Origin of the sequence: Ensifer sp. YR511 (assembly GCF_900103045.1) — a bacterium.
Lineage (GTDB): Bacteria > Pseudomonadota > Alphaproteobacteria > Rhizobiales > Rhizobiaceae > Ensifer > Ensifer adhaerens.
In genome coordinates this window covers 225,852-282,220 of record NZ_FNGR01000005.1, presented here as the reverse complement: position 1 = coordinate 282,220, position 56,369 = coordinate 225,852, and the positions used below count along the sequence as shown (strand labels likewise).

52 protein-coding genes (2 of these 52 cut by a window edge) are annotated in these 56,369 nt (G+C 62.4%); 36 read left to right on the top strand and 16 right to left on the bottom strand.

The features are described 5' to 3' along the window. Positions 1-832, top strand: partial view of a CTP synthase gene (locus tag BLU15_RS12775; protein WP_082566349.1) — the 3' portion only. The gene continues 806 nt to the left of window position 1, outside the view; only the last 832 of its 1,638 coding nucleotides appear in the window; its start codon lies off the left edge, out of view; the stop codon is at positions 830-832. 94 nt (positions 833-926) lie between these two features. Here the strand turns inward: BLU15_RS12775 and BLU15_RS12770 are convergent, their stop codons facing one another. The 7 genes from BLU15_RS12770 to BLU15_RS12740 form a co-directional block, all read right to left on the bottom strand. After that, positions 927-1,574: an SdpI family protein gene (locus tag BLU15_RS12770; RefSeq protein ID WP_090295734.1), complete on the bottom strand. Its 648-nt coding sequence runs from the start codon at positions 1,572-1,574 to the stop codon at positions 927-929. Further along, entirely contained in the window at positions 1,571-1,840 is a 270-nt protein-coding gene (locus BLU15_RS12765) for an autorepressor SdpR family transcription factor (RefSeq protein WP_210187440.1), read from the bottom strand. Before BLU15_RS12765 ends, BLU15_RS12770 begins: the two co-directional genes overlap by 4 nt. A 152-nt stretch (positions 1,841-1,992) precedes the next feature. Then, positions 1,993-3,180, bottom strand: coding sequence for a DUF418 domain-containing protein (locus BLU15_RS12760; RefSeq protein WP_090295731.1), 1,188 nt, complete (start codon positions 3,178-3,180; stop codon positions 1,993-1,995). 243 nt (positions 3,181-3,423) lie between these two features. Further along, positions 3,424-4,080: a CDP-alcohol phosphatidyltransferase family protein gene (locus tag BLU15_RS12755; RefSeq protein ID WP_090295728.1), complete on the bottom strand. Its 657-nt coding sequence runs from the start codon at positions 4,078-4,080 to the stop codon at positions 3,424-3,426. After that, positions 4,064-4,462 carry a hypothetical protein gene (locus tag BLU15_RS12750; protein WP_090295726.1) on the bottom strand — a complete coding sequence of 133 codons (399 nt, stop codon included), beginning with the start codon at positions 4,460-4,462 and terminating at the stop codon, positions 4,064-4,066. The genes BLU15_RS12755 and BLU15_RS12750 overlap by 17 nt, the downstream gene beginning before the upstream one ends. Then, complete coding sequence (locus BLU15_RS12745) at positions 4,459-5,409, bottom strand: phosphatidate cytidylyltransferase (RefSeq protein ID WP_034795857.1); 951 nt, start codon at positions 5,407-5,409, stop codon at positions 4,459-4,461. The genes BLU15_RS12750 and BLU15_RS12745 overlap by 4 nt, the downstream gene beginning before the upstream one ends. Beyond that, positions 5,406-6,050, bottom strand: a complete 645-nt coding sequence (locus tag BLU15_RS12740; protein ID WP_060582507.1) for a lysophospholipid acyltransferase family protein — start codon at positions 6,048-6,050, stop codon at positions 5,406-5,408. The genes BLU15_RS12745 and BLU15_RS12740 overlap by 4 nt, the downstream gene beginning before the upstream one ends. Before the next feature lie 532 nt (positions 6,051-6,582). Between BLU15_RS12740 and BLU15_RS12735 the strand changes: the two genes are divergently transcribed. The 15 genes from BLU15_RS12735 to BLU15_RS12665 all read left to right on the top strand — a co-directional run bounded on the left by BLU15_RS12735 (position 6,583) and on the right by BLU15_RS12665 (position 20,803). Next, complete coding sequence (locus tag BLU15_RS12735; protein ID WP_090295724.1) at positions 6,583-7,395, top strand: class I SAM-dependent methyltransferase; 813 nt, start codon at positions 6,583-6,585, stop codon at positions 7,393-7,395. 546 nt (positions 7,396-7,941) lie between these two features. Then, positions 7,942-8,832 (top strand): VOC family protein, encoded by an 891-nt coding sequence (locus tag BLU15_RS12730; RefSeq protein WP_034795850.1) that lies wholly within the window; start codon positions 7,942-7,944, stop codon positions 8,830-8,832. Next, positions 8,832-9,674: a 3-deoxy-8-phosphooctulonate synthase gene (gene kdsA, locus BLU15_RS12725; protein ID WP_162731872.1), complete on the top strand. Its 843-nt coding sequence runs from the start codon at positions 8,832-8,834 to the stop codon at positions 9,672-9,674. Before BLU15_RS12730 ends, kdsA begins: the two co-directional genes overlap by 1 nt. A gap of 137 nt (positions 9,675-9,811) precedes the next feature. Continuing rightward, positions 9,812-11,086 (top strand): phosphopyruvate hydratase, encoded by a 1,275-nt coding sequence (gene eno, locus BLU15_RS12720; protein ID WP_060516907.1) that lies wholly within the window; start codon positions 9,812-9,814, stop codon positions 11,084-11,086. A gap of 146 nt (positions 11,087-11,232) precedes the next feature. Continuing rightward, positions 11,233-11,553, top strand: a complete 321-nt coding sequence (locus BLU15_RS12715; protein ID WP_034795840.1) for an FtsB family cell division protein — start codon at positions 11,233-11,235, stop codon at positions 11,551-11,553. 136 nt (positions 11,554-11,689) lie between these two features. Beyond that, positions 11,690-12,736, top strand: a complete 1,047-nt coding sequence (pdhA, locus tag BLU15_RS12710) for a pyruvate dehydrogenase (acetyl-transferring) E1 component subunit alpha (RefSeq protein ID WP_034795824.1) — start codon at positions 11,690-11,692, stop codon at positions 12,734-12,736. A 17-nt stretch (positions 12,737-12,753) separates the two neighbouring features. Next, positions 12,754-14,124 (top strand): pyruvate dehydrogenase complex E1 component subunit beta, encoded by a 1,371-nt coding sequence (locus BLU15_RS12705; protein ID WP_060516909.1) that lies wholly within the window; start codon positions 12,754-12,756, stop codon positions 14,122-14,124. 15 nt (positions 14,125-14,139) lie between these two features. After that, entirely contained in the window at positions 14,140-15,477 is a 1,338-nt protein-coding gene (locus tag BLU15_RS12700; RefSeq protein WP_089044597.1) for a pyruvate dehydrogenase complex dihydrolipoamide acetyltransferase, read from the top strand. A 66-nt stretch (positions 15,478-15,543) separates the two neighbouring features. Further along, on the top strand, positions 15,544-16,185 hold the full coding sequence (locus BLU15_RS12695; protein ID WP_090295719.1) for an SGNH/GDSL hydrolase family protein: 642 nt from the start codon (positions 15,544-15,546) through the stop codon (positions 16,183-16,185). A 2-nt stretch (positions 16,186-16,187) separates the two neighbouring features. Beyond that, positions 16,188-16,769, top strand: coding sequence for a GNAT family N-acetyltransferase (locus BLU15_RS12690; RefSeq protein WP_089044598.1), 582 nt, complete (start codon positions 16,188-16,190; stop codon positions 16,767-16,769). 18 nt (positions 16,770-16,787) lie between these two features. Further along, entirely contained in the window at positions 16,788-18,233 is a 1,446-nt protein-coding gene (lpdA, locus tag BLU15_RS12685) for a dihydrolipoyl dehydrogenase (RefSeq protein WP_090295716.1), read from the top strand. Positions 18,234-18,307: 74 nt separating this feature from the next. Continuing rightward, the gene (locus BLU15_RS12680) at positions 18,308-18,559 is read left to right on the top strand and encodes a GlsB/YeaQ/YmgE family stress response membrane protein (RefSeq protein ID WP_090295713.1); all 252 of its coding nucleotides are present in this window, start codon (positions 18,308-18,310) and stop codon (positions 18,557-18,559) included. A 131-nt stretch (positions 18,560-18,690) separates the two neighbouring features. Next, complete coding sequence (gene lipA, locus BLU15_RS12675; RefSeq protein WP_034795803.1) at positions 18,691-19,662, top strand: lipoyl synthase; 972 nt, start codon at positions 18,691-18,693, stop codon at positions 19,660-19,662. Positions 19,663-19,753: 91 nt separating this feature from the next. Further along, a complete protein-coding gene (locus BLU15_RS12670; RefSeq protein ID WP_089044599.1) occupies positions 19,754-20,344 on the top strand; it encodes a P-loop NTPase family protein in 591 nt (196 codons plus the stop codon). Between the two features lie 9 nt (positions 20,345-20,353). Further along, positions 20,354-20,803 (top strand): type II toxin-antitoxin system RatA family toxin, encoded by a 450-nt coding sequence (locus tag BLU15_RS12665; RefSeq protein ID WP_060516918.1) that lies wholly within the window; start codon positions 20,354-20,356, stop codon positions 20,801-20,803. Here BLU15_RS12665 and BLU15_RS12660 read toward each other — a convergent pair. After that, on the bottom strand, positions 20,791-21,288 hold the full coding sequence (locus BLU15_RS12660) for a CinA family protein (RefSeq protein ID WP_090295710.1): 498 nt from the start codon (positions 21,286-21,288) through the stop codon (positions 20,791-20,793). The genes BLU15_RS12665 and BLU15_RS12660 overlap by 13 nt on opposite strands. Beyond that, positions 21,288-22,493 (bottom strand): bifunctional 2-C-methyl-D-erythritol 4-phosphate cytidylyltransferase/2-C-methyl-D-erythritol 2,4-cyclodiphosphate synthase, encoded by a 1,206-nt coding sequence (locus tag BLU15_RS12655; protein WP_176960287.1) that lies wholly within the window; start codon positions 22,491-22,493, stop codon positions 21,288-21,290. Before BLU15_RS12655 ends, BLU15_RS12660 begins: the two co-directional genes overlap by 1 nt. A gap of 148 nt (positions 22,494-22,641) precedes the next feature. Between BLU15_RS12655 and dusB the strand changes: the two genes are divergently transcribed. The 9 genes from dusB (at position 22,642) to hflX (ending at position 34,185) form a co-directional block, all read left to right on the top strand. Then, complete coding sequence (gene dusB / locus BLU15_RS12650; protein ID WP_090295706.1) at positions 22,642-23,685, top strand: tRNA dihydrouridine synthase DusB; 1,044 nt, start codon at positions 22,642-22,644, stop codon at positions 23,683-23,685. Further along, positions 23,682-24,833 (top strand): two-component system sensor histidine kinase NtrB, encoded by a 1,152-nt coding sequence (locus BLU15_RS12645; protein ID WP_034795779.1) that lies wholly within the window; start codon positions 23,682-23,684, stop codon positions 24,831-24,833. Before dusB ends, BLU15_RS12645 begins: the two co-directional genes overlap by 4 nt. Beyond that, the gene (ntrC, locus tag BLU15_RS12640; protein ID WP_034795776.1) at positions 24,830-26,284 is read left to right on the top strand and encodes a nitrogen regulation protein NR(I); all 1,455 of its coding nucleotides are present in this window, start codon (positions 24,830-24,832) and stop codon (positions 26,282-26,284) included. Before BLU15_RS12645 ends, ntrC begins: the two co-directional genes overlap by 4 nt. A 221-nt stretch (positions 26,285-26,505) precedes the next feature. Then, positions 26,506-28,776, top strand: a complete 2,271-nt coding sequence (locus tag BLU15_RS12635) for a sensor histidine kinase NtrY-like (RefSeq protein ID WP_090295703.1) — start codon at positions 26,506-26,508, stop codon at positions 28,774-28,776. Further along, the gene (gene ntrX / locus BLU15_RS12630; RefSeq protein ID WP_060582471.1) at positions 28,766-30,130 is read left to right on the top strand and encodes a two-component system response regulator NtrX; all 1,365 of its coding nucleotides are present in this window, start codon (positions 28,766-28,768) and stop codon (positions 30,128-30,130) included. Before BLU15_RS12635 ends, ntrX begins: the two co-directional genes overlap by 11 nt. A 48-nt stretch (positions 30,131-30,178) precedes the next feature. Beyond that, positions 30,179-31,555, top strand: coding sequence for a Trk system potassium transporter TrkA (gene trkA, locus BLU15_RS12625; RefSeq protein ID WP_034795767.1), 1,377 nt, complete (start codon positions 30,179-30,181; stop codon positions 31,553-31,555). Positions 31,556-31,565: 10 nt separating this feature from the next. After that, the gene (locus BLU15_RS12620; RefSeq protein ID WP_090295701.1) at positions 31,566-32,429 is read left to right on the top strand and encodes a D-amino-acid transaminase; all 864 of its coding nucleotides are present in this window, start codon (positions 31,566-31,568) and stop codon (positions 32,427-32,429) included. Between the two features lie 109 nt (positions 32,430-32,538). Continuing rightward, on the top strand, positions 32,539-32,781 hold the full coding sequence (hfq, locus tag BLU15_RS12615; RefSeq protein ID WP_003535434.1) for an RNA chaperone Hfq: 243 nt from the start codon (positions 32,539-32,541) through the stop codon (positions 32,779-32,781). Between the two features lie 78 nt (positions 32,782-32,859). Next, positions 32,860-34,185, top strand: coding sequence for a GTPase HflX (hflX, locus tag BLU15_RS12610; RefSeq protein ID WP_060517394.1), 1,326 nt, complete (start codon positions 32,860-32,862; stop codon positions 34,183-34,185). Positions 34,186-34,273: 88 nt separating this feature from the next. On the opposite strand, the gene mazG is transcribed toward hflX, so the two are convergent. Both mazG and BLU15_RS12600 read right to left on the bottom strand, forming a co-directional pair. After that, on the bottom strand, positions 34,274-35,107 hold the full coding sequence (gene mazG / locus BLU15_RS12605; protein WP_090295698.1) for a nucleoside triphosphate pyrophosphohydrolase: 834 nt from the start codon (positions 35,105-35,107) through the stop codon (positions 34,274-34,276). A 5-nt stretch (positions 35,108-35,112) separates the two neighbouring features. After that, on the bottom strand, positions 35,113-35,700 hold the full coding sequence (locus BLU15_RS12600) for a nucleoside deaminase (RefSeq protein ID WP_090295696.1): 588 nt from the start codon (positions 35,698-35,700) through the stop codon (positions 35,113-35,115). A gap of 230 nt (positions 35,701-35,930) precedes the next feature. Here BLU15_RS12600 and cysG point away from each other — a divergent pair, with 230 nt between their 5' ends. From cysG to BLU15_RS12570, 6 genes are all read left to right on the top strand, one after another. Beyond that, positions 35,931-37,391, top strand: a complete 1,461-nt coding sequence (gene cysG, locus BLU15_RS12595; protein ID WP_090295693.1) for a siroheme synthase CysG — start codon at positions 35,931-35,933, stop codon at positions 37,389-37,391. Positions 37,392-37,401: 10 nt separating this feature from the next. Continuing rightward, positions 37,402-37,716: a DUF2849 domain-containing protein gene (locus tag BLU15_RS12590; protein WP_034795732.1), complete on the top strand. Its 315-nt coding sequence runs from the start codon at positions 37,402-37,404 to the stop codon at positions 37,714-37,716. Between the two features lie 14 nt (positions 37,717-37,730). After that, positions 37,731-39,401, top strand: coding sequence for a nitrite/sulfite reductase (locus BLU15_RS12585; RefSeq protein ID WP_034795728.1), 1,671 nt, complete (start codon positions 37,731-37,733; stop codon positions 39,399-39,401). A 17-nt stretch (positions 39,402-39,418) separates the two neighbouring features. Then, positions 39,419-39,919, top strand: a complete 501-nt coding sequence (locus BLU15_RS12580; RefSeq protein ID WP_034795725.1) for a DUF934 domain-containing protein — start codon at positions 39,419-39,421, stop codon at positions 39,917-39,919. A gap of 147 nt (positions 39,920-40,066) precedes the next feature. Then, positions 40,067-40,879: a ferredoxin--NADP reductase gene (locus BLU15_RS12575; RefSeq protein WP_034795721.1), complete on the top strand. Its 813-nt coding sequence runs from the start codon at positions 40,067-40,069 to the stop codon at positions 40,877-40,879. A 258-nt stretch (positions 40,880-41,137) separates the two neighbouring features. After that, positions 41,138-42,658 (top strand): acetyl-CoA hydrolase/transferase family protein, encoded by a 1,521-nt coding sequence (locus BLU15_RS12570; RefSeq protein WP_090295691.1) that lies wholly within the window; start codon positions 41,138-41,140, stop codon positions 42,656-42,658. Positions 42,659-42,727: 69 nt separating this feature from the next. Here BLU15_RS12570 and BLU15_RS12565 read toward each other — a convergent pair whose 3' ends face one another. After that, on the bottom strand, positions 42,728-43,345 hold the full coding sequence (locus BLU15_RS12565) for a GntR family transcriptional regulator (protein WP_090295688.1): 618 nt from the start codon (positions 43,343-43,345) through the stop codon (positions 42,728-42,730). A gap of 370 nt (positions 43,346-43,715) precedes the next feature. Between BLU15_RS12565 and BLU15_RS12560 the strand changes: the two genes are divergently transcribed. From BLU15_RS12560 to BLU15_RS12540, 5 genes are read left to right on the top strand one after another with little or no spacing between them, the layout of a single operon-like run. Then, on the top strand, positions 43,716-44,975 hold the full coding sequence (locus tag BLU15_RS12560) for a ferredoxin reductase family protein (RefSeq protein WP_090295686.1): 1,260 nt from the start codon (positions 43,716-43,718) through the stop codon (positions 44,973-44,975). Between the two features lie 47 nt (positions 44,976-45,022). Beyond that, positions 45,023-48,250: a c-type cytochrome gene (locus tag BLU15_RS12555; RefSeq protein ID WP_110818973.1), complete on the top strand. Its 3,228-nt coding sequence runs from the start codon at positions 45,023-45,025 to the stop codon at positions 48,248-48,250. A 10-nt stretch (positions 48,251-48,260) separates the two neighbouring features. Further along, positions 48,261-49,160, top strand: a complete 900-nt coding sequence (locus tag BLU15_RS12550) for an OmpA family protein (protein ID WP_090295681.1) — start codon at positions 48,261-48,263, stop codon at positions 49,158-49,160. Further along, entirely contained in the window at positions 49,157-50,710 is a 1,554-nt protein-coding gene (locus tag BLU15_RS12545) for a caspase family protein (RefSeq protein ID WP_090295679.1), read from the top strand. Before BLU15_RS12550 ends, BLU15_RS12545 begins: the two co-directional genes overlap by 4 nt. 2 nt (positions 50,711-50,712) lie before the next feature. Then, positions 50,713-52,230, top strand: a complete 1,518-nt coding sequence (locus tag BLU15_RS12540; RefSeq protein WP_162731874.1) for a caspase family protein — start codon at positions 50,713-50,715, stop codon at positions 52,228-52,230. Positions 52,231-52,304: 74 nt separating this feature from the next. On the opposite strand, the gene BLU15_RS12535 is transcribed toward BLU15_RS12540, so the two are convergent. The 4 genes from BLU15_RS12535 to BLU15_RS12520 all read right to left on the bottom strand — a co-directional run. After that, a complete protein-coding gene (locus BLU15_RS12535) occupies positions 52,305-53,081 on the bottom strand; it encodes an amino acid ABC transporter ATP-binding protein (protein ID WP_064816988.1) in 777 nt (258 codons plus the stop codon). A gap of 17 nt (positions 53,082-53,098) precedes the next feature. Next, a complete protein-coding gene (locus BLU15_RS12530) occupies positions 53,099-54,256 on the bottom strand; it encodes an amino acid ABC transporter permease (RefSeq protein WP_034796753.1) in 1,158 nt (385 codons plus the stop codon). Between the two features lie 4 nt (positions 54,257-54,260). Further along, positions 54,261-55,454, bottom strand: coding sequence for an amino acid ABC transporter permease (locus BLU15_RS12525; protein WP_060585310.1), 1,194 nt, complete (start codon positions 55,452-55,454; stop codon positions 54,261-54,263). Between the two features lie 91 nt (positions 55,455-55,545). Next, a protein-coding gene (locus BLU15_RS12520) for an amino acid ABC transporter substrate-binding protein (RefSeq protein WP_034796750.1) crosses the window boundary here: on the bottom strand, positions 55,546-56,369 show its 3' portion. It continues 202 nt past the right edge of the window; only the last 824 of its 1,026 coding nucleotides appear in the window; the start codon falls outside the window, past its right edge; it ends in the stop codon at positions 55,546-55,548.

Below are 56,369 nucleotides of genomic sequence, written 5' to 3'. Positions count from 1 at the left end.
ACCGGCGCCGAAGCCGCGCATGGACGCCTGGGAACGGGTTGCCGATCGCATCCGCACGCCGGAAGGCGAAGTCACGATCGCGATCGTCGGCAAGTACACCGGCCTCAAGGATGCCTACAAGTCGCTGATCGAAGCGCTTTACCATGGTGGCATCGCCAACCGGGTGAAGGTCAAGCTCGAGTGGATCGAATCGGAAGTCTTCGAGAAGGAAGACGCAGCGCCCTACCTTGAAAAGGTACACGGCATCCTCGTTCCCGGCGGTTTCGGCGAACGCGGTTCGGAGGGCAAGATCAACGCGGCGCGCTTTGCCCGCGAGCGCAAGGTGCCGTATTTTGGCATCTGCTTCGGCATGCAGATGGCTGTCGTTGAAGCTGCCCGCAACCTCGCCGGCATCGAGAAGGCGTCCTCCACCGAGTTCGGTCCGACCAAGGAACCGGTCGTTGGTCTGATGACCGAGTGGGTGAAGGGCAACGAACTCGAGAAGCGTTCCGCATCGGGTGATCTCGGTGGCACGATGCGGCTTGGCGCCTATCGCGCATCGTTGAAGGCCGACACCAAGATTGCCGAGATCTACGGTTCGACCGAGATCTTTGAGCGTCACCGCCACCGCTACGAAGTCAACGTTGACTACAAGGATCGGCTTGAGTCCTGCGGTCTGGTGTTTTCGGGCATGTCGCCGGACGGCATCCTGCCGGAGACGGTCGAGTATCCGGATCATCCGTGGTTCATCGGCGTTCAGTACCACCCGGAACTGAAGTCGCGTCCGCTCGATCCGCATCCGCTGTTTGCAAGCTTCATCGAAGCTGCACTGGAACAGTCGCGTCTCGTTTGAGGCGCACAGGAAAGACAAGCAAAAGGCCGGTCGCAAGACCGGCCTTTTTCATTTCTGCCGTTGCGCTGCGGCCGAGCTGCGACGCCCGGAGCCTCTAACTGCGACGGGCGATGTGGTAGCTATAGAGCGTTGCAATTGCGACCGGCAGCAGCAGCGCGGCGATCGTCGCTGCGGCAAGCGTTGGACCGGTGCTCATGACGACGGCCAGCAGTGCCAGGGTGATACCGGCGCAGACCATCAGCAGGCCCGCAAGCCGGTGCGTTGCCCGCCAGTTGGCGTTATCGGCGAGCGTCCACGGCAGCCGAATGCCGGCAAGGCCGTTCGGCTGCGATTTCGGCAGGACGTTGCCGACGACGATCGACAGAAGTCCGAGGCCGAAGGCGATCACGCGCGTCATCGAGAGGTCGACGCCAAGCCCGATCAGCACGATCACAGTTTGAATGGCGGCAAAGAGCGCGAGGATCGCGGGGAGGGTGACTTCGGCGATATGCCGGCCCGCCTGAAGCTCGGCCTGTGGTGCGAACCGACCGACGGCGAACGAGAATGCGGCAAGCACGGCGACCGCCACAGGCGCCAGCGCCAGCGCCCGGTCGCGCGGCCAGAAGGCATCGGCCGTGCCGTCAACACCCCAATGGATGGGAAGCAGCGCCTCGGCGGGGATTGCGAGATAGCCGACGAGCGTCGCGGAAAAAAGTATGCCGCCAGCGACCAGCGCGATCGGGGAACGCAAAAGCAAGGTCATGGTGCTTGATCCCTTGTGCTGAGGAGATCGCCGAGCGCCTCTTCGAGAATGGACATGTTGAGGTGGTAGATGAGGCTCGTGCCGCGCCGCTCGACCGCGACGAGTTCTGCCTCGCGCAGCTTGTTGAAATGCGCGGAAAGCGTCGGCTTGGTCAGGTCGAAATGCTCGGCGAGTTCGCCGGCGCTCATCGGCCCGGCCTTCAACAGTGCCAGGATCTGCCGCCGCACGGGATGAGAAAGCGCTTCGAAAACCCTGTTGATCCGCATCGTCTCCGCTCGCTTGTTGTCTCTATATTTAGACGAATATCTAATTAGAGTCAAAGCGAAATAGTGCCGAACTGCGTCTCAAGCCAGGAAGCGAAAATGCCCAGCGCCGAAGGCGCCGGGCAGCATTGGTTGCGGGAATTGGCTGGTGTCCGTCAGCGCGCCTCCGCCGGGCGGCGCCACTGCGGCACGCGGCCGATGGTGATGAAGCGCAGGATCCATTCGAGCGGGCCATAGGCGAAACGGGCCATCCACCAGTGGCTGACGAAGAGCTGGGCGGCAAAGATCGCAAGCGCGATCAGCACGCTTGCCAAAGGCGCGACCTGGCCGATGAGACCAAGGCCGTAACCATGGAAGATCAGGGCCGCGATCAGCGACTGCAGCAGATAGTTGGACAACGCCATGCGGCCGGCAGGCGCCAGCAGGTTGCGCAGGCTGTGGCCGGTTTCGGATCCGAAGAGCAGCATCATGGCGCCGACATAGGCGCCGGTGAGAAGCGGGCCGGTGGCGAGCCCGATCGAAAGCGCGATGACCGCGATTGGCGATTCGGGCATCTCGACGCTGACATAGGCATAGATGACGGCGCCAGGCAGGCCGATCCAGAGACCGGTACGAACGAGGCGCTGGAACAACGCCGTGTTCTCCTCCGGCCGCGCCAAGGTCTTGCGACGCCCGGCGATCAGGCCGAGCAGGAACATCGCCAGCGCGCACGGCGCTTGCAGCAGGACGAGGATGATCCAGACCGAGTTGAGCTCCGTAAGGTGCTGACCGATGACGGCTTGCCAGTCGCCTTGGAAGGCAATCTCGGCCGCCTCCGCGGCGGAAAGAATGGCAGACCGATCGAGCGGTACCGGATCCAGCGTGATGAGGATGCCGAGTGTGCCCCAGACCACTGCAAGGATAAGGACCAGCCATTTCGCCAGGCGGAAGAGGGCCCCATCGCTGCGGTTTCTGAGCATCAGGAGGACGATGCCAAGCACCGCGTAGGTGGTGAGAATATCGCCATGGAAAAGCAGGACCGCATGGGCAAGCCCGATCAGCCAGAGGCCCATCTGTCGGCGCAGGAGCCTGGGAACGAAGGCCTCGCCGGATTTTTCCGCCGAACGCATCTGCAGGGTGAAGCTGTAGCCGAACAGGAACGAGAAGAGCAGGTAGAATTTCATTTCGAAGAACAGGGCGATCACGAAATGCACGCTGCGATCGAGGATGCCGCCGAAGGCGGGGTCGGAAATTTCCAGCCCGTAGAAGGCGGAGGCGAAGGCCATGATGTTGACAAGGAGGATGCCGAGCAACGCAAAGCCACGCAATGCATCGACGTCGTCGATGCGGTCTGGGGTACTCATTCGTGTTCTCCGTTACGGGAGGCGCTATAAATTTGCGCCGTAACCGATTGAAAAAGTTTGCTTTCATGAGGCAGCGACCATGACCTGATCGCCGCCGATCTTGGTGCGCGCGAGCATTCGTTCATCGTCGACACGCGTGGCATTTAATAAATAGACTAATCAATCTAATAATTGGCATGGACATACGTCAAGAGGGCCGCGCGATGTTGCGGCGGCCTCGTTCATGGTGCGTGAAGCGGGTGTTTAGCCTTTGTAGGGAGCGTTTTGCCGAAGCCAGGCAATCTGGCGACGGGCGCGCAGAAGGGCCGTAAGCACAGCCCCAGTCGAGATCGCAAGGAGCGCGATCCACAGCAGTTCGCCATCGCCGAGCCAGAGGCCTTCGAAGGCGGACACCACGGCGGCCAGCGTCATCGTCGCCATGCGGTGTTGTTTGGCCATCGGGCCGGAGAAGTCGCCCGGCGCGCCATTGGCACGGCCGAGCTCGCGCACGTAGGCGGTCAGCACGCCGAAGGTGGCCGCGGCAAAACCGAGAGCCGGCACGCCGATGGCAAATCCGGCGCCGACGAAGATGAAGATGTCGGCGATGCGATCGGGAAACTCGTTCCAGAAGGGACCATCGGCCTCGCCCTTGCCACCCTCGACGGCGACCATGCCATCGAAAAGGTTGCAGAGCAGGCGCAACTGGCAGAAGAGCGCGGCGGCGATGAACAGGCTCGCCCTTACGCCGTCCTCGCTTTCGCCCGTGAGCCAGAAGGAAAGGCCGGCAAGGGCGGCCGCCAGCATGCTTGCCTGCGAGATCCGGTTTGGCGTGAGGTTCATCGATGCCAGGCGGCGCGCGGTGGCCTGCGCCCAGCGGGTGTTGCGGCTTGCGAGCGGCCTGCGGTCACCGGTCTCGGTCATGTTCGCCTCGGCTGATGGAATAGTTGTAGATGGCGGCGTAGGTGGTCGAAACCGTGAGCGGCAGCGCAATCGTTTTCAGGATCTCGGGCGTGCCGCTGGCGGCATGGATCGCGACCAGAATTGCAGATGAGCCAAGGCACGCGAAGAGCGGTGGCAGAACCAGGCGCCTTGCGCCGCGGAACCGCCTGGAAAGCGCATCGATCGCCGTTTTGAGGTAGAGGGTAAGCAGCGCCGAAAGCGTTCCCTGGACGAGGCCGGCAACAAGCGGCTTGGGCATGGGGTGATGGCCGTTGGCGAAAAGCGCCCAGCCGCCCATGGCGAAAAAGGCGAAGGCCACATGTACGAAGCCGCTTGATGCCAGCCCCTTCAGTTTCGCGCTCATGTCAGCGACCACCAGTAGCGCGTCAGGTGGAAGAAGATCGGCGCGGAGAAGACAACGGAATCGAGCCGGTCGATCAGCCCGCCATGGCCTTCGATCAGATGGCCCCAGTCCTTGACGCCGCGGTCCCGCTTGATCGCCGACATGACGAGCCCGCCGAAGAATCCCATCAGGGTTATGATGAGCGACATCAACGCGGCTTGTGCCGGGGTGAACGGGGTAATCCACCAGAGCGAGGCGCCGATCAGCGTTGCGCTCGCAACGCCGCCGACGAAACCCTCGACCGTTTTCGACGGCGAAAGCGTTGGCGCGATCTTGGTTTTGCCGAAGAGCTTGCCCCAGACATATTGCAGCACGTCGCTCGACTGAACGACGATGACGAGGAAGGCGATGAGAAGCACGTTGCGTCCCTCATAGCCCGGGATCTGCAGCGTTAGCAGCGCCGGCACATGCGAGGCGCAGAAGACGCAGATCATCAGCGCCCATTGCACCTCGGAGATCCGGACCAGGAAGTCGCGCGTGTCGCCGCGAAGAACCGCGACGATCGGCATCAGCAAGAAGGCGTAGACCGGCACGAAGATCGAATAGATGCCGTATTGCTCGGCCCACAGCAGGAAGTAGTTGATCGGCAGGACGACGAAGAAGGCGCCCGCGATCGCCCAGTGGTCGCCGCGCCGCGTGTTGATGAGCGTGATGAACTCGCGCAGCGCCGCAAACGAGCAGAAGGCAAAGAGCAGGAGCACGCCGACCCGTCCGGCAACGAAGGCGATGGCGATCAGCACTACCATTGCCCACCACGCCTTGATGCGGGCGTTGAGGTTCTCGATCGAGCCGTTCGACCCGTCAGGCGACAGCTTCTGCTTGAGCATGTAGCCGACGCTTGACGCCAGCACGAGAACGCCGCCGACGCCGAAGAGCAGCTTGAGCATGTCCAGGCTGGCCGCGCTCATGCGCCGTCATCCGTCGATGAAGGCGCGAGCGAAAGCAGGGCGGTCTCGGCGCGAGCGATGAACTCTTCCTTCGTCTCCTGCGCCTTGAGGCGCATCGGTTCGCCGAAATTGACGGTGCAGATGAGCGGGATCGGCACGAACTCCCCCTTGGGCATGACGCGGTTGAGATTGTTGATCCAGACGGGAACCAGCGCCACGTCCGGGCGCTTGCAGGCGAGGTGATAGAGCCCGCTCTTGAACGGCAGCAGTCGCGCTTCGGTCTGGTTGCGCGTTCCCTCGGGAAAGAGAATGAGCGACGATCCGTCGTTGAGCACGGCCGTCATCTGCTCGACCGGGTCCTGCGTGCGCGCATCCGGGTCGCGCTCGATCAGCACCGCGTCGAAGACGTCGCGGCCGATGAAGGTCGAAAGCTTCGATTTCAGCCAGTATTCGGCACCTGCGACCGGCCGCGCGCGTTCCCTGAGCCAGGGCGGCAAGACCGCCCAGATCAGCACGAAATCGCCGTGGCTGGAGTGGTTGGCGAAATAGATGCTCTGCTTCGGCGGCAGGCCGGTCTCATGCCAGATGGCGCGCGCCGCCGTCAGCGCCCGCGCAAACATCATGATGGCGATGGAAGCCAGCTTGGCCATCATCTCGCGCATCATGTGGTTTTGTGCCCGGTTGGGAGCCGAGTCAGTGTGCCGAAGCGCCCCTTGGCGTGACTCGGCCGTGCCCGGATGCGTTTCTTGCCTTGCGACTCAATAATCAAATGCTGCCCCTCAGCCTGCTGCCCGGCATAACTCCAGGCTGCAATGACGAATTTTACGCAATTGTGACGGCTTCTCAAGCGGTTGAAATCATGCGCAACATGATAACGCGCAGACCATGCCGGATATTCGTTCGCCGACACCATGACGGAGAAACCATTGCGGCGGCACGTCGCAGCCGTTGGCCTCCGTTCGCGTTGACCATCCGCAACTTAGCCGCTAGCTTGCGGCTTCCAGTAAGGGGAGCGTCGTCCAATGCGCCAGTAATGCCCGGTGAAAACCGAATCGCCTCAACTTCGCTTGCGAAGAAGATGGACGATGGCATTGCTGCGATCCGCATCGACGGACGAACGCTAGGGCATTTCTGCCTGCGATCTCCATTCGCCTTCGTGAGCGGTCACATCAGGACAAGTTCCAGGGACCGAACATGCAAGACATTTCCTCCTCCAATCTCGATATCATCGATCACAATCGCCAGGCGTGGGACAGGCAGGCAAGCCAGGACTGCGAATGGTCCCGCCCGGTCACACGCGAGATGATCGCCGACGCCCGCAAAGGGCAGTGGCAGGCGCGGCTGACGCCCGGCGATCTGCCTGAGGGCTGGTTGCCCGACGTCAAGGGCAAGAAGATCCTCTGCCTGGCGTCCGCCGGCGGGCAGCAGGCGCCGACCCTGGCCGCCGCCGGTGCGGACGTTACGGTCTTCGACCTCTCCGAGGGACAGCTCGAACAGGATCGGCGCGTCGCCGAACGCGAAGGGCTGTCGCTTTTGACCGTGCAGGGCGACATGCGGGACCTCGCGACCTTTGCGGACGAAACCTTCGACATCGTCTTTCATCCGATCTCGAACCTCTATGTTCCCGACCTCCAGCCGGTCTGGCGGGAGTGCCACCGGGTGCTGAAGACCGGCGGTCGGCTGCTTTCGAGCTTCTACAATCCGATCGTTTTCGTCGGCGACCGCGATCCGGCCCATGCGGAAAAGGGCCTTATCCGCCCGGCTTACCGGCTCCCCTTTGCCGAGGTGGAGCATCTCGCGCCCGATGTCGTGCAGGCCAAGGTCGATCGGGGCGAGGCCCTGGTCTTCGGACACAGCCTTTCTGCGCAGATCGAGGGGCAGCTGAAGGTCGGTTTCCTGTTGGCCGGCTTTCACGAGGATTGGCAGCCGTCGGCTCGTTTCCTGATCGACAGGTTCGTGCCGACCTTCATCGCCACCTTTGCCATCAAGAGCGATCTTCATCCCTGATGCGGCAGGCCCGGCGCTCTGTTCGGGCCCGCAAGCTCGCACGCAACGAGGGCAGTCGCAGCGGCCGGAAGGCGCTGCGGTTGCCGATCCCGGCTTCCGCACCGCCTTTTTACCTCGCGTTACTGTTACGTACTCGCCAACGCATCGGTTTCGTACTTTCCTGTCGTCAGCGAAACTGGAAAGGGGTCAATCCATATGCGCTTCATCGCTTTGTTATTCGTGCCTTTGGCGGTTGCCGTGCTGGGGCTTTCGGGTTGTGCCTCGACGTCCTCGACCAATACATCCTACACGCAGCCCCAGACGTTCGCCCCCGGTCTCGGTGCGGGGAACACGGCGAACGCCACGACGGCGCCGGGCTACTACTGACCTTCCGGCGGTTCGTCTCCCGCTGACAGGCATAATCCGCGGCGGGCGCAGCCGGCCGCGGACGGCTCACTTTGCGGCAACGGCCCGAACCCGGATGGCCGATCCGGCCCCTGGCGGTGACCCGGCTTGCATTCGCCGGCCAAAAGTTGCAAACAGCGGCGAACCATCAGGGAACACGCCATGAGCCTCTCCAAGCGCACCACCCGCCCGCTCGATCACCTCGTGCTGCCGGTGGATACGCTTACCCAGGCGCGGCGTCGGCTTTCCAATCTCGGCTTCACCGTCGCCGACGATGCCCGCCATCCCTTCGGCACCGAAAATGCCTGCGTCTTCTTTGCCGACGGCACCTATCTCGAACCGCTAGCCATAGCGTCCCGCGAGGAGTGCGAAGCGGCGGCACTCGACGGCAACGCCTTTGTGGCGCGTGATCAGGCGTTTCGTTTCCGCCAGGGACCGGAAGGCCTCTCGGCGCTGGTCTTCGGCACCGAGGATGCGGCGAGCGACCATATCCGCTTTCGGGCGCGGGGCATCTCCGGCGGTGACATGCTGGAGTTTTCCCGGCCGATGAAGCTGCCCGATGGCCGCGAAGGACTGGGCTCGTTCCGTCTTGCCTTTGCGGCCGACCTGCGCGCGCCGGATCTCTTTCTTTTCAGCTGTCAGCGCGTTCGCGCACTCCCCACCGATCGGGCGGCGCTGGAGCGACACGACAACGGCGTGATCGGCATAAGCGAAGTGGTGCTGTCGGAAGCCAATCCGACTGATTTCCAGTATCTGCTGCAGGAAGCGGTCGATGAGCGCGAGGTTTCGGCGCATTCCTTCGGCATGGATGTCGCGACCACCAACGCCAAGATCTCGGTGCTGAACGCCGCCGGCATGGAAGCCTTCTTCGGTCGCTCGGTGCGCGGTGCCGAACGGGGCCTTCGCGGACGGGCGGTCGTCTTCCGTGTTGCCGATCTCGAGGCAACGCGGGCGCTCTTTGCCGAGAACGATATCGAATTTGCAGAAATGGGCGGGCGCCTCATTGTCCCCGAAATGCCGGGGCAAGGGGTGATCTTCGCGTTTGGAGCTTGATGATGAAAACCAATGCCAGAGTCGTTGTCGGTGAGGGCGCCCGTCAGGTCGCCTTCGCACAGACCGAGAAGTTGTCGCTGATCGCAGGCCCCTGCCAGATGGAGAGCCGTGAACACGCCTTCATGATGGCGGGTGCGCTCTCCGAACTCTGCAACAAGCTCGGCCTCGGCCTCGTCTACAAGTCCTCCTTCGACAAGGCCAACCGCACCTCGCTTTCGGGCAAGCGTGGCATCGGTCTCGACAAGGCGATGGAAATCTTCGCCGACCTGAAAAAGGAATTCGGCTTTCCGGTTCTGACCGACGTGCACACCGAAGAGCAGTGCGCGCTTGTCGCCCCGACGGTCGATATCCTGCAGATCCCGGCCTTCCTGTCGCGCCAGACCGATCTTCTGGTCGCCGCCGCCAAGACCGGGCGGGCGATCAACGTCAAGAAGGGCCAGTTCCTGGCGCCCTGGGACATGAAGAACGTGTTGGCGAAGTTCACCGAAAGCGGCAACCCCAATGTCATGCTCTGCGAGCGTGGCGCTTCCTTCGGCTACAACACGCTGGTCTCCGACATGCGCTCGCTGCCGATCATGGCTTCGCTCGGCGCGCCGGTCGTCTTTGATGCGACCCATTCGGTTCAGCAGCCGGGCGGGCAGGGCGGCTCTTCGGGCGGTCAACGAGAATTCGTCGAGACCCTGGCGCGCGCTGCCGTTGCCGTCGGTGTTGCCGGTGTCTTTGTTGAAACCCATGAAGACCCGGACAATGCGCCCTCCGATGGCCCGAACATGGTGCATCTGAAGGACATGCCGAGGCTGCTCGAAAAGCTGCTGGCTTTCGACGCGATCGCCAAGGGCTGAGACCCGCGCGACGCTTCGTGAAATTTTCATGAACCGCAATGGCGCGGTTGTTTTTGCATATTGCGCGCCATTGTAATTTCGAGGCCTTGGCGTATGACAGGCCCCGACCACCCACCGTCCTCAACAGGGAAGAGATCATGACTGCAATCATCGACATCATCGGCCGAGAAATTCTGGACAGCCGCGGCAACCCGACCGTCGAGGTCGACGTGTACCTGGAAGACGGAAGCTTCGGCCGCGCGGCAGTCCCGTCGGGCGCCTCGACCGGTGCCCATGAGGCTGTTGAGCTGCGCGATGGTGGTACGCGTTACCTCGGCAAGGGCGTTGAACGTGCCGTCGAAGCCGTCAACGGCGAGATCTTCGAAGCGATCGGCGGTCTCGATGCCGAGAACCAGATCCAGATCGACAAGACCATGATCGAGCTCGACGGCACGGCGAACAAGTCGCGCCTCGGCGCCAACGCCATTCTCGGCGTTTCGCTTGCCGTTTCCAAGGCTGCCGCCGAAGCTGCCGGCCTGCCGCTCTACCGTTACGTCGGTGGTCCGAACGCCCACGTGCTCCCGGTTCCGATGATGAACATCATCAACGGTGGCGCGCACGCCGACAACCCGATCGACTTCCAGGAGTTCATGATCGTTCCGGTTGGCGCCGACACGATGCGTGATGCGGTTCGCATGGGCTCGGAAGTGTTCCACACGCTGAAGAAGCAGCTTGCAGCCGACGGCCACAACACCAATGTCGGCGACGAAGGCGGCTTCGCGCCGGGTCTCGCCTCTGCTCCGGCAGCGCTCGACTTCATCATGAAGTCGATCGAGAAGGCTGGCTACAAGCCGGGCGAAGACATGTTCATCGCGCTCGATTGCGCCGCAACCGAATTCTTCAAGGACGGCAAGTACGTGCTCGAAGGCGAAGGCCGCACGCTGGAGCCGGGTGCCATGGCTGAATACCTGGCGGAACTCGCCGCCAAGTACCCGATCTTCTCGATCGAAGACGGCATGGCCGAAGACGACTGGGACGGCTGGAAGGCTGTGACCGACCTCATCGGCAACAAGTGCCAGCTCGTCGGCGACGACCTGTTCGTCACCAACTCGGCCCGCCTGCGGGACGGCATCAAGATGGGCGTTGCCAACTCGATCCTCGTCAAGGTCAACCAGATCGGCTCGCTGTCGGAAACGCTCGACGCCGTCGAGACCGCCCACAAGGCGCGCTACACCGCCGTCATGTCGCACCGCTCGGGCGAAACCGAGGACGCGACGATCGCCGATCTCGCGGTTGCCACCAACTGCGGCCAGATCAAGACCGGCTCGCTTGCCCGTTCGGACCGGCTCGCCAAGTACAATCAGCTGATCCGCATCGAAGAGCAGCTCGGCGTGCAGGCCAAGTACGCCGGCCGCTCGATCCTGCGTGGCTGATCGCCGCCTGATTTTTGTCTGAAAACTGAGCCCGCCCACACGGCCCCGTGTGGGCGGGTTTCTATTTTCCTGCCGTTCATGGTCAACGGTCGGTTAATCAATCGACGCTAATCTGATTGCCGTACTGCGTATCAGGGCGGGAATGCATGTGGACACGGCATCATAAGAAACGGAAACTGGGTCGGCTGGTGATGCCGCTGATCGCGGTCGCCTTTCTCTCCTACTTCGGCTATCATTCCATTCACGGCGGCTATGGCCTGAAGGCGACCGAGCAATTCGATCGTCAGATCGTCGAGCGGCAGGCGCGGCTGGATAAGCTCACGAAGCAGCGAATGATCCTCGAAAAGGAGGTTCAGCTGATGAGTGATGGGTCGCTGGAACGGGACATGCTGGATGAAAAGGCTCGCCTCGCGCTGAACATGTCGCGAAGTGACGAGATCGTTATTTTCCACCGTGCCGCAAATTAACCTGAATTCAGTTAATTGGAATTTGTGAAGTAAAATCAATTATTTGTGCGGAATGCGAGCCATGCAAATATGGCATTGCTGTGTCTGCTTTCTTTCCCTATGGTAACCGCAAAAGGCTAACCATTGGGAGGAACGAATGGCTCCGCGAAAATCCGCGTCCGTTTCCAGCCGCAAGAGTGCCGCAAAGCCGGCGAAGAAAGACTTCAACGGCGGCACGTTCGCCGACTTCTCCAAACAGGAAGATCTGAGTGCCTACCGCGAGATGCTGCTGATCCGGCGTTTCGAGGAAAAGGCCGGCCAGCTCTATGGCATGGGCTTCATCGGCGGCTTCTGTCACCTCTACATCGGCCAGGAAGCCGTTGTCGTCGGCATGCAGATGGCGCTGAAGGAAGGCGACCAGGTCATCACCGCCTACCGTGATCATGGCCACATGCTGGCCTGCGGCATGAGCGCCCGCGGCGTCATGGCCGAACTCACCGGTCGTCGCAGCGGCCTTTCCAAGGGGAAGGGCGGCTCGATGCACATGTTCTCCAAGGAAAAGCACTTCTATGGCGGCCACGGCATCGTCGGCGCCCAGGTGTCGCTCGGCACCGGTCTTGCCTTTGCCAACCGCTATCGCGGAAACGACAATGTGTCCGTTGCCTATTTCGGTGACGGCGCTGCCAACCAGGGCCAGGTCTACGAAAGCTTCAACATGGCGCAGCTCTGGAAGCTGCCGGTGATCTACGTGATCGAGAACAACCGCTACGCCATGGGGACTTCCGTTTCGCGGGCTTCGGCACAGACCGACTTCTCGCAGCGCGGCGTCTCCTTCAACATTCCGGGCTTCCAGGTCGACGGCATGGACGTGCGCGCGGTCAAGGCCGCCGGCGACGAGGCTGTTGAGCATTGCCGCTCGGGCAAGGGTCCGATCATCCTTGAGATGCAGACCTATCGCTACCGCGGTCACTCGATGTCCGACCCGGCGAAGTACCGCTCGAAGGACGAAGTGCAGAAGATGCGCTCGGAGCATGACCCGATCGAGCAGGTGAAGGCGCGTCTGACCGAAAAGGGTTGGGCGAACGAGGATGAGCTGAAGCAGATCGACAAGGAAGTCCGTGACATCGTTGCTGACAGCGCCGATTTTGCCCAGGCCGATCCGGAGCCGGATGCATCCGAGCTCTACACCGACATCCTGCTTTGATCCGGGGAGGGACAAACATGCCAGTAGAAATTCTTATGCCCGCCCTTTCCCCGACCATGGAGGAAGGCACGCTCTCGAAATGGCTGAAGAACGAGGGGGACAAGGTGTCCTCCGGCGACGTCATTGCTGAAATCGAGACCGATAAGGCAACGATGGAAGTCGAAGCCGTCGATGAAGGCACGATCGGCAAGCTCTTGATTGCCGCCGGCACCGAAGGCGTCAAGGTCAACACCCCGATCGCCGTGCTGCTGCAAGACGGCGAAGGCGCTGGCGACATCGCCGCTCCGAAGGCCGAAGCGCCGAAGGCAGCCGCTGCCGAAGCGCCGGCCGCTTCCGCGCCGGCTCCGGTTGCAGCCCAGCCGAAGGTCGAAGTCGCTGCTGATCCGGCGATCCCTGCCGGCACCGAAATGGTGACGATGACCGTTCGCGAAGCACTTCGCGACGCCATGGCCGAAGAAATGCGCGCAAGCGACGACGTCTTCGTCATGGGTGAAGAAGTCGCCGAATATCAGGGCGCCTACAAGATTACCCAGGGCCTGCTGCAGGAATTCGGCGCCCGCCGTGTCATCGATACCCCGATCACTGAGCACGGCTTTGCCGGCGTCGGCGTCGGCGCTGCCATGACCGGCCTTCGTCCGATCGTCGAGTTCATGACCTTCAACTTCGCCATGCAGGCGATCGACCAGATCATCAACTCCGCTGCCAAGACACTCTATATGTCCGGCGGCCAGATGGGCGCGCCGATCGTCTTCCGTGGCCCGAGCGGTGCGGCTGCCCGCGTGGCCGCGCAGCACTCGCAGTGCTACGCCGCCTGGTACAGCCATATCCCGGGCCTCAAGGTCGTCATGCCCTACACGGCTGCCGACGCCAAGGGCCTGCTCAAGGCTGCGATCCGCGACCCGAACCCGGTCATCTTCCTCGAAAACGAAATCCTTTACGGTCACTCCTTCGAAGTGCCGAAGCTTGACGATTTCGTGCTGCCGATCGGCAAGGCCCGTATCCACAAGGTCGGCAAGGACGCAACGATCGTTTCCTTCGGTATCGGCATGACCTACGCCGTCAAGGCGGTTGCCGAACTCGAAGCCCAGGGCATCGATGTCGAACTGATCGACCTGCGCACCATCCGTCCGATGGACCTGCCGACGGTCATCGAATCCGTCAAGAAGACCGGCCGCCTCGTCACCGTCGAAGAAGGTTACCCGCAGTCTTCCGTCGGCACCGAGATCGCAACCCGCGTCATGCAGCAGGCCTTCGACTACCTTGACGCCCCGATCCTGACGATCGCCGGCAAGGATGTGCCGATGCCTTACGCCGCGAACCTCGAGAAGCTCGCGCTTCCGAACGTCGCAGAGGTTGTCGATGCGGTGAAAGCCGTTTGCTACAAATAAGGGGAGGGCCCTTCGATGCCTATCAACATCACAATGCCTGCCCTCTCCCCGACGATGGAAGAAGGCAATCTGGCCAAGTGGCTCGTCAAGGAAGGCGACAAGGTCAAGTCCGGTGACGTGATTGCCGAGATCGAGACCGACAAGGCGACGATGGAAGTCGAAGCCGTCGACGAAGGCACCGTTGCCAAGATCGTCGTTCCCGCCGGCACCGATGGCGTCAAGGTCAATGCGCTGATCGCCGTTCTCGCCGCCGATGGCGAGGATGTCGCCGCCGCCGCCAAGGGCGGCAACGGCGCGGCAGCACCGGCACCCGCCGCCAAGGCCGAAGCGCCTGCACCGGCAGCGCCGAGCGCTCCGGCTGCGGCTCCTGCCGCTGCACCGGCTGCAGCCCAGCCGGCCAAGGCCGAGGGCGGCGCACGCGTCTTCTCCTCGCCGCTCGCACGCCGTCTGGCAAAGGACGCGGGCATTGACCTGTCGGCAGTTGCCGGCACCGGTCCTCATGGCCGCGTCGTCAAGAAGGACGTCGAAGCCGCCGTCTCCGGTGGTGCTGCCAAGCCCGCCGCCGCACCGGCCGCCGGTGCTGCTGCTCCTGCAGCCGCACCGCTTGCCAAGGGCATGTCGGAAGACGCCGTTCTCAAGCTGTTCGAGCCGGGCTCCTACGAACTCGTGCCGCATGACGGCATGCGCAAGACGATCGCCAAGCGTCTCGTCGAATCCAAGCAGACGATCCCGCACTTCTACGTGTCGGTGGACTGCGAACTCGACGCGCTGCTGGCACTGCGTGCGCAGCTCAACGCAGCGGCTCCCGAGCAGGGTGGCAAGCCGGTCTACAAGCTCTCCGTCAACGACATGGTCATCAAGGCCCTGGCGCTGGCACTGCGCGATGTTCCGAACGCGAACGTCTCGTGGACCGAGAGTAATATGGTCAAGCACAAGCACGCCGATGTCGGCGTTGCCGTGTCGATCCCGGGCGGCCTGATCACCCCGATCATCCGCCAGGCGGAACTGAAGAGCCTGTCGGCCATCTCCAACGAGATGAAGGACCTCGGCCAGCGTGCCAAGGACCGCAAGCTGAAGCCCGAAGAATACCAGGGCGGCACGACTGCCGTCTCCAACATGGGCATGATGGGCGTCAAGAACTTCGCCGCCGTCGTCAACCCGCCGCATGCCACGATCCTCGCGGTCGGTGCCGGCGAGGAGCGCGTCGTCGTCAAGAACAAGCAGATGGTCATCGCCAACGTCATGACCGTCACGCTTTCGACCGACCATCGCTGCGTCGATGGCGCGCTCGGTGCCGAACTGCTCGGTGCCTTCAAACGCTACATCGAAAACCCGATGGGCATGCTGGTCTGAGTTGGATGGGGACCGGCCTTCGGGCCGGTCCGTTCCTTTTCGCGCAGTCGAAGGCGGGCCCGGACGATGAAAACAGTTCTCTGCTATGGCGACAGTCTGACCTGGGGCTACGATGCCACCGATGGCGGTCGACATGCGCTTGCCGATCGCTGGCCGAGTGTCTTGCAGAAGGCGCTGGGGCCGGACGTCCAGGTCATCGCCGAGGGGCTGAACGGCCGCACGACCGCCTACGACGATCACCTCGCCGATTGCGACCGCAATGGTGCGAAGGTGCTGCCGACGCTGCTGCACAGCCACGCGCCGCTCGATCTCATCATTCTTCTTCTCGGCGCAAATGACATGAAGCCGGTGATCCACGGAACCGCCTTCGGCGCCGTGAAGGGCGTCGAACGGCTGGTCAATCTGGTGCGCCGTCACGATTGGCCGGTTGAGAGTGAGGACGGCCCGGAGATCCTGATCGTGTCGCCGCCGGTGATTTGCGAAACGGCCGACGCCGGCTTTGCCGCAATGTTCGCAGGCGGCATCGAGCAGTCTTCGATGCTGGCGCCCCTTTATCGCGATCTCGCCGACGAACTCGATTGCGGCTTCTTCGATGCCGGATCAGTGGCGGTGACGACGCCGCTCGATGGCGTGCATCTCGATGCGGAAAACACGCGTGCGATTGGCCGGGGTCTGGAACCGGTCGTGCGGATGATGCTCGGGGTCTGAGAATGGTCGGGGGCGTCACCATACGTCCGGCCGAAAGACGTGAGGCGGCGGAACTCGCCATCCTCGTCGATATCGCCGCGCATGGCTTTGCCTCCTGGCTCTGGTACGGCGCCGTCCAGCATGGGGTGACGGATACGGCTTTTGAGCGCGGGCGCAACAAGCTGCGCGAAGAGCCGGGTCCGGGGAACTGGCGTGATGCGCTGGTTGCCGAGGTCGATGACGAGGTTGCCGGAGTGTCGCTCGGCTACGGGGTCGGGCCGGAAGCGGCTGAGATTGTTGCCGGGCACCCGGTTCTCGAGCCCCTGCTGGCGCTGCAGCGGCAGATCGTCGGCCACTGGTTCATAGAGAGCCTGGGCGTCTATCGCCATCAGCGCGGCCGGGGGATCGGCAAGGCGCTTCTGGCCAAGGAATTCGAACGCGCCGGATCGGCGCCGGTGAGCCTGATCACCGAGAGCCACAACGGCAGGGCTCAGGCACTATACAGGGCAAACGGTTTCGGCGAGGCAGCGCGCGCCGAGGCGGTTCCGCTCTTTGAGGAAAGCAAGAAACACGACTGGGTGCTCTTCACCCGCAAGGTCGCTTGAGACAAAGGCAGGAAACACATGGCTGAGAATTACGACGTCATCGTCATCGGTTCGGGTCCGGGGGGCTATATCGCCGCCATTCGTGCGGCACAGTTGGGTCTCAAGACCGCGGTCGTCGAGCGCGAGCACCTGGCCGGCATCTGCTCCAACTGGGGCTGCATCCCGACCAAGGCGCTGCTGCGCTCCGCCGAAGTTCTGCACTACGCCCAGCACCCGGCCAGCTATGGCATCAAGATCGAAGGCACCGTGACGCCGGACCTGAAGGCGATCGTTGCACGCTCGCGCGGCATTGCCGAGCGCATGAATGGCGGCGTCGGCTTCCTGATGAAGAAGAACAAGGTCGATGTGATCTGGGGTGAAGCCAAGCTCACGAAGCCCGGCGAGATCGTCGTCGGCAAGTCGACGAAGCCGGTTGTCCAGCCGCAGGCGCCGCTGCCGAAGAACACTAAGGGCGAGGGCACCTACACCGCCAAGCATATCATCATCGCGACCGGCGCCCGCCCACGCGCGCTGCCGGGCATCGAGCCCGATGGCAAGCTGATCTGGACCTACTTCGAGGCGATGAAGCCTGAGGAAATGCCGAAGTCGCTGCTGGTCATGGGCTCGGGCGCGATCGGCATCGAATTCGCCTCCTTCTACCGCACCATGGGTGTGGACGTGACGGTCGTCGAAGTGATGCCGAACGTGATGCCGGTCGAAGATGCCGAGATTTCGAACATCGCCAAGAAGCAGTTCGAAAAGCAAGGCATGAAGATCCATCTCCAGGCCAAGGTGACGAAGGTCGAGAAGGCTGCCAACTCGATCACCGCCCATGTCGAGATGAAGGACGGCAAGGTCGAGAAGATCACCGCTGACCGCATGATCTCGGCCGTCGGCGTTCAGGGCAACATCGAGAACCTCGGCCTCGAAACGCTCGGGGTCAAAACCGACCGCGGCTGCATCGTCATCGACGGCTACGGCAAGACCAACGTTCCCGGCGTCTACGCGATCGGCGACGTCGCCGGACCGCCGATGCTCGCCCACAAGGCCGAGCATGAGGCCGTCATCTGCGTCGAAAGGATCGCTGGCCTGCCGAACGTTCATCCGATGGACAAGCTGAAGATCCCGGGCTGCACCTATTGCCACCCGCAGGTCGCCTCCGTCGGCCTTACGGAAGCCAAGGCCAAGGAACTCGGACGCGACATCCGCGTCGGCCGTTTCCCCTTCGTTGCCAACGGCAAGGCGATTGCGCTGGGCGAAGACCAGGGTCTGGTCAAGACGATCTTCGACAAGAAGACCGGCGAACTCTTGGGCGCCCACATGGTCGGTGCGGAAGTCACCGAACTGATCCAGGGCTTCGTCGTCGCGATGAACCTCGAGACGACCGAAGAAGATCTGATGCACACGATCTTCCCGCATCCGACGATCTCCGAGACGATGAAGGAAAGCGTGCTCGACGCCTACGGCCGCGCGCTCAACGCCTGATGGTTTCGGCGCCGGCGTTTTTGGTGTAGCTTTGGCATTGATAATGGGCGCATTTTCAATGCACGGAGACCAAAATGAGCGTGAACGGCGTCGGTATTTTGGCTGCGATCATCGTTGGCGGTTTGGCTGGGTGGCTCGCGGAGAAGTTCATGGGCAGCAGCATGGGGCTGATCATGAACATAGTGCTCGGCATCATCGGCGCGGTGGTGCTGAATTTCATCCTGGCGGCATTCAACATGGCGTATGCCGGATGGGTCGCTTACCTGATCATCGGCTTCATCGGCGCATGCCTGTTGATCGCCGCTGGTCGGGTCGTGAAACGATAGTCTGCCGGGCCTTCTGTGCTTCCGTCGGGCTTCGAAAATAGACGGCCTGACATTTCCGGTCGGGCCGTCTATATAGAGCGAAAATGGGTCATCCGGCCTGATGCCGGACCCGCCGCGACGAGGAAGACAGTATGGTAACGGTGTTCGATGCCGTCTCTGACCGGGCGCAACGCGTCCGCCACCCGGAAAAGGCCCACAAGCCCGACACGGAAGTGATGCGCAAGCCGGAGTGGATCCGCGTCAAGGCGCCGATGTCCAAGGGCTACCAGGAGACGCGCGAGTTGGTGCGTTCGCACAAGCTCGTGACCGTGTGCGAGGAAGCCGGTTGCCCGAACATCGGCGAATGCTGGGACAAGAAGCACGCCACCTTCATGATCATGGGCGAGATCTGTACCCGCGCCTGCGCCTTCTGCAATGTCGCGACCGGGAAGCCGAATGCGCTCGACATGGAAGAGCCGGCCAACATCGCCAAGGCCGTCAAGCAGATGGGCCTCAGCCACGTCGTCATCACTTCGGTCGACCGTGACGATCTGGAAGATGGCGGCGCCGAACATTTCGAGAAGGTCATCTGGGCGATCCGCGAGGCCTCGCCGACGACCACGATCGAAATCCTGACGCCGGACTTCCTGAAGAAGCCGGGTGCGCTGGAACGCGTCGTTGCCGCCAAGCCTGACGTCTTCAACCACAATATGGAAACGGTTCCCGGCAACTATCTGACGGTCCGCCCGGGTGCGCGCTACTTCCACTCGGTCCGCCTGCTGCAGCGCGTGAAGGAACTGGACCCGACCATGTTCACCAAGTCCGGCATCATGGTCGGCCTCGGCGAAGAGCGCAACGAAGTGCTGCAGTTGATGGACGACCTGAGGACCGCCGATGTCGACTTCCTGACGATCGGCCAATACCTGCAGCCGACGCGCAAGCACCACAAGGTCGAAGCGTTCGTCACGCCCGAGGAGTTCAAGTCCTACGAGACTGTCGCCTACACCAAGGGCTTCCTGATGGTGTCGTCGAGCCCGCTGACGCGCTCGTCGCACCACGCCGGCGACGACTTTGCGCGGCTGCGTGCAGCCCGCGAAAAGAAGCTGGCGGCCGTGGCAGGCTGACGGCTCGGCCGCTCAAAAAATACCGAAACTCCGGCCCCGCGCCGGAGTTTCGCATTGGGTTTCCTTGTTCCCGAGTTCCGCGGGAGTTTCCATGGACCTGCCGTCAAAACCGGCAATCGTCAGCTATGTCGACGATGCCGTTGCCGCCGACCATATTCGCAGTGCCAGGCGTATCCTCGTTGTCGGGTGCTCCGGCGGCGGCAAGTCGACGCTTTCGCAGAAGCTCGCCCGTCAGTTCCAGTTGACCTACATCTCGATCGATCGCGATATCCGGTGGTTGCCGGGTTGGGCAGAGCGTGACCGGGCGGAGCAGCGCCAGCGCATTGTCGAGAGGATCGCCGCCGATCGCTGGGTCATGGATGGCACCGGTCCGTCCACATTCGATATCCGGGTGCCGAGAAGCGACATCGTGATCTGGGTGCGCATGCCGCGGCTTGTCTGCATATGGGGCGTCGTCACCCGCTGGCTGAAACATTTCGGCCGCACCCGCCCGGAGATGGCGCCGGGCTGCATCGAAAAGGTCGATTGGGATTTCCTTCAGTTCATCTGGACGTTTGAGCAGAAGTTTACGCCGCACATCGTCGCAGGTCTGGCGAAGCACGGCCCTGACGTGCCAGTTCTGCAGTTGAAATCGCGGCGCCAGATGCGCAGGCTCCTTGATCTTCTCGGTTCTCCCGCTTAACTCCCCTTTATGCCGCATTTCGAAACCAACCACGTCGTCAAGCACACCGCAGACCAGATGTTCGACCTCGTTGCCGACGTCGAACAGTATCCGCAGTTCCTGCCGCTCTGTGAGGCACTGACGGTACGCTCGCGCAAGGAGCGCGATGGAAAAGTGCTTCTGCTTGCCGATATGACCGTCGGTTACAAGGCGATCCGCGAGACCTTCACGACGCAGGTGCTGCTGAACAAGGCAGAGCGGACGATCGACGTCAAATACATCGACGGGCCGTTCAAATATCTCGACAACCGCTGGCGCTTCGAGCCTTCGGGCGAGGGGCAGTCGATCGTGCACTTCGACATCGACTACGAGTTCAAGAGCCGCATCCTCGGGGCCTTGATGGGCTCGATGTTCGACCGTGCCTTCCGCATGTTCTCCGACGCCTTCGAAAAGCGCGCCGACAGCATCTATTCGGCCTGAGCGATCTGCGTGAGCAGATCGAGTGCGGTGCGGATGGTCGCAAGCCTTATGTTGCTGCGGCCGATATCGCCGTAGCGCATCTCGCGATGCAGCAGCGCGCCGTTTCGCCCTGCCGCAGCGAGATGCACAAGGCCGACAGGCTTTTCAGCCGAACCACCGCTCGGCCCAGCAATGCCGGTGACGGCAACGGCGAAGTCAGCCGCCGAATGCGCGATTGCGCCCTGTGCCATCTCGATCGCCGTCTGCCGCGAGACGGCACCATGGGCGACGAGCGTCGCCGTCTCGACGCCGAGCATTGCGACCTTTGCCTCATTGGAATAGGTGACGAAGCCGCGGTCGAGGACTGCGGACGAGCCGGAGATCTCGGTCAGCGCCCCGGAGATCAGGCCACCAGTGCAGGATTCGGCGGTTGCCACCTTGAGGCCATGTGCCGTGAACTGCGCGATGATCTCACTGGCTTTGACTTCGATGTCGGCGGACCACATCACGAAAGGTTCCCATAGACGACCGTCGCCGTGGCGATCGCGGCGATGCCTTCGTCGCGGCCGACGAAACCAAGGCGTTCGTTGGTCGTTGCCTTGACCGAGCACCGGTCGAGTGAAATCCCCAGCATGTCCGAGAGATTTTCGCGCATCGTCAGGCGGTGCGGCCCGACCTTCGGCGCTTCGGCGATCAGCGAAACGTCTGCATTGGTGATGATGCCGCCGCGCTCGCGCACGATTTTGGCCGCGTGCTCCAGGAAGATGCGCGACGGCGCGCCCTTCCATTGCGGGTCGGACGGCGGGAAATGGTCGCCGATGTCACCGGCGCCGCAGGTGGCAAGCAATGCGTCGGTCAGCGCATGCAGCGCTACGTCGGCATCGGAATGGCCGGAAAGTTTCTTGGTGTGCGCAATGAAGACGCCACAGAGCGTGACGCCGTCGCCCTCGACGAGCTGGTGCACGTCGTAGCCGTTGCCAGTGCGCACATCGGGCAGGGGGGTGCGCTTGAGTTTTTCGTCGGCCATGGCGATATCCCTTTTCAGCGTAAGCTTGACGTTGTCGACGGCGCCTTCGACGAGCACGACCTTGAGGCCGGCCCATTCGGCGATCGACGCGTCGTCGGTAAAATCCGTGCGGCCGCTTCTCGCCGCCTCCCGGTGAGCGGCAAGAATTGCCTGGAGATCGAATGTCTGAGGCGTCTGCGCGCCGTAGAGGCCGTCGCGCGGCACGGTTTCCGTGACCGTGCCATCTTTGCCGGCACGCTTCAGCGTGTCTGCGACGGCGACCGCCGGCAGTACGGCCCTGACGTCCTCACTCAATGCCGCAACGCACCGCGACAGCAGCGCGTGATCGGCAAAGGGGCGCACCGCATCGTGGATCATCACGCGGCGCGCGCCGATGTCGGCCAGGGCTTCGAGGCCGGCGAGCACCGATATCTGCCGGGTCGCGCCGCCGTGGACGATGATCACATCCTCGGCCACCGAGCGTTTGCGTGCGGCGTTAAACAGCGCCTCGTCGTCCGGATGGATGACGACGACGATCGGACCGGCGCCCGGCCATGTCGCGAAAGTGTCAAGCGTATGGGCGATAACGGGGCGGTCGCCGATGGTTCGGTACTGCTTCGGGCCCTCGGCGGATTGCCCGGCGCGTTCGCCGCGTCCTGCCGCAACGATAACCACGCCGCACTTGAACTGTTCTTGAGGCTGCATTTTCTGTATGAGGTCCCGCATTCGCCGATCTTCGCCGTGATGTACCGCGAAGGGTCGTGCTTTGCCAGCTGAGCTTAGAATTTTGCGCGCCGCGCCGAAATCGCTTGGCAAGTCCGAGAACAATGTCTAAAAATAGTGCAGGAACAACATGTGCCTGAAAGATATGCATTTGCCAATTCCGGCTCTTTCGTCTCCGCTTCGCATCGGATCCATCGAAATCCGCAACCGAGTTGCGCTCGCGCCGATGTCCGGCGTCACCGATCTCCCATTCCGGCGGCTTGCCTGGCGCTTCGGTGCGGGTTTCGTCGTGACTGAAATGGTGGCGAGCCGTGAACTGGTCGGCAATGCCCAGGAATCCTGGGCGCGGCTGAAGAACTCCGGGATCGAGCCGCACATCGTCCAGCTTGCGGGCCGTGAGGCCCATTGGATGGCGGAGGCCGCGAAGATCGCTGCCGACAATGGCGCCGACATCATCGACATCAATATGGGCTGCCCGGCAAAGAAGGTGACGGGCGGTTACTCCGGTTCGGCCCTGATGCGCGACCCCGATCACGCTTTGTCGCTGGTTGAGGCGACCGTCAACGCCGTCGATGTGCCCGTGACGCTGAAGATGCGGCTCGGCTGGGATGAAAACTCGATCAATGCGCCGCTGATTGCCAAGCGCGCCGAAGAGGCGGGCGTGAAGGCAATTACCGTGCACGGCCGCACGCGCATGCAGTTCTACAACGGCAAGGCGGATTGGGATGCGATCCGATTGGTCCGCGACGTCGTTACCGTGCCGCTGGTCGCCAATGGTGACGTGGAGACGGTCGCCGATGCGGAAAAGATTCTCCGCCGATCGGGCGCGGACGCCGTCATGGCCGGCCGGTCCTCGCAGGGGCGCCCGTGGCACGTCGGGCTTCTCGCCGGGGCGGTCACGCATCCGTCAGCGGCGGAGGTCGCCGATATCTTTGCGGAGCACTACGAGATGATGCTCGAATTCTATGGCGTTGAGGTCGGCCTCCGGCATGCCCGCAAGCATGTCGCCTGGTATCTCGATCGCGCCGCCCCTGACCTTGCGGGTCCGGAAAAGGCCGCAATCCTGACATCGACCGATGCCCGTTTCGTCCGCGACAGAGCCCGTGCGGCGATGCTCGACGCCGCCTCGAGTAAGCCGGAAGGCGAGGCGGTCGCAGAAGGAATTGCCGCATGACCGAGAAACCGAGCATGCCGGATGCCGTCGCCAACGGTCTGTCGATGGCGGTTCTGAACGCCATCCAGAACCCGGTGATCATGGTGGACGCCAAGGGTCTCGTCGCCTTTGCCAACTGGGAGGCCGAATCGTTTTTCGGCGCCAGCGCCAACCACCTGGCGCGCCATGACATCAGCGCCTTCATTCCCTTTGGTAGTCCGCTGCTGACGCTGATCGAGCAGGTGCGCGAGCGCAAGGCGCCGGTCAACGAGTATCGCGTCGACCTGAGTTCGCCGCGCCTTGGGGCCGACAAGCTCGTCGATCTCTATGTCGCCCCTGTACTGTCCGAGCCGGGTGCGGTCGTCGTGGTCTTCCAGGAGCGTTCGATGGCCGACAAGATCGACCGGCAGCTGACGCATCGCGGCGCTGCCCGTTCGGTGACCGGTCTCGCCTCGATGCTGGCGCATGAAATCAAGAACCCACTCTCAGGCATCCGCGGTGCTGCGCAACTGCTGGAGACCTCCGCCAACGACGAGGACCGCGCGCTGACGCGGCTGATCTGCGACGAGACCGACCGCATCGTTTCGCTGGTCGATCGCATGGAGGTGTTTTCCGACGAGCGCCCCGTCGATCGCGTGCCGCTGAACATCCATTCGGTGCTCGACCACGTGAAGGCGATCGCCAAGGCCGGCTTCGCCCGCCACATCAAGTTCGCGGAGCACTACGATCCGTCGCTGCCGCCCGTCTATGCCAACCGCGATCAGCTGGTTCAGGTGTTCCTGAACCTGATCAAGAATGCGGCCGAAGCGATCGGCGAACGCCACGACGGCGAAATCCTGCTGACGACCGCCTACCGGCCGGGCATTCGCCTGTCGGTTGCCGGGACGCGCGAGAAGATCTCGCTGCCGCTGGAATTCTGCGTGCACGACAATGGCCCAGGCGTCCCTCAGGACCTGCTGCCGCTCTTGTTTGACCCCTTCATCACCACCAAGACCAATGGTTCAGGCCTGGGTCTCGCTCTGGTTGCCAAGATCATCGGCGGCCATGGCGGGATCGTCGAATGCGACAGCCAGCAGAACCGCACCACCTTCCGCGTGCTGATGCCTGCCTCCAAGGGCCAGGCCGCGGATGACGACGACATGCCGATGACAAAAGGAAACCTTGCATGACCGGTGCCACGATCCTCGTCGCGGATGACGATGCCGCCATTCGCACCGTGCTGAACCAGGCGCTCAGCCGCGCCGGCTACGATGTCCGCATCACCTCCAACGCGGCGACGCTGTGGCGCTGGATTGCGGCGGGCGATGGCGATCTGGTCGTGACCGACGTGGTGATGCCGGACGAAAACGCCTTCGATCTTCTCCCGCGCATCAAGAAGGCGCGCCCCGACCTGCCAGTGCTGGTCATGAGCGCCCAGAACACATTCATGACGGCGATCAAGGCCTCGGAGAAGGGCGCCTACGACTATCTGCCGAAGCCTTTCGACCTGACCGAGTTGATCGGCATCATCGGCCGGGCGCTGTCGGAGCCGAAGCGCCGGCCGGCAAAGCTCGACGACGACACCCAGGACGGCATGCCGCTGGTCGGCCGCTCGGCTGCGATGCAGGAAATCTACCGGGTGCTGGCGCGCCTGATGCAGACCGACCTGACCCTGATGATTACCGGAGAGTCCGGCACCGGCAAGGAGCTTGTTGCACGCGCGCTGCACGACTATGGCAAGCGCCGCAACGGCCCTTTCGTGGCGATCAACATGGCGGCGATCCCGCGCGACCTGATCGAATCGGAACTGTTCGGCCACGAGAAGGGCGCCTTTACCGGTGCGCAGATGCGCTCGACCGGGCGTTTCGAGCAGGCCGAAGGCGGAACGCTCTTCCTCGACGAAATCGGCGACATGCCGATGGACGCGCAGACGCGTCTTCTACGGGTCTTGCAGCAGGGGGAATATACGACCGTCGGCGGCCGCACGCCGATCCGCTCCGACGTGCGTATTGTCGCGGCAACCAACAAGGACCTGAAGCAGTCGATCAATCAGGGCCTGTTCCGCGAAGACCTCTACTATCGTCTGAACGTCGTGCCGCTGCGGTTGCCGCCGCTGCGCGACCGTGCCGAGGACATTCCGGACCTCGTGCGCCACTTCGTCCAGCAAGCGGAAAAGGAAGGCTTGGACGTCAAGCGCTTCGACCATGAGGCGCTGGAGCTGATGAAGGCGCACCCCTGGCCGGGCAACGTTCGCGAGCTGGAGAACCTGGTGCGGCGCCTGACGGCACTTTATCCACAGGATGTCATCAGCCGCGAGATCATCGAAAACGAGCTTCGCTCCGAGATCCCGGATAGCCCGATCGAGAAGGCGGCGGCGCGTCCGGGCTCGCTGACGATTTCGCAGGCGGTCGAAGAAAATATGCGCCAGTATTTCGCAAGCTTTGGCGAGGCCTTGCCTCCGGCCGGCCTTTACGACCGGGTACTTGCGGAAATGGAGTATCCGCTGATCCTCGCAGCGCTCACCGCCACCCGCGGCAACCAGATCAAGGCGGCCGATCTGCTCGGCCTCAACCGCAACACGCTGCGCAAGAAGATCCGCGAGCTCGGTGTTTCGGTCTATCGCAGCTCACGCAGCGCTTGACTTGGTCGCACCCACCGTTGCATTTTCGCCACAATGCGTTGCTTGAACGGATAACGGCCGCCGAATCGCGCGTCGTTGCCGTCCTGTTCAATCGATTTGACCCAATCGATTGACGGGGGTGCAGCGGGGCAGCCCATCTGGGTGGTGAGGTCAACCTTTGACCCGAGAATGCAAGCAAGAGATGCCGTCGCCGGCCGGCGACGGTTGGGGGAACGCTTTTCATGGTGGACGCAATGGCCTTGCCGCTGGGCACAGATGAGGGACTGGCGGCGCAGGATCGCCGTGGCTCCTTTGCCCTGCCGGGCCTGATGTTGGCAACCGGCGCGCTGATCTGTGCGACCGTTTCCCTGCTCGTGCTTCTCGGCCTGACGCCAATCAAGCTCGAACGAAATATCGTCATCGCCTGTGCGGCGATCAACAGCCTCTTCGTCGTCGGCCTCATCTATCTGATCGCCCGTGAAATCCTGCGTCTCCTGCGCGCCCGCCACAAAGGCCGTGCCGCAGCGCGACTGCACGTGCGCATCGTCGCGCTGTTTTCAATCGTGGCGATCACGCCGGCGGTTCTCGTCGCGATCTTTGCCAGCATCACGCTCGATGTCGGCCTTGACCGCTGGTTTTCGCTCCGAACCCAGGCGATCGTCCGCTCCTCGATCAACGTGGCGCAGGCCTATGTGCTCGAGAATGCCAGCTATCTCCAGGGCCAGACCGTGTCGATGGCGAACGACCTCGAGCGCAACCGTCAGCTCTACAGCCTCGACCGCACGGGCTTTGCCGAGCTGATGACCCGCCAGGCGCGCGGACGCGGTATGCTGGGCGCCTTTCTTGTGCGTGCCGACGGCAGCCCCATCGTGCAGGCCAACATCTCGACCGATCGGCCGCTGCCGGCGATCCCGCCGGATGCGTTGAAGAGTTCCGTCTCTGGCCAGCCGACTCTGATCCCGCCGGGGATTACCAACCTTGTCGGCGCGGTCATCCCGCTCGACGACATCCCGGGCACCTTCCTCTACACGGTTCGAAACGTCGATCCGGAGGTGATGCGCTCGCTCCGGCTGATGGAGGAGAACACCGCCGAGTACAAGATGCTCGAGGCCGGGCGAACCTTCACCCAGATCGCCTTCGGCGTCCTCTATCTCGGCTTTGCCCTCATCGTACTGCTTGCCGCGATCTGGACCGCGATCGCAGTCGCTGACCGGATTGTCCGGCCCATCCGCCAGCTGATCGGTGCCGCCGACAGCGTCGCTTCCGGCAATCTCGATGTCGTCGTGCCGGTGCGCGCCGTCGATGGCGACGTCGGTAATCTGTCACGAACCTTCAACAAGATGGTTTCTGAGATCCGCAGCCAGCAGGAGCAGATCCTGGAGGCCAAGGACGAAGTAGACCACCGCCGCCGCTTCATCGAGGCGGTTCTGTCGGGCGTGACCGCGGCTGTCATCGGTGTCGGTCGTGACCGCCAGATCACCATTGCCAATCCGTCGTCCGAAGATTTCCTGAAGAAGGCCGCGCCGGATCTTCTCGGTGCCGATCTCAGGCAGATCGCGCCCGAGATCGAGGAGGTCCTGGTCGAGGCCGAAGGGCGCCATCGCAACGATTACCGCAAGCAGATCAACGTCATGCGCGGCGGAACCGAGCGCACGCTGAACGTTCAGGTGACGCGCGAAGAGGGCGGCGAGGCGAACGAATCCTACGTCATCACCATCGACGACATCACCGATCTCGTCATCGCCCAGCGCTCGACCGCCTGGGCGGACGTGGCGCGCCGCATCGCCCACGAGATCAAGAACCCGCTGACGCCGATCCAGCTTTCCGCCGAGCGCCTGAAGCGGCGCTACGGCAAACAGATCAATCAGGACGACAAAGCCGTTTTCGACCAGTGCACGGACACCATCGTGCGCCAGGTGGAAGACATCGGACGCATGGTGGACGAGTTCTCGGCCTTCGCGCGCATGCCGAAGCCGACAAAGGAACGGGCGGATCTTCGCGCGATCCTGAAGGATGCAGTGTTCCTGCGCGAAATGGGCAACAACCACATCAACTTCGTGCGCGACTTCGGCGAGGAGCCGCTTGAGGGCTTGTTCGACGGGCGCATGCTTGGCCAGGCCTTCGGCAACATCGTCAAGAATGCCGTGGAATCGATCGAGGCGGTGCCGGCGGATGCGGTCCGCGGCCAGCCTGTCGTCGTGGCGCGTGCGCGAACCGATGCGGCGACCGGCCAGTTCGTCGTCGACATCATCGACAACGGCAAGGGTCTGCCCACGGAAAATCGGCACCGTATTCTGGAGCCATACATGACGATGCGCGAGAAGGGCACGGGCCTGGGTCTCGCCATCGTCAAGAAGATCATTGAGGACCATGGCGGACAATTGGAATTGCACGACGCGCCTGCCGAATACGACGGTGGTGTCGGGGCGATGATCCGCGTGATCCTGCCGCCTGCCGGAGAAACCGGGGGCGAAGAGAGTTTGAAGGATAAGGGTGCGAGCGATGGCCGCTGATATTCTGGTTGTGGACGATGAGGAAGATATCCGCGAGATCGTGTCGGGTATCCTGTCCGACGAGGGGCACGAAACGCGCACCGCCTTCGACAGCGACAGCGCGCTGGCGGCGATCAGCGATCGCGTGCCGCGGCTGGTCTTCCTCGACATCTGGATGCAGGGAAGCCGCCTCGACGGCCTGGCGCTGCTCGACGAGATCAAGGGGCGGCACCCGGATCTTCCGGTTGTCATGATTTCCGGTCACGGCAACATCGAGACCGCGGTCAACGCCATCAAGCGCGGCGCCTATGATTTCATCGAGAAGCCCTTCAAGGCCGACCGTCTGATCCTGATCGCCGAACGGGCGCTGGAAAATTCCAAGCTCAAGCGCGAAGTCTCGGAGCTGAAGAAGAAGTCCGGCGATCCGGTCGAGCTGATCGGCACGTCCGTTGCCGTCTCGCAGCTTCGCCAGACGGTCGAAAAGGTCGCGCCGACCAACAGCCGCATCATGATCCAGGGGCCCTCGGGTTCCGGTAAGGAACTGGTCGCGCGCATGATCCACCGCAAGTCGACGCGATCGACGGGCCCCTTCGTGGCGCTGAACGCAGCGGCGATCACGCCGGACCGAATGGAAATCGCCCTCTTCGGGACCGAGGGCACGCCGGGCCAGCCGCGCCGCACGGGCGCGCTCGAGGAAGCCCATGGCGGCATCCTTTATCTCGACGAGATCGGCGAAATGCCGCGCGAGACGCAGAACAAGATCCTGCGCGTGCTCGTCGACCAGCAGTTCGAGCGTGTCGGCGGCACCAAACGCGTGAAGGTCGACGTCCGGATCATCTCGTCGACGGCCTACAATCTCGAAAACATGATCTCCGAGGGCCTGTTCCGCGAAGACCTGTTCCACCGGCTGGCGGTCATTCCGGTTCGTGTTCCGGCACTCGCCGAGCGGCGCGAAGACATTCCGTTCCTCGTCGACATGTTCATGCGCCAGGTCAGCGAGCAGGCGGGCATCCGTCCGCGCAAGATCGGCGACGACGCGCTGGCGGTGCTGCAGGCGCATGACTGGCCGGGCAACATCCGCCAGCTTCGCAACAACATCGAGCGGCTGATGATCCTTGCCCGCAGCGACGGTCCGGATACGCCGATCTCGGCCGACATGCTGCCGACCGAAGTGGGTGACACCCTGCCGAAGATTTCGGCCCAGGGCGACCAGCACATCATGACCTTGCCGTTGCGCGAGGCTCGCGAAATGTTCGAACGTGATTATCTGATCGCGCAGATCAACCGATTCGGCGGCAATATTTCGCGCACGGCGGAGTTTGTCGGTATGGAGCGGTCGGCGCTGCATCGGAAGCTGAAGTCGCTGGGCGTCTGAACCGGAATTTCCGGCCAACCCGCCCGCGCTCGCATGTGAAAGAACGACATGAAGGTAGTCATTTGTGGCGCGGGGCAGGTCGGTTACGGCATTGCCGAGCGACTGGCGCAGGAAGACAACGACGTTTCGGTGATCGATACGTCGGCGGCGCTGATCGCCAACATCACCGAGAGCCTCGACGTGCGCGGTTACGTCGGCCATGGCGCGCATCCGGATGTGCTCGCCAAGGCGGGTGCTGACCAGGCCGACATGCTGATTGCGGTCACGCTGTCCGACGAAGTCAACATCGTCGCCTGTGAAGTGGCGCACGCGATCTTCAACGTGCCGACGAAGGTTGCGCGCATTCGGGCGCAGAGCTATCTCGCGCCTGAGTATGCGAACCTGTTTTCGCGCGAGAACGTGCCGATCGACGTCACCATCTCGCCCGAAGTTGAGGTCGGGCGGCTCGTGCTGCGGCGCATTTCCTTTCCCGGCGCGATCGACGTTGTGCGTTTCGCCGATGACCGCATCGCCATGGTCGCCTTCGAGTGCCTGGAAGACTGTCCCGTCGTCGGCACGCCGCTGCAACAGTTGAGCGAACTGTTTCCTGACCTGCTTGCGACCGTCACCGGCATTTTCCGCAACGGCAAGGTGATCGTGCCCCATTCCGACGACCAGTTGCAGGCGGGCGATATCGCCTATGTCGTTTGCGATCGGGATCATGCGCGGCGCACGCTTACGCTCTTCGGCCACGAAGAGCAGGAGGCGCGGCGCATCATCATTTTCGGCGGCGGCAATGTCGGCTATTTCGTCGCCAAGACGATCGAGGAACACCAGCCGCGCACGCGGGTGAAGCTGATCGAGAGCGATCGCGACCGCGCGGTGATGATGGCCGACAAGTTGAGCAGCACGGTCGTCCTCAACGGGTCGGCCATGGACCAGCGGATCCTCGCGCAGGCCGATGTCCAGGACGCCGATCTCGTCGTGGCGCTCACGAACAACGACCAGATCAACATCCTCGGCAGTATGATGGCGAAACACCTGGGTGCAAAGTCCACACTCGTCCTCATCAACGAACCGTCCTACCAGGATTTTGCCGCGACTGCCGGCGTCGACGCCTATGTGAACCCGCGCGCGGTGACCATTTCGCGCGTGCTGCAGCATGTCCGCAAGGGCCGCATCCGCTCGGTCTATGCGGTGCAGAAGGGCATGGCCGAGGTGATCGAGGCCGAGGCTCTGGAAACGTCGCCGCTCGTCGGCAAGGCCCTGCGCGACCTCGAACTTCCCGACGGAATCCGCATCGGCGCGCTCTATCGCGACAAGACGTTCATCCGCCCTGATGGCGCCACCCGGATCAAGGCGAAGGACCGCGTCGTGCTCTTTGCCACGGCCGATGCGGTGCGCCATGTCGAGCAATTGTTCCGCGTCAGCATCCAGTATTTCTAAGGTCGAGACGATGTCCCGAATTGCCTATGTCAACGGCGCCTACGTGCCGCACGCGGACGCCGGCGTCCATATCGAGGACCGCGGCTATCAGTTTGCGGACGGCGTCTACGAGGTCTGCGAGGTGCGTCACGGCTATATCGTCGATCTCACCCGTCATCTCGATCGCCTCGGCCGCTCGCTCAGCGAACTGCGCATCGACTGGCCGATGACAAGGGCCGCGCTCGTCCACGTGATCCGCGAAGTTATCCGGCGCAACCGGGTGAGAAACGGCCTGTTCTACATGCAGGTCACGCGCGGCGTGGCGCGCCGCGATCACGTCTTTCCCGTAGCGGAAACACGCCCGTCGATCGTGGTGACGGCGAAGCGCACCGACGCTGCAGCCATTGCCAGGAAGGCGACCCATGGCATTGCGGCGATCACGGTGCCGGAAAACCGTTGGGATCGTGTCGACATCAAGTCGGTCGGGCTTCTGCCCAACGTGCTGGCGCGCCAGAAGGCCAAGGAGGAAGGCGCACAGGAGGCGATCTTCGTCGATGCCGACGGCACGGTGAAGGAAGGCGCAGCGACCAATGTCTGGATTGTCGATCGCGACGGAAACCTGCGCACACGACCGGCAGAACACGGCATCCTCAAGGGAATCACCCGCACCACCTTGATGGATGTAGCGGTGCCGCTTGGGCTTAAAATCGAGGAGAGGGCGTTCTCGGGCGATGAGATGCTCGCGGCGCGCGAAGTGTTTATTACGGCCGCCACCAGCATCTGTTTTCCGGTCGTTTCGATCGACGGCAAGCCGATCGGCAACGGCCATCCAGGAAGCATAGCACAGAATATTCGCGAAGCCTTTTTCGGCGTTGCGGAAAAGACATTGATTTGATACCAACTCTGAAGAGGTGTCGGGGAAGGTACTTGTGGCGCCTCTGATTGCTGAATTTGACAAAAATGCACCGGCGCAAAACGCCGGCAAATAAGAAAGAAGCGGCGCGATGGCGGAACGTTCTCAAAACTTGCAGGATCTCTTTCTCAATACGGTCCGCAAGCAAAAGATTTCCTTGACAATTTTTCTCATCAACGGCGTCAAGCTTACCGGCGTTGTAACCTCGTTCGACAACTTCTGCGTCCTGCTGCGTCGCGACGGCCACTCGCAACTGGTCTACAAGCACGCGATCTCGACCATCATGCCCGGCCAGCCGCTGCAGATGTTCGAGAACGAAGAAGCCGCATCCTGACGGGACGTTAGGCACATTACCAAACGTGATTCAAAATTGTCGTCGATCATTCCGGAGCTCGAGAAGCTCCGCGACGACATGCGCGCGGTCGTCATCGTTCCAGTCTTGAAAAAGACCGGACGGCAGTCCGCAGATATGCTCTCGACCACCACGACGCGCTCGGACGAAAGTCGCCTCGAAGAGGCGACCGGTCTCGCCATGGCGATCGATCTTGAGGTCGTGCATGGCGCCATCGTTCCGGTGGCGCAGCCGAAGCCGGGCACCTTGCTTGGTACCGGCAAGATCGAAGAGATTGGCCACATCCTCGTCGAGCTCGATGCCGGTCTTGTCATCGTCGACCATCCGCTGACGCCGGTGCAACAGCGCAATCTCGAGAAGGAATGGAACGCCAAGGTCATCGACCGTACGGGCCTCATTCTCGAAATCTTCGGCCGCCGCGCCTCCACCAAGGAAGGCACGCTGCAGGTCGATCTCGCGCATCTCAACTATCAGAAGGGCCGCCTGGTCCGAAGCTGGACCCACCTTGAGCGCCAGCGCGGCGGTGGCGGCTTCATGGGCGGTCCGGGTGAAACCCAGATCGAAGCGGACCGGCGCTTGCTGCAGGATCGCATCGTCAAGCTCGAGCGCGAGTTGGAGCAGGTGCGCCGCACGCGGCAGTTGCATCGCTCTAAGCGCAAGAAGGTACCGCACCCGATCGTCGCCCTCGTCGGCTACACCAATGCCGGCAAGTCGACGCTGTTCAACCGCATGACCGGGGCAGGCGTTCTGGCCGAGGATATGCTGTTTGCGACGCTCGACCCGACGCTTCGGCGGCTGAAGCTGCCGCATGGCCGGATGGTCATCCTCTCCGACACTGTCGGCTTCATTTCCGACCTGCCGACCCATCTGGTCGCCGCGTTTCGCGCGACGCTGGAAGAGGTGCTGGAGGCGGATCTGATCCTGCATGTCCGCGACCTCTCGGACCCGGACAACCAGGCACAAGCAAGCGACGTTCTCAGAATCCTGTCCGATCTCGGCATCGACGAGAAGGAGGCCTCCGAGCGCCTGATCGAGGTCTGGAACAAGATCGACCGGTTGGATGACGAATCACGCGAGGCATTGCGCGGCAAAGCGGCGACGTCCAACAACACGGTTGCCGTTTCCGCGATCACCGGTGACGGCGTCGACGAACTGCTCGCCGAAATCGGCCGTCGTCTTTCCGGCGTCCTGACGGAATGCACTGTCGTTCTCGGCATCGATCAGCTGCAGCTTCTGCCCTGGGTCTACCAGCACGCGATCGTCGACGGTCGCGAGGACCTGGAAGATGGGCGGGTGAGCCTTGATCTCAGGTTGACCGAGAACGAGGCCTCCGAGCTGGAGCGTCGCCTCGGAAACGGGCCGAAGCCCGTCGAGGAAGACTGGTAAGCTGTAGCTTTCCCGGGGTTGGCGGCTAGCCGCTGTCGGCCTCAGCTTTGGGAAAGGGGACGCATGGCGGGCACGCGGCCCGCTCGTTCTAGCCCAGCTGTCGCTCGATCGCCTTGGCTGCCTGCCAGAGCTCTTCCATCCGCTCCAGCGTTGCCTCATCCAGCGTCTCGCCGGCCGCGCCGAGTTCCCGCTCGATATGGGCGAAGCGGCGGCGGAATTTGGTGTTGGTGCCGCGAAGCGCCATCTCCGGATCGGTGCCGACATGGCGCCCGATGTTCACCACGGCAAAGATCAGGTCGCCCAGTTCGTCGCTGACTTTGGCGCGGTCCTTTTCTCGCAGAGCCTGGCGCAACTCGCCGATTTCCTCCTCGATCTTGTCGAGGATCGGTTCCGGCTCCGACCAGTCGAAGCCGACTTTTGCGGCGCGCTCCTGCAGCTTCAGGGCTTCTACGAGCGCCGGAAATGAGCGCTGCACCGAGCCCAAATGGTTTGCGGCTGCATCAGGCGCGAGGCCGCGCTTGGCGCGCTTTTCTTGCCGCTCGGCCTTTTCGGCCTGCTTGATCTCATCCCATTGCAGCTTCACCGCCTCGGGCGTATCGGCGTCGGATCGGGCAAAGACATGCGGGTGCCGGCGGATCATCTTGCGGGTCACCGCCTCAACGACGTCGCCGAAAGCAAAGTCGCCGGCCTCTTCGGCCATACGGGCGTGGAAGACCACCTGCAGCAGCAGGTCGCCGAGCTCGTCGCAGAGGTCGTGCATGTCGCCGCGCTCAATGGCGTCGGCAACCTCATAGGCCTCTTCGATCGTATAGGGCTTGATGGTCTCGAAGGTCTGGACGATGTCCCAGGGGCAGCCGGTCTCGGGCTGGCGGAGCGCCGCCATGATGTCGAGCAGGCGCGTTACGTCGCGTGAAGGTTCCATGGATCTCAGTTCAGCGGAATGGCGTTGTCGTCCTTGCCCGACTGGTAGCTGTCGGAAAGGCTCTGGTAGCGGGCGCGGATGCGGGCATCCTGGGCGGAAAGCCGATCGCGGGTTTCGGCATCGGCGTCTTTCGAGAGTGCAGCAATCGAGGCCGAGTGCCAGAAGGCGTTGTCTTGCGCGTAGCCACCCGGTTCCAGCCGGAAGACCTCTTTCAGGATCTTCAGGTCGTGCGGGATCGCAAAGGCGTCGCGCGAATCCTCGTGGCTGAAGAAGTAATAGAAATTGTCGAAGCCGGCCCAGGTGATGGCCGAAAGGCACATGGAGCAGGGCTCGTGCGTCGAGAGAAAGATGAGGTCGCGGGTATCAGGCTTGTCCACCATCTCGTAGAAACGCTTCAGCGTGTGCACTTCGCCGTGCCAGAGCGGATTTTCCGTCTCGTTGTTGGTTTCGGCAAGCACCAGCGACAGATCGGACTTGCGCAGGATCGCGGCGCCGAAGACCTTGTTGCCGGCGGCAACACCCTTTTCGGTAAGCGGCAGGATATTCTGCTCGATGACGGTCAAAAGCCGTTCGGCGAGTTCGGGTTTTGTCATGTCTTGGGCCTCCGGCAGGTCGTTGACGGCATTTAACGGAGGTTACCCATGCGGCGCAATGGCCGCGCCAAGGTCGGCGATTGAACAGGCTCGGAGATATTTGCTCAAAATGGTGCACCGCCGAGCAAAACAATACGTGCCTGGAAAGGCATTGAAATTTCTGTTCCTTCAATTGTCGTGCGCCATAAGGGATATTCGCCGCAGCCTGTAGAAGGAATGACCGCAAGACCATGTCGCAGCAGCTCGCCGTTTTCCCCGCATTCTTTCGCGTCGCGCAAAAGCGCGTGGCGGTTTTCGGCAATGGCGACGAAGCCTTTGCCAAGGTGCGGCTGCTGCTGAACACCGAAGCGTCGATCGTCGTCTTCGCCGACGCGCCGGAAGCGGAGTTCGCACAATACCTTCGTGACCGTGGGATCGAACATGTCGCGGCCGCCTTCGCACCCGAGCAGCTCGACGGCGCTATTCTCGTTTTTGCCGCCACCGGCAATGCCGTCGAGGATCAGCGCATCGTCCGTGCAGCGCGTGAACGCAAGATCCCGGCAAATGCCGTCGACCAGCCCGACTTCTGCGACTTCTTCACGCCGGCGCTCGTGAACCGTGCCCCCGTTGCAGTCGCCATCGGGACCGAAGGGGCAGGACCCGTTCTGGCGCAGATGATCCGTGCGCAGATAGATCAGCTGCTGTCCCCCTCGCTCGGCGTCGTTGCTTCGCTTGCCGCGAGCTATCGCGAGGCCGTCGATCGCCTGGTGCCGCGCGGCGTTGCCCGCCGCATGTTCTGGCGCCGGTTTTTCCAGGGGCCGGTGGCAGACAAGGTCGCCGGCGGCGATCTGGCTGCTGCCCGCCGTGAGGCTTCGCGTCTGCTCGATGCGCCCGAGAAGGCGAGGGGCCATGTCTGGCTCGTCGGTGCCGGTCCAGGCGCTGAAGACCTGCTGACGCTCCGCGCCCAGCGCGTGATGATGGAAGCCGATGCGATCGTTTATGATGCGCTGGTGCCGCAGACGATCGTTGATATGGGTCGTCGTGACGCCGAGCGCCTGTCGGTCGGCAAGCGCAAGGGCTGCCACACCAAGTCCCAAGACGAGATCAACCAGCTGCTGGTGACGCTGGCTGCCGAAGGCAAGCGCGTCGTCCGTCTGAAGTCCGGAGATCCTTTGGTTTATGGCCGCGCCGGCGAAGAGATGGCGGCGATGCGCGAAGCCGGTATCAGCTACGAGATCGTCCCGGGTATCACTTCGGCCTTCGCCGCGGCGGCCGATTTTGAACTGCCGCTGACGCTTCGCGGTGTTGCCTCCTCGCTGGTCTTTACGACCGGCCACGATCTGACCGGCGAAGTCCTGCCCGATTGGGCGCGGCTTGCCGTCTCGGGTGCAACGATCGCCGTCTACATGGGGCGGACAGTTGCGGCGTCGGTCGCCGGTCGTCTGATGCAGGCAGGCTTTCCGCCGGAAACGACGGTTGCCGTCATCGAGAATGCCAGCCGCGCCGATCGTCGTCTGCTGCACGGCACGCTGAAGGACCTTCCGGATCTTGAAAACCGCAGCGAGCTTGCAGGTCCGGTGATGGTCATCATCGGCGAAGCCGTCGCCGGCGCCAATTTCGAGCGGTCCGAACCGCTCGTCGCAGGCAAGGCGCGTGGCGAGAAGAAAAACATTGAAGCCGCTTTCGGGCGCGACGAACAGATTTTGAACTGAGGAAGAGGTCATGGTGAGTAAGGTTTTGACGGCAAATCGACTTTCGGACGGCATTTCCGTCTGGCTGGATGCCGCGGGCAACTGGGTCGAGCAGCTTCAGGATGCCTTCATCGCTCGCCATGCCGAGGCCGTGACGGCGCTCGAAGCCACCGGTAAGCAGGCGTTCGATGACAACAAGGTCGTCGATGCCAACGTCGTCGACGTCGAAGAGATCAACGGCACACTTCGCCCGCTGCGCATGCGCGAGCGCATCCGCGCTGAAGGCCCCTCGATCCCCTACGCTGCCGGCTACAATGGCCTTTCCGGCCCGAAACACGCTGCCTGAGGAACCGATACCCGATGTACCGTTACGATGAATTCGACCACGCCTTCGTTTCCTCCCGCGTCGAACAGTTCCGCGATCAGGTCGAGCGGCGACTGAGTGGCGAGCTTGCCGAAGACGCCTTCAAGCCGCTGCGCCTGATGAACGGCGTCTACCTGCAGCTTCACGCCTATATGCTGCGCGTCGCCATTCCCTATGGCACGCTGTCGAGCCGCCAGATGCGCATGCTCGCCCATATCGCGCGCAAATATGACCGCGGCTACGGCCACTTCACCACGCGCCAGAACATCCAGTACAACTGGCCGCGTCTGTCCGACACGCCGGATATCTTGCAAGAGCTCGCAAGCGTCGAGATGCATGCGCTCCAGACCTCGGGCAACTGCATTCGCAATGTGACCGCCGATCACTTTGCCGGCGCGGCCGCCGATGAGGTCGCAGACCCAAGGCCTTACGCCGAGATCTTGAGACAGTGGTCGAGCGTACATCCGGAATTCTCGTTCCTGCCGCGCAAGTTCAAGATCGCCGTCACTGGCGCTGAGCGCGACCGTGCCGCAATCCAGGTCCATGATATCGGTCTGCACCTGAAGAAGGACGAAAACGGCCGCATCGGCTTTGCAGTCTATGTCGGCGGTGGTCAGGGCCGCACGCCGATGATCGCCAAGAAGATCCGCGACTTCCTGCCGGAGGAGGACCTGCTGTCCTACACGACGGCGATCATGCGCGTGTACAACCTGCACGGCCGCCGCGACAACAAGTACAAGGCCCGCATCAAGATCCTCGTACACGAGACCGGCGCCGAAGAATTGTCGCGTCAGGTCGAAGTCGAGTTCGCGGCCCTCAAGGACACCGAGCTGAAGCTGCCGGAGACCGACATCCAGGCGATCTCCACCTATTTTGCGCCACCGGCCCTCGAAAACCGTGCTGAAGGCTGGGAGAGCCTCGCGCGCTGGAAGAAGACCGATCCCGAGTTTGCCCGTTGGGTGCAGCAGAATGTGCAGCCGCACAAGCACCCGGACTACGGCATGGTGACGATCTCGCTGAAGCCGATCGGCGGCATTCCGGGCGACGCCAGCGACGCGCAGATGGATGCCGTTGCCGATATTGCCGAGGAATACGCCTTCGACGAAATCCGAGTCAGCCACGAACAGAACCTGATCCTGCCGCATGTGGCGCTGGCCGATCTCGAGCCGGTCTACCGCGCGCTGGTCGCCTCAGGTCTTGCCACTGCCAATGCCGGCCTGATCACGGATATCATCGCCTGTCCTGGGCTGGACTACTGCGCACTTGCCAATGCGCGCTCCATCCCCGTGGCGCAGGAAATTTCGACCCGCTTCGGTTCGCCCGAGCGTCAGGCCGAGATCGGTGAGTTGAAGATCAAGATCTCCGGCTGCATCAATGCCTGCGGTCATCACCATGTCGGCCATATCGGGCTGCTTGGCGTTGAAAAGAAGGGTGCGGAACTCTATCAGATTACGCTTGGTGGCTCCGGCGACGAGAACACCTCGATCGGCGAGATCATCGGCCGCGGCTTCGAACCCGAGAAGGTGACCGACGCCGTCGAGACCATCGTCGACACCTACTTGGGACTGCGCCGCGACGGTCAAGAGACCTTCCTCGAGGCCTATCGCCGCGTCGGCCCCCAACCCTTCAAGGATGCGCTCTACGGCAGCGCGCAGGAAGCTGCCTGAGGCGCTGAGGAACGGAAATGACGAAAATCTGGAAGGAAACCGGTTTCGTGGGCGATGATCCCTGGGTCATCGAGACGGAGGAAACCAAGGCAGGCTCGAACGAGAAGGCGATCGTCGGTCTCGACGCGTTCCTGGCCAAGGTTGCAGACAGCGACGAAACCGGTCTTGGCGTGGTCATCGCGCCGGCAGACGACGTGACGAAGCTCGCACCACACCTTGATCGCCTTGCGCTGGTAGCCGTCGCGTTCCCGGCGTTCAATGACGGCCGCGCCTTCAGCCATGCGTCGCTGCTGCGCGCGCGGCTTGGTTTTACCGGCGAGGTGAGGGCGGTCGGCGACGTGCTGATCGACCAGATCCCGCTGATGCTGCGCTGTGGCGTCGAAAGCTTCGCTGTCAGCAATGCGACAGCGCTGAAGCGTTTGTCCGAAGGACGCCTGCCGGGCATTGCTGTGCACTACCAGCCGACCGCCAAGCCCTCGACCGATGCTAAATCCTATAGCTGGCGCCGGGTGTCATAGGGTAGGGTTGGCCGCGACAGTGTGAAGCACGCCGAAATCCCCAAAAGCGACTATATTTGGAAGAGATTTCCTTTCAACAAGGCGCAGCTTGGAATATCGGCTTATTGTTGATAGACAGGGTCATCATTTACAGGACTTGTAGCTAAGATGAATGCTCCGGCAAAAACGGAAGATTTCGCGATCCAGGCACCGGCAGGCGTCTACGTCGAGACGGTGACCAGCGTTGAACACTATACGGATCGGCTCTTCCGCTTCCGCATGACCCGCCCTGCCGAATTCCGCTTCCGCTCGGGCGAATTCGCGATGATCGGCCTGATGGTCGGCGACAAGCCGGTCTATCGCGCCTATTCGATCGCTAGCCCCGCCTGGGACGAAGAACTCGAGTTCTTCTCGATTAAGGTGCCGGATGGCCCGCTGACCTCGCACCTGCAGGGGATCAAGCCGGGCGACAAGGTGCTGATGCGCAAGAAGCCGACCGGTACGCTGGTGCTCGACGCGCTCGTTCCCGGGCGCCGTCTCTACATGTTCTCGACCGGCACCGGCATTGCGCCCTTCGCAAGCCTGATCCGCGATCCCGAGACCTATGAAAAGTTCGAGGAAGTGATCCTCACCCATACCTGCCGCGATGTTGCCGAACTGAAATACGGCTTCGATCTGGTCGAGGAAATCCGGAACCATGAGTTCCTGAACGAGATTGTCGGCGACAAGCTGCGCCACTACGCGACGGTGACCCGCGAAGACTTCCCGTTCAAGGGCCGCATTACCGACCTGATGGTAAACGGCAAGTTCTTCTCCGATCTCGGCCTGCCGCCGCTCGATCCAGCTGTCGATCGCGGCATGATCTGCGGCTCGACCGCGATGCTGAAGGACACCAAGGAAATCCTCGAGGCCGCTGGTCTCACCGAAGGTGCGAACAACAAGCCGGCCGAATTCGTGATCGAACGCGCCTTCGTCGGCTGACCCATTTTTGTGCAGTTTATCGTTAGAGGGGCGCCCCAAGGGTGCGCCCCTCGTCGTTTAAGGCGAAATGCCATCGAGCTATGCGTCGGCGGTAGTTCCGCCCTGCCCATTCTGCGTACCGCCCTGCGGTCCGAGCGGCTATCGTGCTCCTGCAAATCTTCATAGCGTGCGCACGCAGACATGCGAAAATAAGCGCACGACGAACCAAGCCCGCGCCGTCCTGTTATGAGCCTCGTGGGCCATTTCTGGGAGTGCCCGATGAGTCATGTTCCGCCAACCGACCTGGAAGCCAGGATCCGCTGCAAATCGCTCCGTGATCGCATCGCTACGCCGGAAGAGGCGGCCGCGCTGATCAAGGACGGCATGACCATTGGCATGAGCGGCTTCACCAAGGCCGGTGACGCGAAGGCCGTGCCGCTTGCCATGGCCGAACGGGCCGCACGGGAGAAGTTTCGCATCACGCTGATGACGGGCGCCTCGCTCGGTCATGACATCGACAAGACGCTGACAGAGGCGGGTGTTCTTGCCCGGCGCCTGCCGTTCCAGTCGGACCCGGTTCTGCGAGCGGCGATCAACCGCGGCGAGGTGATGTTCATCGATCAGCATCTCTCGGAAACCGTCGAGCAGTTGCGGTCCGGCCAGATCAGCCCCATCGACTATGCGGTGGTCGAGGCGGTGGCGATCACCGAAGACGGCGGCATCGTTCCGTCGACATCGGTCGGCAATTCGGCAAGCTTCGCGATCCTGGCGAAGAAGGTGATCGTCGAGCTCAATCTCAGCCACAGTCCCGAACTCGAAGGCCTGCACGATATCTTCATTCCGGCGAAGCGACCGAGCCGCACGCCGATCCCGGTCGTTGCTTGCGATAGCCGTGCGGGCTCGCCCTACATTCCTGTCGATCCGGAAAAGATCGTCGCAATCGTCGTCACCGAGAAAGAGGACAGCGCCGCACGGATCTCTCCGCCGGATGCGGAGACGACGGCGATCGCCGGCCATCTGATCGCCTTCTTGCAGGAGGAGGTGCGCAAGGGCCGCCTCGACATGACGCTCAACCCGCTGCAGGCGGGCATCGGCGTCATCGCCAATTCGGTGCTGGGCGGCCTGGTCGACAGTCCGTTCCATGATCTGCGTATGTATAGCGAGGTGCTGCAAGACAGCACGTTCGAGCTTTTCGAGGCCGGCAAGCTGAGCTTCGCCTCGGCCTCGTCGATGACGCTTTCCAGCGCCTGGGCTGATCGCGTGTTCCGCAACATCCGCGCCTACAAGGACAAGCTGGTGCTGCGGCCGCAGGAGGTGAGCAATCATCCGGAGATCATTCGGCGCCTCGGTGTCATCGGCATCAACACGGCGCTCGAATTCGATATCTACGGCAACGTCAACTCGACCCATGTTGGCGGTACCGACATGATGAACGGTATCGGCGGCTCCGGCGATTTCGCCCGCAACGCCTTCCTGTCGATCTTCGTCGCCAAGTCGGTTGCCAAGGGCGGGGCGATATCGTCTGTCGTGCCGATGGTGTCCCATGTCGACCACACGGAGCACGACGTCGATATTCTGGTGACCGAGCATGGTCTTGCAGATCTGCGCGGCCTGGCGCCGCGGGAGCGCGCACCCGTCATCATCGAAAACTGCTGCCACCCGGCCTATCGGGAGCTTTTGTCGGATTACTTCAATCGTGCGGTCGCCACCCGTGGCGGACAGACCCCGCATATTCTGGAAGAGGCTTTCGACTGGCATGTGCGCCGGCTGAAGACCGGCAGCATGATGCCGACGGCCTGAAGTGTGTTGAAGAAACAACCGTGAAAGCAATCGCTTGCCGTTGTTTCTTCTCGTGCAGGCAAGGTTTCTTCAGGCGTCTGATAGATAGCTCATCAGGTCCGCCATCGCGGCCGACGCGCCTTCAGCGTCAGCCCGCTCGATCGCATCGATCACCGTTACATGGCGGCGGACCGATCCGGCCATCTTTTCATGCGAGGACGAAGCAAACCAGATGCGGCGCGCATGTGTCTGCAGCGGGGCAAGTGCTGCGGTCAGGAACCGGTTGGGGCAGGCTTCTTCCATCAGTTCGTCGAACATCTTGTCGGCGACGAGAAAGCCCTCCATTTCGCCCGCATCAAGACAGGTGGCCATCTCCGCACCGCAAGCTTTCATCGCGCTTCGCTCCTCGGCGCTTGCGTGCGTTGCGACGAGGGCGGCGGCAAGCGGCTCCAGTTTCTGGCGCGTCTGCATGACATGCACCTGGTCGTCCGGCCGGATCGTGGTGATTTGCAAGCCGACACGGGGACGGATATCCATGAGACCCTGCCAGGCCAGCTTCTGGATCGCCTCGCGAACCGGTGTTCGCCCAAGCCCGGCAAGTTCGATCAACTGCCTCTCGGTGACCAGGGCGCCGGGCTCGAGCTTCAATGTGACGATCAGGCGTTCGAGCGCGAGATAGGCGAGGTGAGCCTGGGATTGCGGTGACATGCCGTTCCTTTGGTTCTGATATATCAGTAGCTTGCACGATTTCCTGCAACCAGGCAAGCGCGCCGGTTGCCTGGATTTGTGCAGGTCAAAGGGGGTGGTTTGCCTATGTGGTCAATAAAATAAGCGAATGCTTAAAAAATACGAATTTCAAAGGCATGAATAAACCAACCTCATAGGACGTTTCCAATAGGAATCGTGTTGACGAACCGGGAGGTGCTTGCCACTCTCCCAATAAAGGCCCCGCGTGAAAGAGGCGCGTGGGCCGTTGCGGCAAGAACCTGGTTGCATGTTTCCTTGGTCGCTAGGGGGCGAAGGCAACAGGCACAAGGCAAGGCAACAACCGTCAGCCATCGGCGTTGAGGGGCGCAAGATGCAAGTGGGCGCGTTTCTGGTCTGGTCCTTGATGGCATTTGCGGCGCTGCTGGCCGTAGCCGCAGTCAGTCACACCAATGCATTGACGACATTTTCGCTGATGGCGTCGTCGGCGGCCTTTGTCGGCATGGCGGTCGCACAGTTCATGGCCGCGCGCCCGCCGTTCGTCGAGGCTCTCTTCGGGGGGCTCGACCGTGTCTATCATTTTCATCGCAGGATAGGCATCTCGGTGCTGTGCCTCATCCTCGTGCACTATTTCCTGAAACCAGACTTCAAGGGCCTGGCGCTGACGAGCGGTCTGAACCAGCTTGCTGCTTCCGCCGGCAAATATGCCTTCTACGGTTTCGTCGTGCTGCTCGTTCTCAGTATCGTCAAGATCATACCGCGGACGAAGATCGAGATCCCCTACCATCTGTGGCGCTACACGCACCGCTTCATCGGCCTGCTGTTCGTGATGGTCGCCTTCCACCAGATGTTCATCAAGCGCCCCTATGACGGTACCGCGCTTCTGGCGGTCTACCTCAACGCCTTCGCAGCACTTGGCATCCTGAGCTACGCCTATACCCAGCTGCTGCCCTGGGTCAGAACCCGCGGCTACGAAGTCTTCGATGTCGCCCGGGAGGACGGGGCGACGGTGATTGCGGCGCGGCCGCTGCGCCGTGCCTTGCGCGCCAAGCCCGGGCAATTCGGTTTTCTGCGGGTGCTGAAGCCTGGGCTGCGCGAGCCGCATCCGTTTACGATCGCTGGTATCGAGCCCGACGGGGTCGTGCGCTTCGCGATCAAGCCGCTTGGCGACTACACCCAGGCCCTGCGCGACGGAATCGCTGTCGGCGACCGGTTGAAGCTCGAGGGTGGCTATGGCCGCTTCAACCACCGCCGTGGCGGCAAGAAGCAGATCTGGCTCGCCGGCGGCATCGGCGTTACACCGTTCCTGGCGATGGCGCGGCATCTCAATGGCGACGAGGGGCAGGACATCCACATGGTCTATTGCGTGCGCGACCGGCGCGAGGCGATCGGGCTGGAGACCTTCGAGGGGCAGGCCGGAAAGCTCGGCAACTTCACTTTTGTCCTGCACGATTCCTCCGTGGACGGGCGCCTGGATGCGGCCAAACTCGCGAACGGCAGCGCGATCGATCCGGCGGAAGCCGATCTCTGGTTTTGCGGCCCGCCACCTCTCAGGGAGGCGATCGTCAAGGGCCTGAAAGATCTCGGCAAGCGGCCGAAGCGGGTTGAATTCGAGCGATTTCAGTTTCGATAGTGCAGCGGATTTCAGTAGCGATTCTATTGTTTTAGGGAGTGGGTTTCATGCGCGGTCTGCAGAGAAAGCGAGAAGGCGCCTCGTCATTGTCCAGTCTTGGCCACGGATATTGGGCCGTTTCATTTGCGGCGCTGGTCGCAGTCTCGCTCTGTCCCGCTGGTGCCTCGGCGCGCGATGCCTTCTCTGAGGATGCCTTCTCCACCTACAAGGCCAATGTCGACAACGGCAAATACATGTTCTACGCCGCAGGCTGCGGCGCCTGCCACGGCTCCGGCGACAACACCGAACTGCTCTCCGGCGGCATGGAGATGAAGACGGCGATCGGCACCTTCTATGCGCCGAACATTTCGCCGCACGCCAATGGCATCGGCGGCTGGACCAATGCGCAGTTTCTGAATGCGGTTCTGGTCGGTCTCGATCGCGAGGGCAACAACCTCTATCCGGTTATGCCCTACACCTCCTATGGCGGCATGAAGCCGGAGGATGCGCTCGACATCAAAGCCTATATCGAGACGTTACCCCAGGCGGATGCGGTGTCGAAAGAGGATGAGATTGCTTTTCCGTTCAGTCGCCAGACGACGATCACGCTCTGGAAGCGCAGCCACTTCACGGTGCCGGCCTATCAGCCGCGCGAGGAGACGCAAGCCGAGCGCGGCCGCTATCTGGTCGAGAATGTCGGCGGCTGTGGCGATTGCCACACACCGCGCACCACGACCTATGGGCTCGACCTGGAGCGCGCCTATGAGGGCGAAAAGGATTTGAGCGGCGCGGTCGCGCCCGACATCAGCAAGACGAAGATGGCCGGTCTTGCCTCGCCCGACGTTTTCACCAGGGGCCTGATTGAGGAAGGCAAGAAGCTCTCGGGCGCGCCGATCAGCGATCCGGTGATGCGGCGTATAGCCAAGGGACTGAGCGTTCTTTCTGACGACGATCGCCGCGCGATCTATGCCTTCCTTGCCGATCGTGAAGTGAAGGCCCCCGCGCCGGTGGCGCAGTCGGTCACGGCCGTCTGCAAGGAGAATACGGCGACTGAAGCGCTGGGCGGCGGCAATGCGGCGCTGGCGCAGCAGGCAGATGCCTTCATCGGCAGATACTGCCGCAACTGTCACGGGCCGGGCGAGAGTTCGCAGGGGAGCTACCCGGCGGGCGAACTCGCCTCGATTGCCGCCGACGCAAACTTCGTGACCCCCGGAGATGCCTCGAAGTCACGGCTCTACGCGACTGTCGTCAGCGGCCGCATGCCGCTTGGCAAGCGCCCCTCTGCCGAAGAGATCAAGGTGCTGGAGGACTGGATCAACGCACTGAACGAAAAGAGCCTGCCGCAGACGGTGGCCGCAAAACCGGCGCGCGCCCGCCCGATGTTGGGTTATGGCCAGTTCGTCGATGCGGCGCTGAAGGACATCGAGACGGTCAGTGCCCTCGACCGCCCCTACATGCGCTACTTTTCCTATCGCGACCAGTACAACGGCATGATGGGCTGCGAGGACGACCAGACCTTCATGAAGCGCATGGACCTGCTTGCCGGCGGCTTCAAGAAGCTGCTGAATTCGCTGTCCTACGGGCCAAAGCTGGTACTTCCGACAGAGGTCGACGGCACCAATGGCTTGCTGGTGCGCGTCGATCTGCGCGAACTGCAATGGGACGCGGCGGACTATGACTTCCTGATCAAGCGCTATTTCTATGGGATTGATCCCGAGAGCGACGCGTCGCTTTCGGCCCTTTCGAATGAAACGGCGACGCAACTGCCGATCATGCGGGTCGACTGGTTCATGAGCAACGGCGCGCGGCCGGAGATCTACAACCGGCTGATGAAGTTGCCGACCGAGATCGCCGAACTCGAAAAGCGCTTCAAGATCGACGTGGCCGGCAACATTCGCAGGCGCGATGTGTTGCGGGCCGGATTCGCCGACGGCTCGTCCGGGGTTTCCGACCACAACCGCATGCTCGAACGGCACGATATGCCGTTCGGCGGCTACTACTGGAAGTCCTATGATTTCGGCGGCGACGTCGGCAAGCAGGTGCTGAAGCGCTTCCCGCACGGGCCTCGGGAATTGGCACCGCTCGACGCGGGCCTCGTGCCCTTCGAGCACGACGGCGGCGAAATGATCTTCTCGTTGCCGAACGGGCTGCAGGGCTACTACCTCTCGACGTCAGCAGGAAAGCAGCTTGATGTCGGGCCGACCACCATCGTGTCCTTCCGCAAGCGCCCGATCGGCAAGGGCGTCGAGATCATCAACGCGCGATCCTGTGTCGATTGCCACGCCGATGGCATCCTTTCGAAACGCGATCAGCTGCGCGAGCAGATCGAGACGTCGACGCTGTTCAGCAAGGACCAACAGGACGTGCTGCTTGCCATGTATGTGAAGCAGGAGGAACTGGACGAAACCTATCGCAAGGACCGCGAGCGCTTCGTCAACGCGTTGAAGGTGCTCGGCATCACCGAGCCGACGCCTGATGGGGGCCTCCAGAGCAAGCATGCGCCGGGCGAGGCGGAGCTCATCACCTACTTTGCCGACAAGTACGAAGACGAGCTCGACTTCGATGCCCTGGCGGCCGAGTTTGACATGACGCCCAAGCAATTCTCAGAAGCGATCAAGCGGGTGACGAACACCGATGTCCTGCGCCTCGGGCTCGACTGGGTGACGACGCTGGAAGCGGGCGGAACCATTCCGCGCAACGAGGTCGAGCAGCAATATGCATTGCTGATGGCGCCGCTAACCCAGCGCCGTCCGCTCGACACGACGGCGATCGTCATTGCCGGTTCCGAGCCGATGGTGGACGACAGGCCGCAGTCGATCGCAGCCGCCGTGCCGGACTATCGCAAGGAGGATGCGGGGACTGGCCACAAGCTCGAGCTGGCCCTGAACGTGAAGTCGACGACGGCGAAGGTTGGCGACGAGCTTTCCTTCGAACTCAGCGCCAACCAGGCCTGCGAGCTGCAAATCCTCTATGTCGAGGAGAACGGCAACGTCGAGGTCATCCCGGACGTGATGATCGGCGACACCACGCTTAAGCCGGGCGAGCGGCGCCTGATCCCGCAGCCGGGCACGGGCACGCTCACCTTCGACACACCTGCGCCCGCCGAAACGATGCTGGCCTTCTGCCGTGCCGGCGGGCTCGGTGACCAGAAGCTGACGGTGGAGAAGGCACGCCAATATGTCGCGACGTCGCGGTTGCCGCCGACACGGGGACTCGCGATCAACCTGGCCAAGCGGGCGCAGGGTGACGCGGGTGCCAGCAGTGTTCAGATGGTGACGTTCGAGATCAAGGATTGATGGTCGAGTCATGGTTCAGCTACGAGCATTTCTCCTCGCTTCGGCGGTTCTGGCGGTCTTCACCGCGCCGGTCATGGCCTGCGACGGTCTTCGCCTGGCCTCCGAGGCGCTGAACCGCGCCGACGAGGCCGGCACTAAGGTGGCGGCCGATCCCGTAAACATGAAGGGTTGCTCGGCGACCGAGATCGCGCTCACCCGGCGCATCGCGGCGCTCGCAACCTTCAACCGGGTTGCAGCGGCAGTGGGGCAAGGCGCGAAGCTTGAAACCTTCGAAGCGGAACTGACGGCCGCAAGCCGCGACGCCGGCGGCCCCTGGCAGATCCTCGATGCGCTCGGCGACATCAAGCGCGAGCGCAAGGATTACGACGCCGCGGCGACCTCCTATCAGCAAGCGCTGGAAGATGCGGCAAACGAGGAACTGACGCCCGATTGGATGGCGCCGGACAAGGCCTATATCGAACGGCTGGACCGCCTGGCTTCGGAAATGCGGCTCGCTGCAACCAAGCCGGTCAAGCTCGCTGCGCGCGGCGCCTGCAAGTTCTCCTATCGTGGTGTCTCGATCCTGAAGAAGGCGACGCCGGTGCGCTACGTCTTCGGAACGGCCGAGTTTACGCCCGAAGGTCTCGAGTCGGCCAGGGATCTGTTCGAGTGCCTGAAGTCCGCAAAGCCGGCCGCGATTACGCTGATCGGTCACACCGATCCGGTCGGTACGCCCGAGGCGAACAAGGCATTGTCGATCGCTCGCGCCGAGGCACTGGCGCATTACCTCGTCGATGCCGGCTATCCCGGCATGTGGACCGTGATCGGCAAGGGCGAGGAGGAGCCGTTCAAGCCGGATGATCCGACCGCTTATAGCGAGGAGATGTTGCACCAGCTCGACCGGCGCGTGGATGTGGATGTGGGGAAATGACAGTGCTGTGCAGAACCCTGCTTGCGATGAGCTTGCTCGCATTGCCGGCGGCCCCGGCGATGGCCTCGACCTCGGCGCTGGTCGTCGGGGTGGACAAGTATCCGCACGAAGTAAGCCTCGATGGTGCCGTCCGCGATGCGCAAGACGTCACGCAGGCGCTGAAGGCGGCGGATGTCGCCCCGATCCGCCAACTCATCAACGAACAGGCGACCAAGGATGCAATCCGTGCGGCCTGGGGCGAGCTTGTGGCGGCCGCTGAGCGCGGCGATACGATCGTCTTCACCTATGCCGGGCACGGTGCGCAGATGCCGGAGCTGGTCGCCGGCAGTGAGGAGGACGGGCTCGACGAATTCCTGGAGTTGCCGGGCTTCGACCGGGCGCGTGCTGAGAAGACGGCGAGCGAAATCATCGTCGACAACGAGCTCAGCGCCTGGTTCGCGGAGGCGGAAGCCAAGGGCATTCATGTCCTGTTCGTCTCCGACAGCTGTTATTCAGGCGGCATGAACCGCTCGATCTCCGGCAAGACGCGGCTGGCGCCGATGGTGCGCGCCAAGCTGCCGCCGCCATCCAAGGAGGCGCTGTCCGGCGCCAAGGTGAGGGACGTGGAGCTGTCGCAGGTGACGATCCTCGCCGCATCGCTCGAAAGCCAGCCGACGCCGGAAGTCGTGATCGGCGGCGAGCCCCGCGGCGCCCTGAGCTGGAGTTTTGCCCGTGCATTGGAAGGCGCCGCCGATCGCGATGGCGACGGGCGGATTTCGCGGGTCGAACTCGAAGACTACGTGTTTTCCAACGTCAAGCTGCAGTCGGAAGCCCTGCAGGTGCCGAACTTCACGCCGCAACTGGCGCGCTCCGACAAGGAAATCGTGCTGTCCCTGCCGCGCAGCGCCAAGGTCGGCGTGGCGCCAACAGTGAGCGGCACGAAGCATGCACTGAAGTCGCCGCGCGAAACCGGATGGACGGGCAAGTTGCCATTGAGCGTCGTCGGTGACATGCCTGATCTTGCCAATATCGGTGGCGATGGCGTGCCCTACCGGTGGGAGGCGGCATCCGGTGTCTTCTATACGCCGAACGGGGACGTCGCCGCGGAACATGTCGCGCCCGAAAGGCTCCAGGGCGCGGTCGACAAATTCATCCTGGTGGATTTTCTGAAAGCGCTTGCGGCGCAGAGCCCGGGAGCCGTTTCGCTGAAGCCCGTCAAGGACATTTATTTTGCCGGCGACCGCCTGAACGTCGAGGCGCCGCAGGGCGGCTATGCCAACATGCTGGTCTTTAACCTCGCCAATACCGGCGAAGCGCAACTGCTCGACGTGCAGATTGCCGGCAGCGAAAGCCATGCCTTCAAGCTGCGTGACCTGGAGGTGGTCAAGCCCTTCGGTGCGGACCATCTGGTCGTCATCGCGACCAATGCGCCTGTCGACGCGATCGCGGCCGCCTTTGCCAATTCGAACCTCGACGCGGCGGCCCTGCTACGCTTGCTCGAAACGCGCCTGGAGGGGAGTGAGAGTACGATCGCAGTTCAACCGCTTTACACGAGAGGCCAGGGCCAATGAGCATGGGCGCCAGATCGGGGCTGTCGTTCCTTCACGCCCTTGCGTGTTTCATGCTGCTGGCTGCGCCTGCGGTCGCCGGAGATCGGGCTTTGCTGATCGGGGTCGGCAACTATCAGAACCTGCCGACGGAGTTTTCCCTGCCCGGACCGGCGAACGATCTGGTGGCGATGCAAAGGCTCCTCACGGAACGGCTCGGCTTCGACAGTGCCTCGATCCGCGTGCTGAAGGACGGGCAGGCGACCAGAGCTGAAATCCTGTCATCCATGAACGGCTGGCTTGTCGATGCGACGAAGCCCGGCGATCGCGTCTATCTCTATTTTTCAGGCCACGGCCTGCAGGTGAAGGATGCGGATGGCGACGAAGCGGATGGGCTGGATGAAGCGATTGCGCCTGCCGACATTGCCGCCGGTGAAACGGACTGGCAAGGCGCTGTCCTCGACGACGAGATCGATGCGGTGCTGGAGCGCCTGAAGGGGCGCGCTGTGACGGTCGTGATCGACGCCTGTCACTCCGGCACGATCTCCCGATCGCTGTCCGAGGACATCACAAAGCCTATCGACGGCGCCCGCTTTCTCCCGCGTCCCGATGCCAAGCCGGTCGAGCAAGCGCTGACCCGCGGCCTTAGGATCGATCTTGCCCTCGTCGACAAGCCGAAGCTCGTGGATGCCGGGGTGACCGCCTGGAGTGCGGCGGCGCCCTATCAGGTCGCCTGGGACGATGTCCGGCTACCGACAGCGGATCGGCACGGAGTTTTCACCGCAGCCTTCGTCGCCGGCCAGACCGGCGACGCTGCCGATGGCAATGGCAACGGATTGACGAGCAACGCCGAGCTTCTTGGATATGTAAAGGCGCAATCTGCCTCCTACTGCGCCTTGCAGGAGCAATGCGGCAATCTCGACCCGCAATTGGAAGGCAAACCCGAGGCGCTCGGCGACAGCGCGATGGTGCCGGAAAAGCGCGATGCGGATGGCAGCGGGCAGGGTGCGTATACCATTACTCCGAACGTAGCGGTGCCGAGCTATCAGGCGGTCAACCACATCGATGCCGTCGGTGATATCATCGGCAAGAGCGAAGCCGGCGATGTCATGCTCTCTATCGACAAGCCGACCACCATGAAGGCCGGCGAAGTCTTCAAACTGACGGTCAACAGCCACACGGCCGGCAATCTCTTGCTTTTCGACGTCAACAGCCAGGGCAAGGCAACACAGATTTTCCCGAACGAGTTCGCGCAAAAGATCACGACATTGGCGCCGGACGTGCCGCTGACCTTGCCGGATGAATATTACGGCTTCGATTTCGAGGCATCGGGCGAGGGCGACGGCATTTTCGTGGCGCTTGTCGTCAGCGATGCTGTCGACTTGAGCGATCTTGCGCCGATATCGCGGGGCCTCAAGGTGGAGGTCGATGCGCGCGAGACCTTGAGCGAGATCATCGCGCGGCTGCAGAAGAACTGGACCGAAGATCTCGACACGCGCGGAATCCATTGGTCAGTCGGCACCCTGCGCTATCGCGTCGAGTAGGATCGATAACGGACAGAACGAAAAAAAACCCGCCTCGATGAGGCGGGCTTCTTTTTGTGTCGTCTCGTCCGGTCCTAGTGCAGGATCTGGCTGAGGAAGAGCTTGGTGCGTTCGTGCTGCGGATTGTCGAAGAACTCGGCCGGCGAGTTCTGCTCGACGATCTGGCCCTGGTCCATGAAGATCACGCGGTTGGCGACCTGGCGGGCGAAGCCCATTTCGTGGGTCACGCACAGCATGGTCATGCCTTCTTCGGCGAGCGACACCATGGTGTCGAGCACTTCCTTGACCATTTCCGGGTCGAGCGCCGAGGTCGGCTCATCGAACAGCAGGATCTTCGGCTTCATGCACAGCGAGCGGGCGATCGCTACGCGCTGCTGCTGACCGCCCGAAAGCTGGCCCGGATACTTGTTCGCCTGCTCGGGGATCTTGACGCGCTTCAGGAAGTGCATGGCGATTTCTTCTGCCTGCTTCTTCGGCATCTTGCGCACCCAGATCGGTGCAAGCGTGCAGTTTTCGAGGATCGTCAGGTGCGGGAAGAGGTTGAAGTGCTGAAACACCATGCCGACTTCGCGGCGCACTTCGTCGATCTTCTTCAGATCGTTGGTGAGCTCGATGCCGTCGACGACGATCTTGCCCTTCTGGTGCTCTTCGAGGCGATTGATGCAGCGGATCATCGTCGACTTGCCGGAGCCCGACGGGCCGGCAATGACGATGCGCTCGCCCTTCATAACCTTCAGGTTGATGTCACGAAGGACGTGGAAGTCCCCGTACCACTTGTTCATTCCAGTGATTTCGACTGCGACATCCGTTGCGGATACGGTCATTTTGGAAGCAGTGGCTGCGTTTGCCATGCGATCCTCCCCTCATTTTATCGTTTATGGGCCGTGTCGAGCACGCGTTCCATGAAACCTGAATAGCGCGACATACCAAAGCAGAAAAGCCAGAATATGAAGCCAGCGAAAATTAGCCCTGAGATCGGCGTTACCGAAGAGGCCCAGTTGGCGTCGGTAAAGTTGAAGCGGACGATGCCGAGCAGATCGAACATGCCGATGATCGACACCAGTGACGTGTCCTTGAAGAGGCCGATGAAGGTGTTGACGATGCCCGGAATCACGAGCTTCAGCGCCTGTGGCAGCACGATGAGGTTCATCTTCTGCCAGAAGCTGAGGCCGAGGGAATCCGCGCCCTCATACTGCCCCTTCGGGATAGCCTGGAGGCCGCCGCGCACCACTTCGGCCATGTAGGCCGAGGCAAAGAACGACACGCCGATCAGTGCACGCAGGAACTTGTCGAAGGTGACGCCCTGCGGCAGGAACAGTGGCAGCATGACGCTCGCCATGAAGAGCACGGTAATCAGAGGGATGCCGCGCACCAGTTCGATGAAGGCGGTGCAGAGCATCTTGATCACAGGCATATGCGATCGCCGCCCCAGTGCCAGAAGAATGCCGAGTGGCAACGACACGGCAATGCCGACGAACGAAAGGATGAGCGTCACCATCAGACCGCCCCAGAGCGGCGTCTCGACGTAGGTCAGTCCGAACCAGCCGCCGGGAAGTAGGATCAAGGAAATGATCGGCAGCACGGCGAAGAGCAGGATGGCGTTGATGCCCTTGAAGGGAGCCTTCGGGATCAACATCGGAATGAGGAAAAGCACGAAGAGGATGCCGACCAGCGTCGGTCTCCAACGCTCATCGAGCGGGTAGCGGCCGTAGGCGAATTGGTCGAGTTTTGCGTTGACGAAGGCCCAGCACGCACCGCTCCAGCCATCCGGCTGCGAGCCTCCTTGAGCAACCGTGGCGCAAACGCCACGGCCGCCGCCGGTCCAGGCGGCGTCGATGAAGAGCCACTGGATGGCCGGAGGCACGAGCCACGCAAGCGCAAGCAGGCTGACGATGGTGAGCACCGCATCCTTTGGCGTCGCGAACAGGTTTTCGCGCAGCCAATGGACGATGCCACCTTCGGCGACCGGCGGGGCGGACCCTTCGATCATTGAGGTACGGACAAAAGTTGCCTGGTGTGTGTTCATGATCTTATCTCTCCACCAGGGCCATGCGGGCATTGAACCAGTTCATGAACAGCGACGTCGCAAGGCTCAGCGACAGGTAGACGACGATCCAGATCGTGACGATCTCGATCGATTGTCCTGTCTGGTTGAGGATGGTGCCACCCACTGCGACAAGATCCGCGTAACCGATCGCAACGGCGAGCGACGAGTTCTTGGTAAGGTTCAAATACTGGCTGGTGAGCGGCGGAATGATGATCCGGAGCGCTTGCGGAACCACCACCAGTCGTGTCGTCAGGCCGGGGCGTACGCCGAGCGCGTGCGCGGCTTCCGTCTGCCCCTTGGATACGCCGCGGATGCCGGCACGCACGATCTCGGCTATGAAGGCGGCCGTGTAGAACGAGAGCGCCAGGAACAGCGACAGGAATTCTGGTCCGATGACCGAGCCGCCGGTGAGGTTGAATTTGCCGGCGACGGGGACGTCGAAGGTGATCGGCGATCCCGTGGCAAGGAAGACCAACAACGGCAGACCGATGATCAGGCCGAGAGACGCCCAAAGAACCGGGAAACGCTGTCCGGTGGCCTCCTGCTTCTTGCGCGCATAGCGTGCCAGGAGGAAGCTGGCGACGATCGCGAGGACAAAGGCTAGAACCGTGTACAGCGAGCCGTCGCCAAAGATCGGCTTGGGAAAGGCAAGGCCGCGGTTGTTGAGGAACATGTTGAGCGGCAGTGCTGCCGATTCACGCGGCTGCGGCAGGATCGCCAGGACGCCGCTGTACCAGAAGAAGATGACCAGCAGCGGCGGGATGTTGCGGAAGATCTCGACATAGGCGAGCGACAGCTTGGCGATCAGCCAGTTGTGCGACAGGCGGCCGATCCCGACTGCAAAGCCGATGATGGTGGCGGTGAAAATACCGCAGACGGCGACCAGCAATGTGTTGAGCAGGCCGACGACAAGTGCGCGCTGATAGGTGGAATCGCTGGTATAGGCGATCAGCGACTGCCCGACGTCAAAACCGGCGCGTCCATTGAGGAAGCCGTAACCGGAAGCGATGTTCGCCCGTTTGAGATTCTCGATCGTGTTGTCGGCCACCCAATAGACGAAGGCCCCGAGTAGGACGACGGTAATAACCTGATAAAAGATGCCGCGGACCTGCGGGTCGTTGATGATCGACCCCGACGGTTTCGATTTCTCAGGCGTAGTTGTGACGCCAATCGCCATGCAATGCCTCTTTCCCCTTTTCACCCTTTTGGGTGTTTTTATCGTTGGGACGGGAAGCGGTTGTCCGCTTCCCCGGTATTTTCGGTTCGCTTTAGCGGACCGGCGGAGCGTACTGGATGCCGCCCTTGTTCCACAGCGCGTTGAGGCCGCGCTCGATCTTGAGCGGGCTGCCGGCGCCGATGTTGCGGTCGAAGACTTCGCCGTAGTTTCCGACGGCCTTGATCACGTTCACGGCCCATTCGTTGGTGAGGCCGAGGTCGGTGCCGATCTTCGAGTCAGCTTCGACGCCGAGGAAGCGCTGAACGTCAGGGTTGGTGGACTTCTTCATTTCTTCGACGTTGGCCTGGGTGACGCCGAACTCTTCAGCCTGGATCAGCGCGTAGTGAACCCAGCTGACGATATCGAACCACTGGTCGTCACCCTGGCGCACGGCCGGGCCGAGCGGCTCCTTCGAGATGATTTCCGGCAGGATCATGTGATCGTCTGGCTTCGACAGCGTCAGACGCAGCGAATAAAGGCCGGACTGGTCGGTCGTGTAGACGTCGCAACGGCCGGCGTCATAGGCGGCGTTGACTTCTTCAAGCTTTTCGAAAACGACCGGATTGTACTGCAGGTTGTTCGACTTGAAGTAGTCGGCGAGGTTGAGCTCGGTGGTGGTGCCCGTCTGCACGCAGACAGCGGCGCCCGAAAGCTCCAACGCAGATTTGACGTTCAGGCCCTTGCGAACCATGAAGCCTTGGCCGTCATAGTAGTTGACCGGGCGGAAGTTGAAGCCGAGCGCGGTGTCGCGGTTGATCGTCCAGGTGGTGTTACGCGCAAGCACGTCGACTTCGCCCGACTGCAGCGCCGGGAAGCGTTCCTTGGCGGAAGTCGGGGTGTACTTCACCTTGCTGCCATCCGCGAAGATCGCGGCGG

What these genes read in the sequence shown, in the direction of transcription:
- BLU15_RS12770 (WP_090295734.1), bottom strand. Translation starts at nt 1,574, where the DNA reads ATGACCTTGCTTTTGCGTTCCCCGATCGCGCTGGTCGCTGGCGGCATA.
- BLU15_RS12765 (WP_210187440.1), bottom strand. Translation starts at nt 1,840, where the DNA reads ATGCGGATCAACAGGGTTTTCGAAGCGCTTTCTCATCCCGTGCGGCGG.
- BLU15_RS12760 (WP_090295731.1), bottom strand. Translation starts at nt 3,180, where the DNA reads ATGAGTACCCCAGACCGCATCGACGACGTCGATGCATTGCGTGGCTTT.
- BLU15_RS12755 (WP_090295728.1), bottom strand. Translation starts at nt 4,080, where the DNA reads ATGACCGAGACCGGTGACCGCAGGCCGCTCGCAAGCCGCAACACCCGC.
- BLU15_RS12750 (WP_090295726.1), bottom strand. Translation starts at nt 4,462, where the DNA reads ATGAGCGCGAAACTGAAGGGGCTGGCATCAAGCGGCTTCGTACATGTG.
- BLU15_RS12745 (WP_034795857.1), bottom strand. Translation starts at nt 5,409, where the DNA reads ATGAGCGCGGCCAGCCTGGACATGCTCAAGCTGCTCTTCGGCGTCGGC.
- BLU15_RS12740 (WP_060582507.1), bottom strand. Translation starts at nt 6,050, where the DNA reads ATGCGCGAGATGATGGCCAAGCTGGCTTCCATCGCCATCATGATGTTT.
- BLU15_RS12735 (WP_090295724.1), top strand. Translation starts at nt 6,583, where the DNA reads ATGCAAGACATTTCCTCCTCCAATCTCGATATCATCGATCACAATCGC.
- BLU15_RS12730 (WP_034795850.1), top strand. Translation starts at nt 7,942, where the DNA reads ATGAGCCTCTCCAAGCGCACCACCCGCCCGCTCGATCACCTCGTGCTG.
- kdsA (WP_162731872.1), top strand. Translation starts at nt 8,832, where the DNA reads ATGATGAAAACCAATGCCAGAGTCGTTGTCGGTGAGGGCGCCCGTCAG.
- eno (WP_060516907.1), top strand. Translation starts at nt 9,812, where the DNA reads ATGACTGCAATCATCGACATCATCGGCCGAGAAATTCTGGACAGCCGC.
- BLU15_RS12715 (WP_034795840.1), top strand. Translation starts at nt 11,233, where the DNA reads ATGTGGACACGGCATCATAAGAAACGGAAACTGGGTCGGCTGGTGATG.
- pdhA (WP_034795824.1), top strand. Translation starts at nt 11,690, where the DNA reads ATGGCTCCGCGAAAATCCGCGTCCGTTTCCAGCCGCAAGAGTGCCGCA.
- BLU15_RS12705 (WP_060516909.1), top strand. Translation starts at nt 12,754, where the DNA reads ATGCCAGTAGAAATTCTTATGCCCGCCCTTTCCCCGACCATGGAGGAA.
- BLU15_RS12700 (WP_089044597.1), top strand. Translation starts at nt 14,140, where the DNA reads ATGCCTATCAACATCACAATGCCTGCCCTCTCCCCGACGATGGAAGAA.
- BLU15_RS12695 (WP_090295719.1), top strand. Translation starts at nt 15,544, where the DNA reads ATGAAAACAGTTCTCTGCTATGGCGACAGTCTGACCTGGGGCTACGAT.
- BLU15_RS12690 (WP_089044598.1), top strand. Translation starts at nt 16,188, where the DNA reads ATGGTCGGGGGCGTCACCATACGTCCGGCCGAAAGACGTGAGGCGGCG.
- lpdA (WP_090295716.1), top strand. Translation starts at nt 16,788, where the DNA reads ATGGCTGAGAATTACGACGTCATCGTCATCGGTTCGGGTCCGGGGGGC.
- BLU15_RS12680 (WP_090295713.1), top strand. Translation starts at nt 18,308, where the DNA reads ATGAGCGTGAACGGCGTCGGTATTTTGGCTGCGATCATCGTTGGCGGT.
- lipA (WP_034795803.1), top strand. Translation starts at nt 18,691, where the DNA reads ATGGTAACGGTGTTCGATGCCGTCTCTGACCGGGCGCAACGCGTCCGC.
- BLU15_RS12670 (WP_089044599.1), top strand. Translation starts at nt 19,754, where the DNA reads ATGGACCTGCCGTCAAAACCGGCAATCGTCAGCTATGTCGACGATGCC.
- BLU15_RS12665 (WP_060516918.1), top strand. Translation starts at nt 20,354, where the DNA reads ATGCCGCATTTCGAAACCAACCACGTCGTCAAGCACACCGCAGACCAG.
- BLU15_RS12660 (WP_090295710.1), bottom strand. Translation starts at nt 21,288, where the DNA reads ATGTGGTCCGCCGACATCGAAGTCAAAGCCAGTGAGATCATCGCGCAG.
- BLU15_RS12655 (WP_176960287.1), bottom strand. Translation starts at nt 22,493, where the DNA reads ATGCAGCCTCAAGAACAGTTCAAGTGCGGCGTGGTTATCGTTGCGGCA.
- dusB (WP_090295706.1), top strand. Translation starts at nt 22,642, where the DNA reads ATGTGCCTGAAAGATATGCATTTGCCAATTCCGGCTCTTTCGTCTCCG.
- BLU15_RS12645 (WP_034795779.1), top strand. Translation starts at nt 23,682, where the DNA reads ATGACCGAGAAACCGAGCATGCCGGATGCCGTCGCCAACGGTCTGTCG.
- ntrC (WP_034795776.1), top strand. Translation starts at nt 24,830, where the DNA reads ATGACCGGTGCCACGATCCTCGTCGCGGATGACGATGCCGCCATTCGC.
- BLU15_RS12635 (WP_090295703.1), top strand. Translation starts at nt 26,506, where the DNA reads ATGGTGGACGCAATGGCCTTGCCGCTGGGCACAGATGAGGGACTGGCG.
- ntrX (WP_060582471.1), top strand. Translation starts at nt 28,766, where the DNA reads ATGGCCGCTGATATTCTGGTTGTGGACGATGAGGAAGATATCCGCGAG.
- trkA (WP_034795767.1), top strand. Translation starts at nt 30,179, where the DNA reads ATGAAGGTAGTCATTTGTGGCGCGGGGCAGGTCGGTTACGGCATTGCC.
- BLU15_RS12620 (WP_090295701.1), top strand. Translation starts at nt 31,566, where the DNA reads ATGTCCCGAATTGCCTATGTCAACGGCGCCTACGTGCCGCACGCGGAC.
- hfq (WP_003535434.1), top strand. Translation starts at nt 32,539, where the DNA reads ATGGCGGAACGTTCTCAAAACTTGCAGGATCTCTTTCTCAATACGGTC.
- hflX (WP_060517394.1), top strand. Translation starts at nt 32,860, where the DNA reads ATGCGCGCGGTCGTCATCGTTCCAGTCTTGAAAAAGACCGGACGGCAG.
- mazG (WP_090295698.1), bottom strand. Translation starts at nt 35,107, where the DNA reads ATGGAACCTTCACGCGACGTAACGCGCCTGCTCGACATCATGGCGGCG.
- BLU15_RS12600 (WP_090295696.1), bottom strand. Translation starts at nt 35,700, where the DNA reads ATGACAAAACCCGAACTCGCCGAACGGCTTTTGACCGTCATCGAGCAG.
- cysG (WP_090295693.1), top strand. Translation starts at nt 35,931, where the DNA reads ATGTCGCAGCAGCTCGCCGTTTTCCCCGCATTCTTTCGCGTCGCGCAA.
- BLU15_RS12590 (WP_034795732.1), top strand. Translation starts at nt 37,402, where the DNA reads ATGGTGAGTAAGGTTTTGACGGCAAATCGACTTTCGGACGGCATTTCC.
- BLU15_RS12585 (WP_034795728.1), top strand. Translation starts at nt 37,731, where the DNA reads ATGTACCGTTACGATGAATTCGACCACGCCTTCGTTTCCTCCCGCGTC.
- BLU15_RS12580 (WP_034795725.1), top strand. Translation starts at nt 39,419, where the DNA reads ATGACGAAAATCTGGAAGGAAACCGGTTTCGTGGGCGATGATCCCTGG.
- BLU15_RS12575 (WP_034795721.1), top strand. Translation starts at nt 40,067, where the DNA reads ATGAATGCTCCGGCAAAAACGGAAGATTTCGCGATCCAGGCACCGGCA.
- BLU15_RS12570 (WP_090295691.1), top strand. Translation starts at nt 41,138, where the DNA reads ATGAGTCATGTTCCGCCAACCGACCTGGAAGCCAGGATCCGCTGCAAA.
- BLU15_RS12565 (WP_090295688.1), bottom strand. Translation starts at nt 43,345, where the DNA reads ATGTCACCGCAATCCCAGGCTCACCTCGCCTATCTCGCGCTCGAACGC.
- BLU15_RS12560 (WP_090295686.1), top strand. Translation starts at nt 43,716, where the DNA reads ATGCAAGTGGGCGCGTTTCTGGTCTGGTCCTTGATGGCATTTGCGGCG.
- BLU15_RS12555 (WP_110818973.1), top strand. Translation starts at nt 45,023, where the DNA reads ATGCGCGGTCTGCAGAGAAAGCGAGAAGGCGCCTCGTCATTGTCCAGT.
- BLU15_RS12550 (WP_090295681.1), top strand. Translation starts at nt 48,261, where the DNA reads ATGGTTCAGCTACGAGCATTTCTCCTCGCTTCGGCGGTTCTGGCGGTC.
- BLU15_RS12545 (WP_090295679.1), top strand. Translation starts at nt 49,157, where the DNA reads ATGACAGTGCTGTGCAGAACCCTGCTTGCGATGAGCTTGCTCGCATTG.
- BLU15_RS12540 (WP_162731874.1), top strand. Translation starts at nt 50,713, where the DNA reads ATGGGCGCCAGATCGGGGCTGTCGTTCCTTCACGCCCTTGCGTGTTTC.
- BLU15_RS12535 (WP_064816988.1), bottom strand. Translation starts at nt 53,081, where the DNA reads ATGGCAAACGCAGCCACTGCTTCCAAAATGACCGTATCCGCAACGGAT.
- BLU15_RS12530 (WP_034796753.1), bottom strand. Translation starts at nt 54,256, where the DNA reads ATGAACACACACCAGGCAACTTTTGTCCGTACCTCAATGATCGAAGGG.
- BLU15_RS12525 (WP_060585310.1), bottom strand. Translation starts at nt 55,454, where the DNA reads ATGGCGATTGGCGTCACAACTACGCCTGAGAAATCGAAACCGTCGGGG.